Annotated in this window: 50 protein-coding genes and 2 tRNA genes (1 of these 52 cut by a window edge); 20 read left to right on the top strand and 32 right to left on the bottom strand. The window is 41.4% G+C overall.

The genetic code is table 11. The annotated features are described in order from the left end of the window. On the bottom strand, positions 1-352 hold the start of the coding sequence (locus tag BGP15_RS16380; RefSeq protein WP_286770135.1) for a TonB-dependent receptor. Its footprint begins 3,032 nt before the window's first position; 352 of the gene's 3,384 nt are visible here — the first part of the coding sequence; the start codon lies at positions 350-352; its stop codon lies off the left edge, out of view. A gap of 464 nt (positions 353-816) precedes the next feature. Here BGP15_RS16380 and BGP15_RS16375 point away from each other — a divergent pair, with 464 nt between their 5' ends. Beyond that, a complete protein-coding gene (locus BGP15_RS16375; RefSeq protein ID WP_286770134.1) occupies positions 817-1,293 on the top strand; it encodes a hypothetical protein in 477 nt (158 codons plus the stop codon). 76 nt (positions 1,294-1,369) lie between these two features. Here BGP15_RS16375 and BGP15_RS16370 read toward each other — a convergent pair whose 3' ends face one another. From BGP15_RS16370 to BGP15_RS16355, 4 genes are all read right to left on the bottom strand, one after another. Beyond that, positions 1,370-2,182: a M48 family metallopeptidase gene (locus BGP15_RS16370; RefSeq protein WP_286770133.1), complete on the bottom strand. Its 813-nt coding sequence runs from the start codon at positions 2,180-2,182 to the stop codon at positions 1,370-1,372. Positions 2,183-2,307: 125 nt separating this feature from the next. Next, positions 2,308-2,958, bottom strand: a complete 651-nt coding sequence (gene plsY / locus BGP15_RS16365) for a glycerol-3-phosphate 1-O-acyltransferase PlsY (protein ID WP_046674998.1) — start codon at positions 2,956-2,958, stop codon at positions 2,308-2,310. 15 nt (positions 2,959-2,973) lie between these two features. Continuing rightward, entirely contained in the window at positions 2,974-3,831 is an 858-nt protein-coding gene (gene nadC, locus BGP15_RS16360) for a carboxylating nicotinate-nucleotide diphosphorylase (RefSeq protein ID WP_286770132.1), read from the bottom strand. Between the two features lie 77 nt (positions 3,832-3,908). Further along, entirely contained in the window at positions 3,909-4,367 is a 459-nt protein-coding gene (locus BGP15_RS16355) for a DUF4783 domain-containing protein (RefSeq protein ID WP_286770131.1), read from the bottom strand. 172 nt (positions 4,368-4,539) lie between these two features. On the opposite strand from BGP15_RS16355, the gene gpmI reads away from it, so the two are divergent. The 4 genes from gpmI (at position 4,540) to BGP15_RS16335 (ending at position 9,672) form a co-directional block, all read left to right on the top strand. Then, positions 4,540-6,072: a 2,3-bisphosphoglycerate-independent phosphoglycerate mutase gene (gene gpmI / locus BGP15_RS16350; RefSeq protein ID WP_286770130.1), complete on the top strand. Its 1,533-nt coding sequence runs from the start codon at positions 4,540-4,542 to the stop codon at positions 6,070-6,072. Next, a complete protein-coding gene (locus BGP15_RS16345) occupies positions 6,053-6,640 on the top strand; it encodes a hypothetical protein (RefSeq protein WP_286770129.1) in 588 nt (195 codons plus the stop codon). Before gpmI ends, BGP15_RS16345 begins: the two co-directional genes overlap by 20 nt. Positions 6,641-6,869: 229 nt before the next feature. Further along, entirely contained in the window at positions 6,870-7,169 is a 300-nt protein-coding gene (locus BGP15_RS16340) for a hypothetical protein (protein ID WP_286770128.1), read from the top strand. Positions 7,170-7,377: 208 nt separating this feature from the next. Continuing rightward, positions 7,378-9,672, top strand: a complete 2,295-nt coding sequence (locus BGP15_RS16335; protein WP_286770127.1) for a TonB-dependent receptor — start codon at positions 7,378-7,380, stop codon at positions 9,670-9,672. A 44-nt stretch (positions 9,673-9,716) separates the two neighbouring features. Here the strand turns inward: BGP15_RS16335 and BGP15_RS16330 are convergent, their stop codons facing one another. After that, positions 9,717-10,271, bottom strand: a complete 555-nt coding sequence (locus BGP15_RS16330; RefSeq protein ID WP_286770126.1) for a ferritin — start codon at positions 10,269-10,271, stop codon at positions 9,717-9,719. Positions 10,272-10,443: 172 nt separating this feature from the next. Beyond that, positions 10,444-11,100: a tetratricopeptide repeat protein gene (locus BGP15_RS16325; RefSeq protein ID WP_286770125.1), complete on the bottom strand. Its 657-nt coding sequence runs from the start codon at positions 11,098-11,100 to the stop codon at positions 10,444-10,446. Positions 11,101-11,444: 344 nt separating this feature from the next. On the opposite strand from BGP15_RS16325, the gene lon reads away from it, so the two are divergent. Next, positions 11,445-13,922, top strand: coding sequence for an endopeptidase La (lon, locus tag BGP15_RS16320; RefSeq protein ID WP_286770124.1), 2,478 nt, complete (start codon positions 11,445-11,447; stop codon positions 13,920-13,922). A gap of 176 nt (positions 13,923-14,098) precedes the next feature. Here the strand turns inward: lon and dctA are convergent, their stop codons facing one another. The 8 genes from dctA to BGP15_RS16280 form a co-directional block, all read right to left on the bottom strand. Further along, positions 14,099-15,361 carry a C4-dicarboxylate transporter DctA gene (gene dctA / locus BGP15_RS16315; protein ID WP_286770122.1) on the bottom strand — a complete coding sequence of 421 codons (1,263 nt, stop codon included), beginning with the start codon at positions 15,359-15,361 and terminating at the stop codon, positions 14,099-14,101. A 133-nt stretch (positions 15,362-15,494) separates the two neighbouring features. Next, positions 15,495-17,405: an amidophosphoribosyltransferase gene (locus BGP15_RS16310; protein ID WP_286770121.1), complete on the bottom strand. Its 1,911-nt coding sequence runs from the start codon at positions 17,403-17,405 to the stop codon at positions 15,495-15,497. 120 nt (positions 17,406-17,525) lie between these two features. Then, on the bottom strand, positions 17,526-19,403 hold the full coding sequence (locus BGP15_RS16305) for an Nramp family divalent metal transporter (RefSeq protein WP_286770120.1): 1,878 nt from the start codon (positions 19,401-19,403) through the stop codon (positions 17,526-17,528). An 85-nt stretch (positions 19,404-19,488) separates the two neighbouring features. Then, positions 19,489-20,091, bottom strand: a complete 603-nt coding sequence (locus BGP15_RS16300; RefSeq protein ID WP_286770119.1) for a 2'-5' RNA ligase family protein — start codon at positions 20,089-20,091, stop codon at positions 19,489-19,491. Between the two features lie 89 nt (positions 20,092-20,180). Continuing rightward, a complete protein-coding gene (locus BGP15_RS16295; RefSeq protein WP_286770118.1) occupies positions 20,181-22,136 on the bottom strand; it encodes a gamma-glutamyltransferase family protein in 1,956 nt (651 codons plus the stop codon). A 122-nt stretch (positions 22,137-22,258) separates the two neighbouring features. After that, positions 22,259-23,935 (bottom strand): sodium/sugar symporter, encoded by a 1,677-nt coding sequence (locus BGP15_RS16290; protein WP_286770117.1) that lies wholly within the window; start codon positions 23,933-23,935, stop codon positions 22,259-22,261. Positions 23,936-23,986: 51 nt separating this feature from the next. Beyond that, a complete protein-coding gene (gene xylA, locus BGP15_RS16285; RefSeq protein ID WP_286770116.1) occupies positions 23,987-25,315 on the bottom strand; it encodes a xylose isomerase in 1,329 nt (442 codons plus the stop codon). 1 nt (position 25,316) lies between these two features. Next, positions 25,317-26,801 carry a xylulokinase gene (locus BGP15_RS16280; RefSeq protein ID WP_286770115.1) on the bottom strand — a complete coding sequence of 495 codons (1,485 nt, stop codon included), beginning with the start codon at positions 26,799-26,801 and terminating at the stop codon, positions 25,317-25,319. Between the two features lie 121 nt (positions 26,802-26,922). Here BGP15_RS16280 and BGP15_RS16275 point away from each other — a divergent pair, with 121 nt between their 5' ends. From BGP15_RS16275 to BGP15_RS16260, 4 genes are read left to right on the top strand one after another with little or no spacing between them, the layout of a single operon-like run. Next, positions 26,923-27,945 carry a LacI family DNA-binding transcriptional regulator gene (locus BGP15_RS16275; protein WP_286770114.1) on the top strand — a complete coding sequence of 341 codons (1,023 nt, stop codon included), beginning with the start codon at positions 26,923-26,925 and terminating at the stop codon, positions 27,943-27,945. Between the two features lie 27 nt (positions 27,946-27,972). Further along, positions 27,973-28,530 (top strand): hypothetical protein, encoded by a 558-nt coding sequence (locus tag BGP15_RS16270; protein WP_286770113.1) that lies wholly within the window; start codon positions 27,973-27,975, stop codon positions 28,528-28,530. Between the two features lies 1 nt (position 28,531). Beyond that, a complete protein-coding gene (locus BGP15_RS16265; RefSeq protein ID WP_286770112.1) occupies positions 28,532-29,005 on the top strand; it encodes a hypothetical protein in 474 nt (157 codons plus the stop codon). 13 nt (positions 29,006-29,018) lie between these two features. Next, positions 29,019-30,041, top strand: a complete 1,023-nt coding sequence (locus BGP15_RS16260) for a WD40/YVTN/BNR-like repeat-containing protein (RefSeq protein ID WP_286770111.1) — start codon at positions 29,019-29,021, stop codon at positions 30,039-30,041. Between the two features lie 72 nt (positions 30,042-30,113). On the opposite strand, the gene BGP15_RS16255 is transcribed toward BGP15_RS16260, so the two are convergent. Then, entirely contained in the window at positions 30,114-32,189 is a 2,076-nt protein-coding gene (locus BGP15_RS16255) for a Na+/H+ antiporter (protein WP_286770110.1), read from the bottom strand. Positions 32,190-32,277: 88 nt separating this feature from the next. Continuing rightward, on the bottom strand, positions 32,278-33,660 hold the full coding sequence (gene glmM, locus BGP15_RS16250) for a phosphoglucosamine mutase (protein ID WP_286770109.1): 1,383 nt from the start codon (positions 33,658-33,660) through the stop codon (positions 32,278-32,280). Between the two features lie 200 nt (positions 33,661-33,860). On the opposite strand from glmM, the gene BGP15_RS16245 reads away from it, so the two are divergent. After that, complete coding sequence (locus BGP15_RS16245) at positions 33,861-34,442, top strand: phosphatase PAP2 family protein (RefSeq protein ID WP_286770108.1); 582 nt, start codon at positions 33,861-33,863, stop codon at positions 34,440-34,442. Further along, positions 34,442-35,251: a ZIP family metal transporter gene (locus tag BGP15_RS16240; protein ID WP_286770107.1), complete on the top strand. Its 810-nt coding sequence runs from the start codon at positions 34,442-34,444 to the stop codon at positions 35,249-35,251. Before BGP15_RS16245 ends, BGP15_RS16240 begins: the two co-directional genes overlap by 1 nt. 5 nt (positions 35,252-35,256) lie before the next feature. Here BGP15_RS16240 and BGP15_RS16235 read toward each other — a convergent pair whose 3' ends face one another. After that, positions 35,257-35,706 (bottom strand): MarR family winged helix-turn-helix transcriptional regulator, encoded by a 450-nt coding sequence (locus BGP15_RS16235; RefSeq protein ID WP_286770106.1) that lies wholly within the window; start codon positions 35,704-35,706, stop codon positions 35,257-35,259. A 128-nt stretch (positions 35,707-35,834) separates the two neighbouring features. On the opposite strand from BGP15_RS16235, the gene BGP15_RS16230 reads away from it, so the two are divergent. The 5 genes from BGP15_RS16230 to BGP15_RS16210 all read left to right on the top strand — a co-directional run bounded on the left by BGP15_RS16230 (position 35,835) and on the right by BGP15_RS16210 (position 40,150). Next, positions 35,835-36,074 (top strand): FeoA family protein, encoded by a 240-nt coding sequence (locus tag BGP15_RS16230; RefSeq protein WP_286770105.1) that lies wholly within the window; start codon positions 35,835-35,837, stop codon positions 36,072-36,074. Continuing rightward, positions 36,074-38,176: a ferrous iron transport protein B gene (feoB, locus tag BGP15_RS16225; RefSeq protein ID WP_286770104.1), complete on the top strand. Its 2,103-nt coding sequence runs from the start codon at positions 36,074-36,076 to the stop codon at positions 38,174-38,176. The genes BGP15_RS16230 and feoB overlap by 1 nt, the downstream gene beginning before the upstream one ends. 7 nt (positions 38,177-38,183) lie before the next feature. Further along, positions 38,184-38,345, top strand: coding sequence for a FeoB-associated Cys-rich membrane protein (locus BGP15_RS16220; protein WP_286770103.1), 162 nt, complete (start codon positions 38,184-38,186; stop codon positions 38,343-38,345). A gap of 222 nt (positions 38,346-38,567) precedes the next feature. Next, positions 38,568-38,711 (top strand): hypothetical protein, encoded by a 144-nt coding sequence (locus BGP15_RS16215; RefSeq protein ID WP_286770102.1) that lies wholly within the window; start codon positions 38,568-38,570, stop codon positions 38,709-38,711. A 20-nt stretch (positions 38,712-38,731) separates the two neighbouring features. Next, the gene (locus BGP15_RS16210; protein ID WP_286770101.1) at positions 38,732-40,150 is read left to right on the top strand and encodes an amino acid permease; all 1,419 of its coding nucleotides are present in this window, start codon (positions 38,732-38,734) and stop codon (positions 40,148-40,150) included. A gap of 126 nt (positions 40,151-40,276) precedes the next feature. Here the strand turns inward: BGP15_RS16210 and BGP15_RS16205 are convergent, their stop codons facing one another. Continuing rightward, positions 40,277-41,341: a PA0069 family radical SAM protein gene (locus BGP15_RS16205; protein ID WP_286770100.1), complete on the bottom strand. Its 1,065-nt coding sequence runs from the start codon at positions 41,339-41,341 to the stop codon at positions 40,277-40,279. A gap of 187 nt (positions 41,342-41,528) precedes the next feature. Then, a complete protein-coding gene (gene mnmA, locus BGP15_RS16200; RefSeq protein ID WP_046672147.1) occupies positions 41,529-42,620 on the bottom strand; it encodes a tRNA 2-thiouridine(34) synthase MnmA in 1,092 nt (363 codons plus the stop codon). Positions 42,621-42,808: 188 nt separating this feature from the next. Here mnmA and BGP15_RS16195 point away from each other — a divergent pair. Continuing rightward, positions 42,809-42,881: transfer RNA gene (locus BGP15_RS16195), tRNA-Phe, on the top strand. A gap of 42 nt (positions 42,882-42,923) precedes the next feature. Beyond that, a tRNA-Phe gene (locus tag BGP15_RS16190) sits at positions 42,924-42,996 on the top strand. A gap of 247 nt (positions 42,997-43,243) precedes the next feature. Here BGP15_RS16190 and BGP15_RS16185 read toward each other — a convergent pair. The 8 genes from BGP15_RS16185 to fucP form a co-directional block, all read right to left on the bottom strand. Further along, positions 43,244-44,035, bottom strand: a complete 792-nt coding sequence (locus tag BGP15_RS16185) for an L-fucose dehydrogenase (RefSeq protein WP_115047408.1) — start codon at positions 44,033-44,035, stop codon at positions 43,244-43,246. A gap of 179 nt (positions 44,036-44,214) precedes the next feature. Further along, positions 44,215-45,042, bottom strand: a complete 828-nt coding sequence (locus BGP15_RS16180) for an amidohydrolase family protein (protein WP_070563734.1) — start codon at positions 45,040-45,042, stop codon at positions 44,215-44,217. 25 nt (positions 45,043-45,067) lie between these two features. After that, on the bottom strand, positions 45,068-45,925 hold the full coding sequence (locus tag BGP15_RS16175) for a fumarylacetoacetate hydrolase family protein (protein ID WP_070563737.1): 858 nt from the start codon (positions 45,923-45,925) through the stop codon (positions 45,068-45,070). A 41-nt stretch (positions 45,926-45,966) separates the two neighbouring features. Beyond that, entirely contained in the window at positions 45,967-46,731 is a 765-nt protein-coding gene (locus BGP15_RS16170) for an SDR family NAD(P)-dependent oxidoreductase (protein ID WP_046672143.1), read from the bottom strand. A gap of 2 nt (positions 46,732-46,733) precedes the next feature. Beyond that, entirely contained in the window at positions 46,734-48,047 is a 1,314-nt protein-coding gene (locus BGP15_RS16165) for an alpha-L-fucosidase (protein ID WP_286770099.1), read from the bottom strand. Positions 48,048-48,096: 49 nt separating this feature from the next. Next, positions 48,097-49,755: a UxaA family hydrolase gene (locus BGP15_RS16160; protein WP_286770098.1), complete on the bottom strand. Its 1,659-nt coding sequence runs from the start codon at positions 49,753-49,755 to the stop codon at positions 48,097-48,099. Positions 49,756-49,757: 2 nt separating this feature from the next. Further along, positions 49,758-50,090, bottom strand: coding sequence for an L-rhamnose mutarotase (locus BGP15_RS16155; RefSeq protein ID WP_046672141.1), 333 nt, complete (start codon positions 50,088-50,090; stop codon positions 49,758-49,760). A 10-nt stretch (positions 50,091-50,100) separates the two neighbouring features. Beyond that, on the bottom strand, positions 50,101-51,366 hold the full coding sequence (gene fucP / locus BGP15_RS16150; protein WP_070563743.1) for an L-fucose:H+ symporter permease: 1,266 nt from the start codon (positions 51,364-51,366) through the stop codon (positions 50,101-50,103). Positions 51,367-51,510: 144 nt separating this feature from the next. On the opposite strand from fucP, the gene BGP15_RS16145 reads away from it, so the two are divergent. Beyond that, complete coding sequence (locus BGP15_RS16145; RefSeq protein ID WP_070563746.1) at positions 51,511-52,374, top strand: AraC family transcriptional regulator; 864 nt, start codon at positions 51,511-51,513, stop codon at positions 52,372-52,374. On the opposite strand, the gene BGP15_RS16140 is transcribed toward BGP15_RS16145, so the two are convergent. From BGP15_RS16140 to BGP15_RS16125, 4 genes are all read right to left on the bottom strand, one after another. Further along, positions 52,363-53,334, bottom strand: coding sequence for an NAD(P)H-quinone oxidoreductase (locus tag BGP15_RS16140; protein WP_298938372.1), 972 nt, complete (start codon positions 53,332-53,334; stop codon positions 52,363-52,365). The two genes, BGP15_RS16145 and BGP15_RS16140, sit on opposite strands and share 12 nt — an antisense overlap. Further along, positions 53,331-56,009 (bottom strand): TonB-dependent receptor, encoded by a 2,679-nt coding sequence (locus BGP15_RS16135; protein ID WP_286770097.1) that lies wholly within the window; start codon positions 56,007-56,009, stop codon positions 53,331-53,333. The genes BGP15_RS16140 and BGP15_RS16135 overlap by 4 nt, the downstream gene beginning before the upstream one ends. A 224-nt stretch (positions 56,010-56,233) precedes the next feature. Beyond that, complete coding sequence (locus BGP15_RS16130) at positions 56,234-56,761, bottom strand: ferritin (RefSeq protein ID WP_070563752.1); 528 nt, start codon at positions 56,759-56,761, stop codon at positions 56,234-56,236. Positions 56,762-57,134: 373 nt separating this feature from the next. Further along, a complete protein-coding gene (locus tag BGP15_RS16125; protein WP_046672136.1) occupies positions 57,135-57,509 on the bottom strand; it encodes a DUF6686 family protein in 375 nt (124 codons plus the stop codon). Positions 57,510-57,671 lie beyond the last annotated feature (162 nt).

Below are 57,671 nucleotides of genomic sequence, written 5' to 3'. Positions count from 1 at the left end.
CAACCTCTCCTAGTGTGGTACTGTTGTCACCGAAAACAGGGTTCAGGACGAAAGGCTCACCTAATTGCAAATAAACATCTTCATATACAACTGGTTGTTGTCCTACATAGGTAACTTCAACCTTATAAGGTCCCCCAACACGCATCGCTGGTAGGTTAAAGCGACCGGCTGAATTTGAAGAACCGGAGTAAACTGTTCCCGATGGAACGTGTGTAGCTTTGATAGTTGCACCCGAAGTTACACTGCCATTAGCCTCTTTTACAATACCTGTAACGCTACTTGTTGTAACCTGAGCTTGTACAGCACCATAACTAGCCATAACAAGAGCGAAAAAGAGTAAAGATCTTTTCATATAATGTGATTTGTTAAAAAATGTTAAGCAAAATTACTAAGAGATTTCAAATTACAAAGGACTTAATATAAACTTAACACACTAAACCACACCCTTTTCATGAAATCCACACCAAAAATCAGACATCAACCTATAATTTATCACGACAAAAAACGTTGTAAGATGTTTTAAACCAGCATTTACATTCTAATTATCGGATCAAAAATAGTTTTCCACATCAATTCTGGATTTTTTTTTGTAACAACATTCTTCCAATCGGAATTTAACTTTTTGAAAATTTTTAACTAATTTCCTGTCAATCGAGACTTTTATTAAACAACTCAGTTTCTTGTCGAATTTGAGCCACTATAACCTATGCTGATCGAAAAAATCAAAACGATTGTATAGACGTGATGGTTTATATAAAAAATGTTTCAAAAACCGAGAACTTTTCAGAAATTCGCGCACCTAATAATTTATGCTTCATGGAAGACGGTATTCAAAATTCTTCTTTTCTAGAACCTGCAGACCTTAAACTGTCTCCTGCAGGACTCGCTTTTTTAGCTTCAGCAGCCAAATGGGCCAATTTTTTGGCCATCGTCTGTTTTATTTTCATAGGCATCTCGGCCATCACCATGGTCAGCCTGATCTTTGGCGCAAGTGCATTGTCACTCGGTGCAGACGAATATGTCACAGCGGGGGCCTTATCCACATTCGGTGTCCTCTACCTGCTCTTTCTTGCTTTCTTTTGCCTTCCCATCTATTTCCTGTATAATTTTGGATCAAAAGCAAAAAAAGCAATCGAGAATCGCGATAGCATCCAATTGGAGTTGTGCTTAGATGCACTCAAAAAACATTATAAGTTTATTGGCATCATAGTCATCATCACCATCGCTTTTAATTTTATGGGACTAGTCGTTGGTGTCGTACTCGGCATTAGTGATGCTTTTGCCGGCGTATAATATAGCCATAAATAACGCTTATAAAAAAGCGGAGTATGCTAGGTGCATACTCCGCTTTTTCTATTGTATTGATTCTTTATTTTTTATAATATTTCATTGCGTTTGGAATCAATTTCTGAATATCCGCAATCCGTCGCTCATCACTCGGGTGCGTACTCAAAAACTCTGGCTGCCCTTTTTGACTACCCGATGCCATACGTTTCCAGAAATCTACAGCCTCATTTGGATTATAACCTGCCAAAGCCATAATAATCAAACCTGCTGCATCCGCATCAGATTCATCGCTTCTTGAAAATTTCAATTGCGCCAGGTTTCCACCTAAACCATACAGATTGTTAAAAACTCCAAGGGTACTGTTGCCAGATACGCCGGCTGCGGAACCTAAAATCTGTCCGCCCAATTGTAAAGCAATCTGATTCGAAGCCTGCGCTACGGAATGCTCCTCAATGGCATGGGCTATCTCATGCCCCATTACTGTGGCAAGTCCGGCTTCGGTACGTGTAACAGGCAAAATTCCGGTATAAACTGCCACTTTACCACCAGGCATACACCATGCGTTCACATCATCACTCCTTACTAAGTTGAATTCCCAATTGAAGTTAAATTGGTTGGCACGACCGGTGCTTTGCAAATATTGGTTAACCGCAGTAGCCAGCTTATTGCCAACACGTTTCACCATGGCTGCATCTGCAGTTCCGGTTACTACTTTTGCGCTATTCTTCGATAAAAAATCTTTATAAGCCAATGCAGCCTGTTGGTTCACTTGATCAGCACTGACCAATTTTAAATATTTTTTCCCGGTAACAGCTGAAGTTGCGCAACCTGACAACCCCGATGCCAGTGTTACACACGCTAATACCATAGCTGAATACTTAAACATTCCGTTCATAGTTTATATTTTATTTCAAGGGCCATATGGAGTTTCAAAGCGAAAGATAATCGCGTTTCCGCTCTTCCCACATGGATATTTCACAATAATTATTAAATCGTACTTAGCAAATACAATTATTGTGCCTATTCTTTTTCCTTAGCCTTTTTCTTGAAGAGATAAATCTTGGATTCGTGCCCCTTTAACAGGCGCTCAATATTCTTTTGGTGGGTAATTAACAACAGAATACAGATGGCTATGCCGTAAAGCAGCACAGAGGGTATGGTTGTTTTAAAAATAAAGGCCAAACTAAAGGGAAATGCAAATCCCGCTGAAATGGATCCCAATGAAACATAATGTGTGGTCAGCAGGATAATGATAAATACAGAAACACAGACCAATGCAGCCGGTGTATGGATCGCGAGAATCATCCCGCAAAGTGTTGCCACCCCTTTTCCGCCTCTAAATCCGGCGAATACAGGAAATAAATGCCCCAATACCGCAATAACGCCTAAGGCCAACTGAAAGTTGACAAATTGGACATCGCTCGTATTTTGCCCCAATTCGATTAAATAAGCGAGGTTTGTTGCTGTCCAGCCTTTAAATATATCTACAAACATCACGATCGACCCCGCTTTAGGACCCAATACGCGAAAGGTGTTAGTCGCCCCAGCATTACCGCTACCATACTCACGAACATCTACCCCATAAAATGCCTGTCCCAACCATACTGCTGTAGGTATGGACCCAAACAAATAAGCTAGTAATACTGCAGTTACTAAATAAATCGATATCATTAATTAAATCAGTTCTTATATTAATTTGGCTTTCAGACTAAGATCCAAGCTCTTTACACTATGTGTCAAAGCGCCTACTGAAATATAATCTACCCCGGCCTCCGCATACGATCGAATCGTGTCAAAAGTTATTCCCCCTGAGGCCTCTGTCTTGAATCGATGGTCAATTAGCTGAACAGCTTTGGCTACATCTTGCGGTGAAAAATTATCTAACATGATCCGGTCCACTTCGCCAAAGTTAAGAACTTCATCAAGCTCCGCAAAATTTCGGACTTCAATTTCTATTTCTATCGGTTTATTTAGGCTTTTTCTGTAATCATTTGCGCGCTTTAGAGCCGGTACAATACCGCCACTATAGTCCACATGATTGTCCTTAATTAAAATCATATCAAATAGACCAAAACGGTGGTTAGTCCCGCCTCCTATACGAACGGCTTCTTTCTCCAATACACGCAACAATGGTGTCGTTTTCCGTGTATCCAAAACTTTCGTATCTGTACCTTTGAGAAGGTCTACATATTTTCGGGTTGTCGTCGCAATGCCACTCATACGCTGCATAACATTCAGCACCAAACGCTCGGCCAATAAAATACTTTGAATATTCCCTTTAACATAAAACGCAATATCCCCCACTTTAACCTGGCTTCCATCATGGATAAATGCCTCGCAGGACAACGTATCGTCAACATAAGCAATAATCGCCTGCGCCACTTCTACCCCTGCCAAAACACCATTATCTTTAACAATCAATTTTGCTTCACCTTGCGCCCCAGCCTCAATTGTAGACAGTGAGGTGTGATCCCCGTCGCCCAAATCTTCTGCAACAGCCTGTTTTACAAACTGGGCCAGATATTCCTTGATTTCCTTCTCCATAAATACTATTTATTGGGCTAAGATGTGGAATAATTTTTTAATCGAAAAATAGATTTATAAAAAAAACGTGGCTCCGTTTAATTTTTGTCGATTCTCAGCTCTTCAATCGAATGGTTATTATTTCCTACGCCGATCTTAATAAAGACACGGTAATTGGCTTGTTCGGTTGATAATGTAAATGTAAAATATTGATAGCCATTGTTGGCATTGCTGGATTGCGTCAATTTAACAGCTTTGGGTTTATGCTGATTAAAAAATGTACCCAACATGATTTCAGACTGATATTTTGTATAAACGCCATTCTCTCCCAAAATAGACAAGGTTAAGTTTGAACCGAAATATTTGGCCATATTTTTTGCATTACCTTCTTTCAAATACGATTTCAGTTCCTCTGAAATACTTCCTAAAGAATCATCATCACCTGGCAAAGCTACCTTTACCTCTGTATTCACTTCACTTAAATAATGACCAAAGGCCGCAGTGTGTACAAAAAGACTATTAATAAGTATAAATGCGCAATAGCTTAAAAATTTCATATAGCTCAACATATTATAGAACAGCTTCTATCATCCATATCAATCATTAGGTAGCTCCGTTTTTTACCGAACATAAACTATGCCACAAACCTATAAAATTATTGGGGATTAACAAGGGAACTTTTTAAGATGCGTTGATAGATTCTAAAATTAAGATTATCTTTGTTATACGATGAATAAGAAAAAAGTTGCACTCATGATCCTAGATGGACTGGGATATGGAAAACATGATAAATCAAATGCAGTTGAAGCTGCAAACACCCCATTTTTAGATCATTTATTAGAAGCTTATCCAAACTCGACCTTAGAGGCTTCTGGTGAAGCTGTCGGATTACCTGCAGGACAAATGGGTAACTCGGAGGTTGGTCACATGAATCTTGGCGCCGGAAGAATCGTCTACCAAGAATTGGGACGTATTCACAAAGCTGTCAATGACGGCGTATTCAATTCGGATCCGATCATTCAAGATGCCTTTAAATATGCATTAGAAAATAACAAGAAGGTACATTTTATCGGATTACTTTCCGATGGTGGTGTACACGCACATACAAAGCACTTAAAAGGCCTATGTGATGCTGCAAAACATGCTGGCTTGACAAGTGATCAAGTATTTATACATGCATTTTTAGATGGCCGTGATACAGATCCAAACTCTGGTATTGGTTATGTAAAAGATCTACAGGCTTATTTAGAAACGACGACAGGTACTTTCGCTTCCGCTATAGGCAGATACTATGCCATGGACCGCGACAACAGATGGGAACGTGTAAAATTAGCATACGACCTTTTGGTAAAAGCAGAAGGTGAAAAATCAAATGACCTTGTTGCCTCTATCCAAAAATCATACGACGAAGGCGTAACCGATGAGTTTGTGAAACCAATCGCATTGGTAGACGCAAACGGTACGCCGGTAGCAACAATCCAAGAAGGTGATGTTGTATTCTGTTATAACTTCAGAACGGACCGTGGCCGCGAGATCACCATCGCTTTAACTCAAAAGGCATTTCCAGAATATGATCTACAACCATTAGATCTATATTATGTGACCATGACATCTTACGATGAAACATTTCAAAATGTCAGAGTTGTTTTCCAAAAAGATAACCTAACAAACACTTTGGGCGAAGTGCTCGAGGCTAATCATAAAACGCAAACGCGTATTGCTGAAACAGAAAAGTATCCACACGTCACATTTTTCTTCTCAGGAGGCCGCGAACAGCAATTTGAAGGTGAAAACCGCTTGTTGGTTCCCTCACCAAAGGTAGCAACTTACGATCTTCAGCCTGAGATGTCTGCCCAAGGGATTACTGAGGCTATCGTCAACGATATGGAAACACTTCAACCTGATTTTATCTGTCTGAATTTTGCAAATCCAGACATGGTAGGTCACACAGGTGTTTTTGACGCCGTAATAAAAGCAGTAGAAACTGTCGATCAATGTACAAAAACGGTGGTTGAAACAGGCCTTAAAAATGGTTACTCTTTTATTATTTTGGCCGACCACGGTAACTCCGAGTTTATGGTCAATGAAGATGGATCGCCAAATACGGCACATACAACCAATTTGGTTCCATGTATCTTGATTGACGATCAATATAAGAAAATAGCAGATGGTAAATTAGGTGATATTGCCCCAACCGTCTTACAACTTTTAGGCGTCAATATCCCCGTTGAAATGACAGGAAATGTATTGGTATCAGAATAATAACTTACTAAAAAATAGCAGCAGAGCACTTTCCCTTTTTCTGGGCAGTGCTCTGCTTTTTTGGAGCTGTGGATCACCCTCCGCTACAAAAAGCCCTCAAAAATCTTCAGACATATTTTCTGTTGATTCGTTCTTTACTGCCGAGGTCAATCGCCTTCAGCAACTCAACCCCTCGGTTCTAAAATCTGTCAACAAAGACGGAGAAAAAGAACAAAAGGAACTGAAAATTAGCAACTGGAAAAATGAACTCTCCGCCTTTCAAGCTGCTGACATCAGTAAAAACTTCGACCCCTCACTGTATGACGTCAAAGCCATCGACTGTGTAACGGAATTTACGGCTAAGAAGAAAGATCTGCAGATACAAAAATTACGGATCGAATTTGACAGAAAAGAAAAGGTGAAGCACATCCATATCGACAAAAAAATTGCAAACACCTTGTACGATAGTCAAGAAAAATTAGATTACTACAGCGACTCGCTCTATCGGATTGTCAAATTGCAAGACGTCCAAGGCTTAGACGCCAATCAATATGAAATTGTAGGGAAGTTTATTTCTTCAAAAAAATAAACAACCTAATTAGCCCCATACACAAAGCCCTCAAGAATATTATTCATTTCGAGGGCTTTTGTTGTAAATCCATTTTATCTTTTAAGTGAACATTTGTAAAATGTCACAATAATAATAAATGCAACACAATTGCTTTATATTTTATTTTGCTTATATTTGCCCAATTAGAAAAATAACGCAAAGGACAAATAGATTTAAACGTAGTGATTTCGGCGTGAAAGGTATCTCATTGAACAAACTGGCAGCTTTAGTGCTCTTAATGACCTTCTTAATTGGTCAGTTCATTGTGTATACCCATGCGCATCCGCAAACTGCCCTCAGCATCGTGGACAGCCCTGCAAAAAAACACCATGCAGATCATCCCAAGTGTTCCATTTGTGATCAAAACTCGCACCCGCAGATTGTTTTCCATTTTGCACTAGATGAGTTAATTCTTCCGGTACGCCAATTTGAATTTGGTTTATTTATTACGGGAGACCAAATGATCAGAGCGTTGCTTTCAGGAAATCGTGGTCCCCCCACCTGTTAATTTTTACGCTGATTCAATAGTGCTGATGCGATTTGCACAACACTATTGCCATAAAACAACTTCCATAAGAGTTTTTAGAATTCAACAATCATTGATCCATGCCATGAATTATTTAATTGCTGGGCCAAAGACTGGCACCTTAGGGTTCCGCTTAGCGATGTAATTTATGTTATCCTTGATATTACATACGTAAAAATTATTCGTACAGATGAAAATTAAAATTATAGGCTGCATTTTTATGCTTGTCTCCTATTTCTCCATACTTCCAACCCTTGCTTCAACCATCAGCGGCAAGGTAACGGACGCCAAAACAAATCTTCCGATTGCTGGTGCAACGATCTCATTGCAACAGCTTCGTTCGAGCACATCATCAGACCAACAGGGCCACTATACCTTTAAATCACTTCCTTCAAGCGGACGTTACCTGGTCGAAGTCCGTTTTTTAGGTTATCAGTCCATTGTTAAGTCCGTCGATTTAACTTCAGAAAATATTACAGTTGATTTTTCCCTGACAGAAAGTATTATTGAAACCAACGAGGTCGTCGTTACGGGTACACTGGTCACTTCACAGAGCCGCCGCAACAGCACTTCGGTTGCCGTAATATCCAAGGACGAACTTCAAGGCAATGCAACAAATCTGATCGATGCACTTGCCCGGCAAGTCCCCGGTCTAAGCCAGATCACCACAGGACAAGGCATTTCAAAACCTGTTATGCGGGGTCTCGGTTATAATCGTGTCGTTACGGTGAGTGATGGGGTCAAACAAATGGGACAGCAATGGGGCGATGAACATGGTATTGAGATCGATCAAAATCAACCGGATCGTGTAGAAGTCCTTCGCGGTGCTGCATCGCTGATGTACGGATCTGACGCCATTGGTGGAGTGATCAATGTACTTGAACCAAACGTTCCTACTGCAGGCCAGATTAAAGGTGAAATATTGAGTAGCTACTCCACCAACAACGGACTGACCAATAGCTCTGTCATGCTGACCGGTAATGAAAATGGATTTGTATGGCGTGGCCGCGGTTCTTACCAAAATGCCTATTCTTATAAGACCCCAGCAGGCCGATATGGCAATAGTGGCTTTAACAACAGCAATTTCAGTGGTATGCTGGGACTAAACAAACAATGGGGCTATTCACATCTTAATTTTTCGTACCTAAAAAATAATATCGGTTTTTACGATGCCGAACCGGGCGATCCGCTTTACATCAATTCGAAAAGCCGTACGCTTGATTTTCCAAAACAGGATATCCGCCACTATAAACTCGCTCTTAACAATAACTTTATCGTTGGATCGGGCAATTTAAAACTCGATCTTGGCTATCAAAAAAATCAACGTCGGGAGCTTGAAGAAGCAACACCATCCTTATTCTTCGATCTGAATACCTATTCACTTGATGCAAAATATTCTTTAAGCGAAAAAAATGGCTGGCAACATGTATTTGGCATTAGCGCAAGCCAAGAACACAGTGTTAATAAGGGGGTGGAATTCCTGATTCCTGCCTATGACCAGCTGGAGCTGGGTGCTTTCGGATATGCAAAGAAAAGCTGGGGTGAAAACACGTTTAACGTTGGATTGCGCTATGACTATGTCAACAACAAAGGCAAGCAGCTCTTTGTTGAAGACGAGGAGAAGTTTGCTGGTTTCAAAAATAGTTTCAGCAATGTCAGCGGTGCACTTGGATACACGCATATCTTCAGCGAAGACCTCAATTTCAAAGCAAATGCCGGTTCGGCCTTTAGAGCACCCAATCCTGCCGAACTTGGTTCGAACGGTGTGCATGAAGGAACCTACCGCTATGAGGTCGGCAATGAAAACCTTAAACCCGAAAGAAGTTACCAAGCGGATGCTACCCTAGAGTTTGGACATAGTATCGTTACAGGAAGTATCGGAATCTATGAAAACTATATTCACAACTTTATCTATGCCTCAACCACAAAAGGCGACACAAAAACTGTCATCAGTGACAATGGCGATTCACATACCTACGACGTATATCGCTATGGTCAGGTTAATGCCAATCTATATGGTGTCGAAGGAAGCCTGAATTTTCATTTGCTAAACTGGATCCACCTCGACAATACTTTCAGTTATACCCATGCACAGAACAATACATTTGACAGACCGCTGGCATTAATTCCTGCCGGAGTCGTGCACAACACTTTACGTCTTGAACCTAAGATTACTGGATTAAATGCGTTCTACGTTTCTGTCGGTCTCGACAATTATTTCAAACAGAACCGCATCGACGAAACCTTTGAAACTCCGGCCGATTCCTATACCTTATTGAATGCTGGAATCGGTACAACATTACATCTTGGATCGCAGCAATTAAAAGTATTTGCTGCAGCGTCCAATTTGACCAACAAGCGTTATTACGACGCACTGAGCAGATTACGCCCGGGACGTCTATCACAGGAAGATCCCAATTTTGGTGTCTATAATATGGGAAGAAATATCACTTTCGGTGTTTACCTCCCACTTAGCATCAAGTAAATTAAAAAAGGCGGGATCATTTAAGATCTCGCCTTTTTTAGCTATTATTTGGGGTCATCTGCAGTTGCCTCTCTTGCCAATGGCACATCGTCGGGCATTGCTTCCAAAGAGGAATCCAGGGCAAACAAGGATTCATCCGAAGCGCGGTCACCACCGGCGATTTTCAACTTATCAATCAATTCCAATGCTAATTTCTCTTCTTCGATCTGTTCTTTAACAAACCACTGTGCAAAGTTCCAGGTTGCCCAGTCCTTCTCCGCCATTGCCAAATTGACAATATTATAGATCGCTTCCGTATTATCCACTTCGTGTTTAAAAACACGGTTGAAACACTCTGTCAACGATTGCGGATCTGCTGGAGGCTGTGCAATGGCTTCTATCCGTGGCCGGCCACCCCGTTCCAAAATATAACCCATAATCTTCGTCATGTGGTTACGCTCTTCCTGCGCATGCCGATACAGAAAATTGGCAATTCCGCCATAGCCCTGATCGTCTGCCCATATACCCAATGCCAGATATATCTGAGCTGCCTCAGCTTCCTTCGTCATTTGCTTGATTAGAGTTTCTTGCATGTCTTTTGACAATCGATTCGTTTCCATATGTCATCTATTTGATTTAGTAAAGAACACCATTATCAGGCATTTCGTTTGAAATTTATCGAACTAAAACAGGCAAAATCGCTGTGGGCGTAATGAGCAAGTCCCTCGTTTTATATTGCACAAAAAAAGGGAAAACCAGCTGGAATTCCCTTTTCTATGCTTAATAGTGATACTATTTCAAGTTATCTCTATATACTTTTGCTTTTTTGATTTCCGTTTGGATATCTTTCTTCGATGCATCAAAGCTTAACACTTTTTCATAATCCTTGATTGCATTATTGTAAGCGTCAGTTGCCATCGCTTTATTGTAATTAGGCGTACCTTCTGTTCCAATTAAAATACCCAAATCACGACTAGCAATCGCTCTATTTTGATAAAATTTCGCATCACTTGGATTAATAGTAATTGCTTTTGAATAATCCTCAATAGCTACTTTCAACAATTGCTCTTTGTTGGCAACAGATGTTTTGTTTGTTGCCTGAACAGCAAGATTGTTTGTTGCTTTCGCTTTAAAGTATAAAGCATTGGCATTTTTACCGTTTAATGCAACTACTTTTCCAAACGTTTCAGCTGATTTTTTATAATCACCGTTTTGAAACTGAGAATATCCCAACATATATAATACATCCGGATCTTTCCCTTCCTGAGGTAGGGCTTTGGTCAAGTATGACTCAGCATTCTTGAAATCACCATCCAAAAGAGCTTTTTGCCCCATTCTCACATTAGCGTTGCTATGCTCAGCCTGTTTTGGTTGTTGTGCATTTGCGCTAAAAGCAACTAAAGCAAAAACCCCTGTAAACAAACCCAATTTAAATGATTTTAAATTCATATCTAAATAGTTACGTTTTTATATTCTCTCTTTAATGATCACAATCGATCAATTTCATATCCGCGAAAAAAGCTTCTGGCACTGTCTCTAGTCATAATAAAGATGCCATCAGCGTTGTTTCACAATCCAATATTACAATTATTATGCCTATTTCTCTAACAAATGGCAGATAAATTTTATTTAACCTGCCTTTTTTTCCTATTCTAGGAAATAGATTTGTAATTTTGCTCACTTTTAGCAATTGGCACTCCCCTTGCAATATACGGGAAACAATAATAGAAGCTTAAAATTTGAGCGTCAGCCGTCAACATGTCAGCGACTGCCAAATACACAAAATAAATACTATGAGCAAATTCGAAACTTTTGATTTCAGTCAAGCAATTCCAATCGTTGCAGAGGATACCGAATTCTTCCCCTTACTCACCCAAGAGGATGAAGATAATATGGCGAATGCTGAAATTCCAGAAGCATTGTCTATTTTGCCTTTACGTAATACCGTATTATTTCCCGGTGTTGTCATTCCGATTACCGTAGGTAGAGATAAATCCATCAAACTTGTCAAAGAAGCCTATAAAGGCAGCAAGACTATCGGTGTTGTTTCTCAAAAGGACATGACAGTAGAGGACCCAGGATTTGAAGAACTAAACAAAGTGGGCACCGTTGCCCATATCATCAAAGTACTTCAAATGCCTGATGGTAATACCACCGTCATCATCCAGGGAAAACAACGATTCAACTTGTTGGAAATTGTCGATACAGAGCCTTATTTAAAGGCGCGTGTGGAGAAATTCAACGAAGCGAAGCCGAAGATGACCAAGCACTTTAAAGCGACAATTTCTACCTTAAAAGAAATGGCGCTGCAAATCATCCAACTTTCACCAAACTTACCGAGTGAAGCTGGTATAGCGATTAAGAATATTGAAAGCCCCTCGTTTCTGATCAATTTCATTTCGTCGAATATCAATGTCGAAATGACAAAAAAACAGGAGCTGCTTCAAATACCTAAAGTAGAGAATCGGGCCAAACTTTTACTGGAACTGTTGACTACAGAAATCCAGATGCTGGAATTAAAACACCAGATACAAAATAAAGTACGTGTGGACCTTGACAAGCAACAACGCGACTATTTCTTGAACCAACAGCTTAAAACTATTCAGGAAGAATTGGGCGGAAATACCCCCGATCTTGAATTGGAAGAGCTTAAAAAACGCGGCAAAACAAAGAAATGGAGTATTGAAGTAGAAAAACATTTCACCAAAGAACTCGAAAAGCTTTCTCGTATCAATCCTGCAGCTGCAGATTACTCGGTGCAGCTCAATTACCTGGAGCTACTGCTCGATCTGCCTTGGAATGAAACAACAAAAGATAATTTTGATTTAAACAAAGCACAAAAAGTGCTCGATAAAGATCATTATGGGCTTGAGAAAGTAAAAAAACGTATCATTGAATACCTTGCGGTATTGAAATTAAAAAATGATATGAAAGCGCCAATCCTTTGTTTGGTGGGCCCTCCGGGAGTCGGTAAGACTTCTTTGGGCAGATCTATTGCCAAAGCATTGGGCCGTAAATATACCCGTATGGCTTTGGGTGGTGTACGCGATGAAGCTGAAATCAGAGGGCACCGCAAAACTTACATCGGCGCAATGCCGGGCCGCATCATTCAATCCCTGAAAAAAGCAGGCGCAGCAAATCCTGTTTTTATCCTGGATGAAATCGATAAGATGAGCGCGGATTTCAAAGGTGATCCTTCTTCTGCCCTGTTGGAAGTATTGGATCCGGAACAAAACACGCATTTCTATGATCACTATGTGGAAATGGAATTTGATCTTTCCAAAGTGATGTTTATCGCAACAGCCAACTCGCTAAGTTCTATTCAGCCAGCTTTATTGGACAGAATGGAGATCATCGAAGTGAATGGCTATACCATCGAGGAGAAAATCGAAATAGCAAAAAAACACCTGTTGCCAAAACAGCGCGAAATGCATGGAATGGCATCTAAAGATGTGACCCTAAAAGGCAAGATCATTGAAAAGATCATCGAGGACTACACGCGCGAATCTGGTGTACGGGGATTGGAAAAGAAGATCGGCTCGGTCGTACGTGGCATCGCAACGCGCATTGTTATGGAAAAAGATTACAACCCGAGTATCAATGAACAGGATCTTCTGGACATCTTGGGTGCACCGATCTTTGATAAAGACATTTACGAAAATAACAATGTTGCCGGCGTCGTTACAGGTTTAGCCTGGACTTCTGTAGGTGGCGATATTCTATTTATAGAATCTTCTTTGAGCCCAGGGAAAGGACGTTTGAGCCTGACTGGTAATCTAGGGGAAGTTATGAAGGAATCGGCATCGATTGCATTGGCCTACCTGAAAGCACATGCTTCGGATTTTGGCATTGACTACCGTGTATTTGACCATTGGGACATCCATATTCACGTCCCTGCAGGAGCCATTCCAAAAGATGGTCCTTCGGCTGGTATAACGATGCTTACAGCATTGACATCACTATTTACACAACGTAAAGTGAAGGAGAAACTAGCCATGACCGGTGAAATCACCTTACGTGGAAAAGTGTTACCTGTAGGCGGTATCAAGGAAAAAATTCTTGCTGCTAAACGTGCTAACATCAAAGATATTATCCTTTGTAAATCCAATGAAAAGGATATCCTAGAGATCAAGGAAGATTACATCAAAGATATGCAGTTTCACTACGTGACTGAAATGTCGCAAGTGATCAAACTCGCATTGTTGGAAGAAAAAGTTATTGGCGCCATTGATCTGGCACAGCATATAGAAAACACAAAAAAGGAGAGCTAACAGCTAACCGAAAGGTTTTTAAATGACAAAGGGGCTATCCAAAAAAGTTGGGTAGTCCCTTTGTTATATAATTTTATACCGAATATTCTATTCTTAAACGGTTTGGGCTGATTTTTACACATCCTCCTTTAGTTTAAACTAAGCCTTCTTTTACGGTTAACTTCTGATAACGCATATCATCGTTTAGATCCCAACTTTTCATGCAATAGCTCCTCGTCCAAACTGTTTTCATATTTGGAGATCACCAATGTCGCCGCCGAATTTCCGATCAAATTTGTAATCGCCCTTGCTTCACTCATAAAACGGTCCACACCAAAGATCAGAGCTACGGATTCGACAGGTACATGTCCGACAACAGGTAAGGTCGCGGCAAGGGTAACAAAACCGCTCCCCGTGACGCCGGCAGCGCCTTTGGAAGTCAGCAGCAATACCAGCAGCAAGGTAATCTCCTGCTCTAAGCTAAGGTGCATATTCAGCGCCTGTGAAATAAATACCGCTGCCATGGTCAAATAAATACTTGTCCCGTCCAGATTGAAGGAATACCCTGTAGGGATAACTAAACCTACAACAGGTTTGGCACAGCCTGCATCTTCCATCTTCTGCATAATACCCGGCAATGCCGACTCTGAGGAAGAAGTGCCCAAGACAATCAAAATCTCCTCTTTAATATATTTTAAAAACTTAAAAACATTGACCTTAAGATAAAAATACAAAACTGCTCCAATCACAATGATCACGAAAATAAAACAGGTCAGGTAAAAACTCACCATGAGCATGCCTAGTTTAGATAAAGCCTGGATGCCAAACTTGCCAATCGTAAAACCCATGGCGCCCATCGCCCCTAAAGGAGCCAGGTACATAATCATTTTGATAATGGAAAAGAGAACCTTTAGAAAAGACTGCAATACGTTGAGGACAGGTTCGGAAGCTTTCTGCCCTATTTTTGTCATACCGATCCCAAAAAGAACTGCAAAAACAAGTACCTGCAGCATATTGTCCGAAGCTACTGCAGCAATTACATTATCTGGGATGATCCCGATGATGAAATCCATAAAACTATGCGGTTTCTTGGATTCTGAAATATAATGAGATACCGAAGACACGTCGAGACTGGCAGGATCGGCATTCATACCGGTACCCGGTTGTATCAGATTAACAAACACCAGTCCGATAATCAGCGCTATCGTTGTCATGACCTCGAAATAGATAATGGAAGTCAGGCCGATTTTACCGACTTTTTTTGTATCCTGCATCCCAGCTATACCGATCACGATAGAACTGAAAATCAATGGCGCAATAACCATCTTGATCAGTTTAATAAAAGCATCTCCCAATGGCTTTAGCTTGACAGCAAAGTCAGGATAATAAATCCCACAGACAATCCCTATGAGTATACCCAATACGACTTGAAAATAGAGACTTTTAAAAATATGTTTCATGATCGGTTTATTTACTGAAAGCAATTCCCTTTGCTATTCATCGGTTTTTTAATTTAGGATTCAGAATTTTCTGAGTACGAATATAAAAAAAAGGGATGCATAAATGCATCCCTTCCTATGATATTTTCTAAACTTAATTACTGAAATATGCTCTCACATTTTTTCCTTCAATCCAGTTCATATAAGCTTTGTTGACAATCTTGTTTCCTCCAGGTGTAGGATAGTCACCCGAGAAGTACCAATCACCTTTATGTGCTGGACAAGCTTTGTGCAGATTATCCAATGTCTGATAAATGACTTCAAGATCCGCTTTCAAGTGGTGAGGTCTTACAATACGAGCAATTTCCTCCGAGATCTCCTCATCCGTAAAAGGTGCATAGATCGCTTTGACATAATTTTCGATATCGTTGACATCCTGGGTCATTGACAACACACATTTTTGATAAACTTCATCGATTATATGTGCCATACCACGTTGTTTCAACAGGTTAATTGCAGCTTCGAAGGCCACAAATTCGCCCATGCGTGACATATCAATACCGTAACAATCCGGGTAACGGATCTGAGGAGCAGATGAAACAATCACGATTTTTTTCGGATTCAGACGATCCAAGATTGTTAGAATACTTTGTTTCAATGTTGTTCCCCGAACGATAGAGTCATCAATGGCAACAATGGTATCTTCATGATCCTTAACAATACCGTAAGTCGTATCATATACGTGCTGTACCATATCTGTACGGTCTGCGTCTTGCGTAATAAATGTGCGCAATTTAGCATCCTTCACGTTGAGTTTTTCAAAACGAGGTTTAATACTCAGGATTTCATCCAATTCTTCATCAGAAATTTTTTCTGAGCGATTCAATAAAGTCTCCTTTTGAAAATCCCGCACATAAGCGTTGATACCGTCCATAAGGCCATAGTAAGATACTTCGGCCGTATTTGGAATAAACGAGAATACGGTATTTTTGATATTATTCTTGACAGATTCCAATACCTGAGGCACCAGTAATCTACCTAATTCTTTACGTTCCTGATAGATATCAGCATCCGATCCACGCGAGAAGTAAATCCGTTCGAAAGAACAAGAACGTTGTTCTACGGGCTGTCTAAACATCTCTTCGGTTACCGTGCCATCTTTTTTGGCAATCAGGGCATGGCCTGGTTTAATTTCCTTCACAGCACCAATAGGAATATTGAATGCCGTCTGGATGACAGGTCTTTCCGATGCCACCACCAAAATCTCCTCATCCTGATAATAAAACGCCGGACGGATACCCGCTGGATCACGCATAACAAAAGCATCACCATGACCAAAGATACCTGCGATGGTATAACCGCCATCCCAAGTTTTGGCCGAACGCTTCAATATCTTGGTCACATCAATATTTTTAGCGATCAAAGAACTGATCTCAATATTAGAATGACCTTCTTTTTTGAACTGATCGAAAAGATCTTGGTTTTCATCATCCAGGAAGTGGCCAATTTTTTCCAAAACGGTTACTGTATCCGCCTTTTCTTTTGGATGTTGTCCCAACTCATATAATTGTTGCAACAATTCATCCACATTGGTCATGTTGAAGTTACCCGCTACCACCAAATTGCGAGACATCCAGTTGTTTTGTCTCAAAAATGGGTGACAGCTTTCGATACTGTTCTTTCCATGCGTTCCATAGCGTAAATGTCCTAAAAGTACTTCTCCGGTAAAACTTACGTTATCTTTTAACCATTGTGTATCTTTTGACTCCTCCGGAAACGCTTTCTGAACAGAAGCGAATTTTTTCTGCACATATTCGAATATATCTGCCACAGCAGTTGAGCCCATAGCTCTGTAACGCGAAATGTAACGATTTCCAGGTTTAACATCAAATTTAATGGTTGCAATTCCAGCCCCGTCTTGTCCACGGTTGTGCTGTTTTTCCATTAATAGGTACAATTTGTTGATGCCATAAAATGGCGTACCATATTTTTCCTGATAATAAGATAAGGGTTTTAACAGGCGAATTAGTGCGATTCCGCACTCGTGTTTAATAGCGTCGCTCATATCTTGATTTGATGACGCAAAAATAAGAATTATTTAGCACTTACCGATCCCTCCCCGCACTTTTTCCGCAATAAAATTACAGTGAATAGACAGTGGCTCTTTGGGATAGCGCCTTAAAGCTTATTGGGCAATAAAAACAGGTACCTTCACTGCATGCCGCAGCTTGTTGACCGTCTCACCAAAAACAAAATCCTTCACACCACTGTGCCCATGGCTTCCAACAACCAATAGATCGGCCTCATATTTTTCGCAAACCTCAGCAATACTCTTGATCCGGTTATTGTAACCCAATTCGTATTCCGTTTGATGTCCCTGCGACAATAGAAAATCAGCATACAATTTTAGGCGCTCCAGATCCTGACGTGATTCAAAATCATCTGTCGACTCCCCCGTATATTTAACGGATGCACTTTCAACGATATGGACAACGACAAATGTGGTATCTTCATGCGAAAGCTGCAGAGCATATTGAATGACTTTCTGGTCAGAATTTGAAAAGTCCAAGGCAATTACAACTTTCTTAAAGGAGCCTTTATGTTCAAAATGCAATGCTTCAAATGGTGGATGGACCTCCAGTTCAATGGGTTTCGATTTCAATAGAATTGGATATAACACCGTCATCACAAGCAAAGCGAACAAACCAACTGCGCCTAATATCAGCAACACCGTTACCAAAATATTATTTGCCTCTCCAATCCAGCCGACGACTTCGTCGTAGACCAATTTAAAATTCAGCACCGCTATAATGGCCGCTATCAACCAAGCAAATGCCTTTGTTAACGGTTTAATTGCAAAAACACCCATCTTGACTTTGTCACTCACAAAATGGATCAACGGAATAACGGCGAAGGCAAGCTGCATGCTCAAGATCACCTGACTAAAGATCAGCAGTTGTCCAACGCGACCTTCACCCGAAATCAGAATCACCAATACAGCCGGGATAATAGCCAAAAGCCGGGTAATAATTCTTCGCAAGGTTGGACTGATCCGCAGTCTAAGATAGCCCTCCATCACAATCTGTCCGGCGAGAGTACCGGTCACAGTTGAGCTCTGTCCCGCAAGAATCAATGCGACAGCAAATAGCTTAGATGCCCATTCAGTCCCCAGCAGGTTGCCCAATAGATGATAAGCATCTTCGAGTTCGGCCACATCGTGCATACCATTCTTATGAAACACAGACGCGGCAAGGATCAATATCGCGGCATTCACCAAAAATGCCAGGTTCAAAGCGATGGCACTATCCCAAAAGTTATATTTGAGTGATTTTCGGATTGAAACTTCATTCCGGTCAATTTTCCGTGTCTGAACCAGGGCCGAATGCAGATATAGATTGTGCGGCATGACGGTAGCTCCTATAATTCCGATAGCGATGTACAGGGCGGCGCTATTCGGGATACTGGGTATAAATCCTGTAGCCACCTCCGCAAAATCGGGTTTCGCCAAAAACATTTCTACCAGAAAACACATGCCGATAAGGGCGATCAGTCCGATGATAAAAAGCTCCATTTTTCGCATCCCCAGCTTCTGAAGATAGAGCAATAGGAAGGTATCTGCAAAACTGATCATGACGCCCCAGAGCAGATCGATGCCGAAAAGTAGGTTAAGACCGATGGCCATTCCCAGGACCTCAGCCAGGTCACAGGCAGCAATCGCAATTTCAGCGAGTACATACAGCACAAAGTTCATCCGTTTAGGATAAGTTTCGCGGTTACATTGTGCAAGATCTTTACCACGTACAATACCAAGGCGTGCACATAGATTCTGCAGTACTAAGGCCATGATGTTACTCATCAATAAAACCCAGATCAGGGCATATCCAAATTGGCTTCCGCCGGCAAGGTCCGTCGCCCAGTTGCCCGGATCCATATAGCCGACACTAATGAGATAAGCAGGACCAAAGAAACTAAGTATCTTTTTGAATTTGGATTTTCCTTGATTGACATCGACACTTTCGTGGATATCAGATAGGGATTTATGATGGGATTCGTCGTAATGCATAAGTTGCTGTAAGTGCAATATCGTCTATTGTCAGCCTTAAAGATAAAAAGCTTTACATTATTTGGCAATTTAAACCGCGATATAATTAGAATTTAAATGCCAGCTGTCCAGAATTTTCCTTTGACTGATTGCCAAATTGTATAAAATCGATGATCTCATACTGACCTAAGTCAGGTTTAAACTGCCGCACATGGACACCCTTGCACATAAAGTTCAGATCGACCGACCGCAATTGTTCTTTTGCGATCTCAAGACGTTCTGGCTCCAGTCGCCGGCCAATCGAAATATGAGGTTCATCGCTGATATCCATCAGATCAAACTGCGACAATGTATGCACCACCTTTCTCGCACGGTCCTTCAGATAACTTCGGGCATGTACTGTCGGCGCTATATAGAAAGCACCGCCTGCGAAAGAGGAGAAATGATCAAAATAAACATACTGACTGCGTTCGTAGGCCAAGGCTTCACGCAAAGCCTCAACAGCGACGGCCAGTTTATGCTCGTCTGCTTCAAAAGCACATATAGTCACATGGGCCTTGGAATTGCAGCTGGGGTACCAACCTTTGTTTTTGTCAGGAAATAGTTCAGCTAATGATGCACGTAATCGCCGCTTCAAGCCATCTACCAAAACAATACCAGCTTCATCAGGTTGAAAAACAAACGAATATTTATTGACACTACCCTCCATAACAAAAATCAGTTTTCGATCAGTAGGTAAGATAACAAATACAGCGGAGATAACAAAACCGAAGTCCAGCGTTTAGACCATTGCAGAAGCTACCATCCGATTCCATAATCTTCCCCATTATTGCTGCTGCCACCCCAGAGTGTATGATGCAGCTGATCGAAATAAATGGCATTGATCGGTCCACTGGTACGATCTCCTAACTGTATGCTGTAGCCCATTTTTTTCAGCTGCTCAATGATGGTAGGTGCTGTATTTTTATCGAGCAGTAGACTACCTGATCGTGGTTTTCGGTCGTCGATTTTCGTTCCCCCCAAAGATAGCCAAAGCTGATTGCTATTGATGTTGGCCGCTTCACTGGCCTGTTGAGGTGTCATACCAAATTCCACCATATTCAGAAAAAACTGCAGTAGATTTTGATCCTGTGTATCTCCGCCTTGCACAGCAAAAGAAAGGTATGGTTTTCCATCCTTCAAAGCCATCGAGGGAGTAAGTGTGACACGCGGTCGTTTACCCGGCTCAACCACATTAAAGGGATTAATCAGTGAATCCAATACAAAGCTCTGTAAGCGCTGGCTCATACCTACTCCGGTATTCCCCGCAATACAAGCAGGCAACCAGCCACCGCTCGGTGTAATCGAAACGACCCACCCTTCTTCATCGGCAGCTTCAACACTGGTCGTCCCCCGCAGGAGCCGATCGACATAAGCACTATCCACCGCTAAAGATGCCAAAAGAGATGTTTTTGGCAATTCCATTAAGGAAGAACTTGAGCGGGCATCATGTTTAGGAACAAAATCATTTTTTAGTTCCGTATTTGGCGTAAACTGCTGACGCCGTTGTTCCAGCAGCGATAGATACGGGTTCCGTCTACCTTCATAGGGATAAGGGTCTCCGGGAAGTACATTCGGGTTATTTTGGTGAAGATCAATTGTTGCGGCACGCGCCTTGGCATAGGATTCGTGTAAAAGACCTTGAATAGGAGTTTTGGGCTTTCCGTAGGGATCGCCATAATAAAAGTCCCGATCGGCAAAGGCCAGATTCATGACCTGATAAAGTGTATGAATATAGGCAGCGGAATTATAGCCCATTGCCTTTAGGTCAAAGTTTTTTAGCAGTTGCAGGCTCTGCAGCATGGCTGGACCTTGAGTCCATTCCTGCAATTTATACACATCAACACCTTTATAATTAACATGCAAAGGCTCCTCCTCAATAGGCTTCCAGTTGGCCAGGTCTGCTTTTGTAATTAAGCCGCCTTGCTCCTGACTACCGCGTACAAATTCATCGGCAATATCGCCTTTGTAAAACCGGTCATAAGCGGCCATAATCGCCGCTTTTCGATCTTTACCGGAAGCAAGAGCTTGCTTTTCGGCTTCAACCAGCTTGGATAATGTCCGAAGCAAATCCTGCTGTACAAAAACCTCCCCCGCTTCGGGGGCTTCCCAGGATTTACCTGGATGCACTAAAAACACCTTTTTGCTGTAGGGCCATTCCTTGATACGGTCTTTGCCCCGCTCAATACTTGTTGCCGTTTGGGCATCAATGGGATATCCTGCAGCCATTTCAAGAGCAGGTGCCAGTACCTCAGCCAAGCTTTTGGTTCCATATTGCGCCAGCATATAACATAATCCGCCAGGTGTACCCGGAGTGACCGCAGCAAGAGGACCATATTCAGGGGGAAATTCATAACCTTTTGACTTAAAAAAATCGACTGTCGCTCCAGTTGGTGCTACGCCCAGCGCATTGATGGCAATGACCTTCTTTAATTTCGGATGGTAAATTAAAGCCTGCGTCTCGCCGCCCCAGCTCAGGACATCCCACATTGTACAGGTCGCTGCAAGCATCGCACAAGCAGCATCCACCGCGTTACCGCCCTGCTGGAACAGCTGGGAACCTGCCGTTGCCGCCAGGGGTTTACCGGTAATAGCCATCCAATGTTTACCATGTAAGGGCGGTTTCTGTGTACGCTGAGCGGAACTGACAAATGGTGCACAGGTCGTCAGCAGTCCAAATAGCGTCGTCAGGAGCGAGGTGTATCTTCTTTTCATAGCAGCAATCTTTCGTTAAGTAATCGTTTTAGTAAAAGCAAGATAGGAATTTTTAGCGCAAACAAAAAAACTCCCGTCAACCGGGGCTGACAGGAGTTTTTAGGATCTTTTGCATCTTGGTTTTACCAATAAATGGAATACAATGCTGTAACTAATAAAGCGACAATCAATGCAATGACCAAAAATGCTCTATGCGGTTTAAACATCGTTGTATCAACTTCCAGCCCTGCAGGTACTACACCACGTTTATTGTCGATGATACTGATGAGAATCATACCAACAATACAAATGATGAAAACGAATCCCATTCTATCCAAAAATGGAATTTCGTAGACTCCGGTTGTCGGATTCGGAACGGAGAAACCTGTTGATGACAAGAAAGAAAGATCGACCCAGTCCGGTAATTTTTTGAAGATAATAGAGAAAATAAAACCACCAATTGTTGCAAATAATGCCGCATTGGAAGTTGCTTTTTTCCAGAAGAATCCCAAAATGAACATGGCAAAAATACCCGGAGAAACGAAACCTGTGTACTCTTGGATGTATTGGAATCCACCCTTTTTATCAATTCCCAAATGTGGTGCAATCAGCACGCCCAAAATCATGGCAACAACAACGGTAAGCTTACCAATATTGACCAATTTTTTGTCAGATGCTTCGGTATTGAATACTTTCTTATAAATATCCAAGGAGAAGATCGTCGCGATACTATTTGCTTTACCGGCCAAAGAAGCTACCACTGCCGCTGTCAGGGCTGCAAATGACAGTCCTTTCAAACCCGCTGGCAATAAATTCAATAGAACTGGATAAGCATGGTCTGGATTCACCTCACCATGTTGCATCATTTCATTTTGGAACAAACCATCTTTCCACATCACGTACGCTGCAATACCTGGCAATACCACGATGATAGGCATTAACAACTTTAGAAAGGCAGCAAACAAAATTCCGTTTCGCGCTGTTTTCAAATCTGCTCCTAATGCACGTTGCGTGATATATTGATTACATCCCCAGTAATTTAAATTAACGATCCACATCCCCCCGATCAATACGGTCAATCCCGGTAAATCAAGATAATTTTCGTTTTTACGATCTAGAATCATATGGAAATGATCGGAAGCTTTTTCGGTCATCAAATGATAGCCCTGTAATATTCCTGAGCCACCATAGTGCTCCGAAACAAGATTTAAGGCCAGATAAGTTGTCGCCAAACCACCAAGGACCAAAAAGAAAACCTGAATAATATCCGTATACCCAATTACCTTCATACCGCCCAGCGTAATGATAACAGCAAAAATCGCTATGGCGTACATACATGCTTCAAGACTGATACCAGAAATACTGCTTACCGCAATGGCGCCCAAATAAAGAATGGATGTCAAGTTGACCACCACATAAAGTAGCAACCAGAAAACGGCCATGATCATTGCAACAGTTCCATTGTAACGTTTATGAAGAAACTGAGGCATGGTAAAGATCTTGTTCTTTAAATAGACCGGTATGAAAAATACCGCAACGACAATCAGCGTGATGGCAGCCATCCACTCATAAGTTGCAATAGCCAATCCCATCTTAAATCCGGAACCGCTCATACCGATAAATTGCTCGGCAGAAATATTGGATGCGATAAGTGATGCTCCAATAGCCCACCAGGTCAACGAACCCTCAGCCAGAAAATAATCTTTGGAACCTACAGATTCAGATTTCTTGCGATAATACACCCATAGTCCGTAACCTGCTACAATAACAAAGTAGATCAGGAAAACGATGTAATCTTTTGTGCTTAAATAATTATTCATGTATTGGTAATTGGTTTAATTTGATCGCCTAATATAGAAATATTTTTAGAACTATATATATCTATTGACCAAATTTTCTAAATACTCCTGTTTACCACTGATGGTTTTAGGCTCACCCAATTCCACTGCTAAATCCCTTAAGTTTTCCAAAGTTAATGTACGACCTTCAAACGATGCGCCATGGCCTGCGTCAAACGAAGCATAACGGTCTGTCCGAATTTTCTTGTAGTCCGAGTCCTGTAGGATACGATCCGCCGTAATAAGCGCGCGTGCAAAAAGATCCATTCCCCCGATATGTGCATAAAACAAATCTTCCGGATCGGTCGAATTCCGGCGGATTTTGGCATCAAAGTTCACACCACCTCCTTGGAAACCACCACCTTCTAAAATGATCAACATGGCTTCGGTCAATTCATTGATGTCATTCGGAAATTGATCCGTATCCCAGCCATTTTGATAATCACCACGGTTAGCATCGATGGAGCCCAATTTACCGGCATCCACAGCAACCTGCAGCTCGTGCTGGAACGTATGTCCGGCCAATGTAGCGTGGTTTACTTCCAAGTTTAGTTTAAAATCTTCCAAAAGATCATACTGACGAAGGAAGCCGAGCACGGTAGCCGCATCATAATCGTACTGATGTTTTGTAGGCTCGCATGGTTTAGGCTCGATAAAGAAAGTTCCTTTAAAGCCATTTTTACGGGCATAATCTTTTGCCATATGTAGAAACTGTGCAAGATGCTCCTGCTCACGTTTCATATTGGTGTTTAACAGGCTCATATACCCTTCTCTTCCACCCCAAAACACATAGTTTTCACCACCGAGCGCAATTGTTGCATCCAATGCGGCCTTCACCTGAGCACCACCATGTGCAAGGACATGAAAATCCGGATTGGTCGCGGCCCCGTTCATATAGCGCTTATGGCTAAACAGGTTGGCTGTTCCCCAAAGCAATTTGATTCCGCTCTCCTGTTGCTTTTCCTTCGCATAATCAACAATAGTTGAGAGACGTTTTTCATTTTCGAGGACATTATCTGAATAATCGACCAAATCTACGTCATGGAAGCAGTAATAAGGTATATTCAATTTACTGATAAATTCAAATGCCGCATCCATTTTATCTTTTGCCCTGGTGATCACGTCGCTGCTTTCGTCCCATGGAAATTGATGTGTCGGTCCACCAAATGGATCAGATCCATTGCCATTAAATGAATGCCAATATGAACAGGCAAATTTAAAATACTCTTCCATGGTTTTTCCAGCAACAATTTGCTGCGGATTGTAATAACGGAAAGCCAATGGATTTGTACTTTCTTTTCCTTCGAACTGAATCTGGCCAACGCCTTTGAAAAATTCTTTTTTTCCTGTGATAATATTCATCTTATTTTTTATTTATGTTTTTATTTAACAATTCCTTCCATTGCTGGTAATGCTCTTCATACTGCGCTACAAATTGAGGTTCAACCGTGTATACTGGTTTCAAGGTGCGAAAAGCTTCGGCAAAATCCGTGTAATAGCCGCTACCGATCCCTGCCCCCAGCGCTGCACCAACACTGCCGTCGTGATTAAAAATTTCCACCGGGACATCTGTGGCTCCTACAAAAGACTCGCGAAAAACGGAGCTCAAGAATAAATTTGCATATCCCGCACGGATCATATTCGGATACAGGCCATTTTCACGCATGATATCCAGTCCATAACGAAAAGCATAAGCAATTCCCTCCTGTATCGCGCGCAGCATATCGCTTGCCTCATGCCTATTTAAATCGATTGCTGTAATTGAAGCACCCACCGTCTGATTATTGAGCATACGCTCGGCACCATTCCCAAATGGAATAACCTGCAGGCCTTTACTTCCTATAGGTGATGACCCAGCCATGGTATTGATCTGTTCATACGATAAATCGCGCCCCAGCAACTTCCGTCCCCAACTATTCATAATACCAGTTCCATTGATGCATAGTAATACGCCGGTCCGAATATCATCTTCACGGTAATTTACATGCGCAAATGTATTGACACGTGATTCGCGGTCCGCAATCAGCTGATCGCTCACCCCGTAAATAACACCTGAAGTACCGGCAGTAGCAGCTACCTCCCCTGGCTGAAGGACATTTAGAGAAAGCGCATTGTTGGGTTGATCGCCAGCTTTATAATTGATCGTCACCGTACCAGATAGGCCGAGTTCCTCGGCAACAGCCGCTTTAATCTGTCCATGCGTCGAAAATACAGGTAAGATCTCTGGAATAAGATGATCATCAAAGCCATAGTAATCCATGATGGTATCGGATAGTGTATTGTTTTTGAAATCCCAGAAGATACCCTCGGATAAGGCCGATATGGAAGTTGTCACCTGGCCCGAAAGTTTCATGGCTATAAAGTCGCCGGGGAGCATGATCTTATCTATCTTTTCGTAAACCGCCGGCTCATTAGCTTTTACCCAAGCCAGCTTCGACGCTGTAAAATTTCCTGGAGAATTCAGATGATGGCTCAGATTAAAGGATCTTCCGATTTCATCAAAAGCGGTATTCCCCAACTCTACTGCTCTACTATCGCACCAAATAATCGCATTTCGGAGCACCTGCTGATCTTTATCAACAACTACTAAACCGTGCATCTGGTAAGCGATTCCAATGGCGGAGATTGCTTTGGGATCGTACAGCCCTAAGGTATTTGCTTTCAATAAAGCCTGTTTAAAGTAGTCCCACCAATCCAGCGGATTTTGTTCGGCCCAGTTGGGCTCCACAGTAATTATGGGCGCTTCTATATCCGGATATTGCACCGAGCAAACCTTACGCTGCGAAGAAGCTTCAACGATTGAAACTTTTACGGAAGAAGTACCTACATCTATACCTAACAAATACATGGTAATTAATTGTAACTGGTTATTAAAATAATCTCGGAAGCAAGTATTGCAACCGGTTGCATAAAAGTAGGATATGTTTCTGAATTTTCAAAATATTAAATAAAATTATTTACTTTGGAGCGTGAATAAAAAAACGACAATTTATGATATTGCCCGTGCGCTCGGTGTGACAGTCTCTACTGTATCACGCGCATTGAACAATGTGCCTACGATCAGCGAGGCGACACGAAAATTAGTACTCGACAAAGCCAAGGAATTGAATTATAGTGTCAATAAACTTGCTTCGTCCCTTTCCTCGGGCAAATCCAATACAATTGGCGTTATTGTACCGACCATGCAAATTCATTTTTTTGCGGAGGCCGTGCACAGTATTGAAAAAGAGCTGAAGAAGCATAATTACAGCCTCTTGCTTTACCAGTCAAATGAATCTTTTGAAGATGAGGTCAATGGTGTAAAGACTTTGCTGGAAGCTCAGGTAGATGGCATCATTGCTTCACTATCCTTGGAAACACAAGAAACAAGTCACTTTCAGGAAGTCATCAATCAGCGCAAGTGCTTAATTATCTTTGACCGTACCCACAAAAATATTCCCGCTCCTGTCGTGAAACTCGACGATTTTAAAGCCGGCTATCTTGCAACCCAACATCTGATCGAACAGGACTATAGAAATATTGCCTTTATTACAACAGACAAAGAGATTGCTATTTTCCAAGATCGTTTCCATGGCTTCGAAGCGGCGCTAAAAGAGGCTCAGCTTCCCCAGCAGGAAGAGTTTATTGTGCGGGGCGACTTATCCATTGAAGCCGGAATAAAAGGCACTGAACAGATTCTAAAATCTGAAATTCGACCTGACGCCTTTATTGGCGGGGATGACTTTACAGCTGTGGGGATTATACAGGCACTCAAATCAGCAAATATCGCTATTCCGGCGACAGGTGTGATCGGTTTTGCAAACCAGACCTTTTCTTCCTTTATCACACCTACACTCTCAAGTATTGATCAACAGGCCAATAAAATGGGGGAAGAGTGTGCCAAGCTCTTTCTCAAAATGGTTAAACAAAAAAATCCGTACGAAGCAATTGAACAAATTGTCCTTGACCCCTTATTGGTAAAAAGAAAATCTACCAACAGAATAGACAAATAATCAGTACCTTTGCCTAAATTTACTTCAATGCAAGCCCGGCAGAAATTTAGGACAATAAGCATCTGCTTATTATTTGTCATTCAGGCACTTTTTTTAGTTGCCATCTTTGTAGAAAATACGCATTCTTATATTGTATTAGCCTTTATCGGCCTATTATCCTTACTGATCCTATACAGTTATCTCAGATCGCCGATTCATCATCATAAGCATGAATATGAATCCATTAAAATTGCGGTTTGGGTACCGATAGGCGCTATTGCGTCCTATTACTTCAATCAGATATTCGGTTTGGGTCCCGTCTTAGGGGCGGCACTGACAGGTACCCTGGCCTCCTTCATCCCCAATATCAACAAAAATTCAGCTTATCTGCCCCACCTTCCTGCAGCGATTTATTGCGGCGCATTTGTTGGCATGTCCAATGCGCAGGTGGCCCACGGTTTCTCTTTTATTCTAGCAGCCAGTATTTTCACCGCGATCTTCCTCATTGTATCGAAGAGCCTTTTAAATGGCGTCGGTGGTAAACTTGGGACATTGGCCTTTCTAGGCGTTTCACTTACCTACCTATTGTTGTACCTTTTTAAGTAATATGGAAACATTCATTTTATACCTGGTCGGTGTCATCGCAAGTACAGCGACGTATTACCTAAATACCACGTTGAACCAAGGTGCTGTACGATCATCAGCTTTGTTGACCTTAGTTGTTGCCGGCTTTCTTCATTTCTTTCCAAAAAGTGTTTCTCCCTATCTGGCACAATATATTCCGCCAATTTTTATAGGAGCGTCATTTATAGGCATGGTATCAAAAAATCAGCTATCCACTTATTTTGGTCTGGCCCTTGCCGGCATTATCTTTACAACTATTCTGCTCAATACAAGCAAGTTTTTTACCGGCTATGGTGGAGCACTGGGGACGTCGGCCTGTATTGCACTCCTGGTTGTCTTGAGCATTCCTTATTTCAAATCGCCGCGAAAAATGACCGTTGGATTTTTGCAGCTCCGCAAAACAATCTTAAAAAAACCACGGAAAGTTTCAAAAAGACGAGTAGATTTGTTTAAATAAACAGCATACCCACATGAAACCTTTATATCTGATCTTCATTATCCAAATCTTCTTTCTGAACCTCCTAAGTGCTCAGCAAGCCACGATTAACATTGTCAATCAAGAACGTAACAGCAGCTATCGGGGGCTAAGTGTCGTCGATGATGAAACCGTTTGGGTAAGTGGCAGCAATGGTACTGTGGGTTTAAGCACGGATGCCGGAAAAAACTGGCAATGGGTAAATCCCATAGGTTATGAAAAAATCGATTTTAGAGATATCGAAGCATTTGATGAGAATGAGGCCCTTATTATATCGGCAGGTTCGCCCGCTATTATCTTACGTACACAGGATGGTGGCCGAAGCTGGAAGGAAGTATTCAGTGACAAGCGACCGGAAATATTTTATGATGGATTTGCGTTTACGTCAAAAGGTGCGGGAATTGCTTTTGGCGACGCCATTCATGGTAAAATGCCTTTATTGAAAAGCGTCGATTTCGGAAAGTCTTGGAAAGATATATCCGCGAATATGCACCTTTCCATTACTGAGGGGGAAGCGGGCTTTGCGGCGAGCGGAACATCCATCTACTGCAATGACCAAGGCACCTACTGGATTGCCACTGGTGGAACTGTAGCCAATATATACAGCAGCACGGATCAGGGCAGCACATGGAAGCGCTACAGTTGCCCCATGATTCATGGAAAAAATAGCACGGGTCCTTTTTCGGTCGCATTTTACACATCAAAAACCGGTATTGTGGTCGGCGGTGATTACAAGGAAGATAAAAATAAAGACAAAAATAGCCTTTTGACCAACGATGGCGGCAAGACATGGTCTGCACCACAGACAGCCCCTGCAGGCTTTAAGTCGGCAGTCATTTATCTCTCCAAAAAACAATTGATCTGCACGGGTACCTCGGGTACAGACCGCTCGAATGACGGGGGTAAAAACTGGACACCTATCGGAAAGGAAAGCTTCAATGCTGTTCAAAAAGCCAAAAAAGGTCAGGCCGTATTTCTGGCAGGAGATAAAGGAAAAATAGCGAAATTAGCATTATAAACTAAGTCGCTATTTTTCCTGTACTATCAGCTCAATCTGCGGGAAGATCCGCGGACTTCTTCCTGTAATTATCTATTTACGCGATAAACGCGATTCCTCCAGATCCAAGGAATACTCCATTTCTTTGATGACGTCACTATCGTAAGCCTTGCTTTCTTTGATTTTGTACAAACCATCGCGACGTAAAGCTAAAAGTTCCAGCATAATTTTATTGTACAAGCCTCTAACAGCAGAAAGTTGCGCACGCGTGTCTTCTTCCTTGGCACGCTCGGACGCATTTACACTCCGGATAATCTGCTCTTTGACGCGAGCTATTGTCTCATGTTCCAGCATTTCCTTTCCATAATGTTTATCCAAATAGGCAATAGATTCTTTGCCAAGACGGACGCGGATCTCATCGATTTGTTCTTCCATCGAAGCTTGCTCATCGACCTCTTCAATTTTGATCAGTTTGATCAGCAATGGCAGGGTAAGGCCCTGAAAAACAAGGGTCACCAAAATAACCACAAAAGTAATAAACAAGATCAGGTTACGGTGCGGAAAAGCAGTCCCGTCGTACAAAGTCAAAGGGATCGCCAATGCTGAAGCCAAAGAGACCACACCCCGCATACCAGCCCAGCCCACAACCAAGGGCAGCTTCCAGCCTGGACTCTTTTCCTTGATACGAACGCGTTTGAACAGTATTCTAGGAACAAAGGCCGAGAGGTACACCGCGATTAATCGCAATACAATAACAATCACACAGATCGCCAATGCATAGTCAATCGCTTCCTCCATGGAGTACTCGCCCAATCCGTTGATAATGACCGGGAGTTCAAGTCCAATTAAAATAAAGACAAATCCATTTAATAGAAAACCCACTGTGGCCCAAACCTCCTTCGTTTGGATGCGTGTATGATAATTGAGATAATCACCCGCCCGGAAGGAAAGAAACAGTCCCCCACTGACTACAGCTAAAACTCCGGACCATTCAAAATGCTCCGCAACAATATACATCAGGTACGGCGCGATAAGGGTAATAGGTGTAGAGATACTGGACGATTTAGCGATATAGCGCAGGAATATATAGAGGATATGACCGATGACAAGTCCTACAATAACCCCCATGACCGATAAAACAAGAAACTGTGTAGTGGCATTGCCCATGACAAACTGGCCTGTAAGAATTGCAATGGATGCAAATCTAAATACGGTAAGCGAAGCGGCATCATTGACCAGACTTTCTCCTTCCAATATCGCGATACCACGTTTGGGGATACTGACGCCTTTCAGGACCGAACTCGCTGCCACCGCATCTGGTGGAGAGATAATGCCCCCCAGCAGAAATCCTAGCGCCAATGTAAATCCGGGAATGATGCTGACCGAGAAATATGCAATGGCCAATGAGGTAAAAAAGACCAAGCCAAATCCCATAATAAAGATCGACCGGCGCCATTTTAGAAAATTCCCCCAATTGGTATACCAGGCCGCTTCAAAAAGCAAAGGTGGCAAAAACACCATAAATACAATATCAGGATCAATACTAATGACCGGGGCACCGGGAATCAAAGAGATCACCAGCCCGCCAATAACCAGAAGAATGGGATAAGAAATTTTTAAGCGCTGGCTCAGCACAAATAACATGGCCATAAAGAAAAACAGCACCATCACCAATAAGAGATTGCTATGGATTTTCTGACCGGCCTTTCCGCCCACAGCTGCCTTTACATCCGCATAAGGAGCCGACATAGACATACTATATTGACGAAGCTTCCATTCACTGTCCAGCTTGCTCAACACCCCCACGCCACGAAAAGACTTGGTATTGATCTTAAAAGTTTCATCAAACCAAGCTGTTGTGCTATCTGCATTAAAACTAATATGCCGTTTGTCATAGGTATAAGTCCAGGCATTTTTGGGATTAAAATATTGATTAGCGAACTTATCAATATGCGCCTTATCCCATCGCTCGTCATGATCCGTTCCCAAAATAATACCATCCGAAGCGACGACATTCAAAAAAGGGCCATACTTTACCTCACCCGAAGATTTGTGCCATTGATCTAACACCCTATTGATTTCGTCTACAGGCTGCTGGGCACTTGTTGGCAAGGCCAATAAAATTAAACTAAGAAAACAATACGTACTTAAAATGATCTTTCTAATCATAAATTCTAAAACATCTTAATATCTAGGACTATGTTGTACTACTCAGATGAGTCCTAAAACAAAAAGCTGCGGATGCAGCTTTTTGTTTCTATTTAATTATTTCTTCAATTTCTCTGATAATCTTCTGCGCGATCTGCTCAGCAGCTTCGGGCGTCGGTCCCTCAGAATAGATCCGAATAATCGGTTCGGTATTCGACTTGCGCAAATGAACCCACTCATTTTCGAAGTCTATTTTCAGTCCATCAATTGTTGAATGGTCTTCATTTTTATATTTTTCCTCCATTTTGGCCAATAGATTATCAATGTCCAATTCTGGAGTTAAGGTAATCTTGTTTTTTGACATAAAATACTGCGGTAAAGAAGCACGATACTCTGAAGCCTTTTTACCAAGTTTTGCCAAGTGTGTCAAGAAGATGGCCACACCAACCAACGCATCACGGCCGTAGTGGGATGCGGGATAAATGACACCGCCATTTCCTTCGCCACCGATCACAGCATCGACTTCTTTCATTTTTGTCACCACATTTACCTCACCCACGGCGGCCGCATAATATTCGCCACCATGCGCTTTCGTTACATCGCGCAATGCACGTGTGGAAGACAAATTGGAAACTGTATTTCCTTTCTTATGCTGCAATAGGTAATCCGCTACAGCAACTAACGTATATTCTTCACCAAATAACTCACCATCCTCCATCATAAAGACCAGCCGGTCTACATCCGGATCCACAGCAATACCCAAGTCAGCGTTGTTTTCAAGAACTGCAGCGGATAAATCCGTTAGATGTTCTTTCAATGGTTCTGGATTATGCGGAAATTGACCATTGGGTTCACAATGGATCTTATAGACTGTCTGTACACCAAGCGCATCCAATAGAGCGGGTATAAATGTACCACCAGTACTGTTGACCGCATCCAGAGCAACTTTAAAATTAGCCGCTTTGATCGCTTCTTTATCCACATAGTCTAAGGCCAATACGGCGTCAACATGTTTCTGTAAATAAGAATAATCTTTATGAACCTGTCCGATCTCTTCTACTTCCGAGAAGTCGAAGTCTAAGGATTCACCGAGCGCCAATACTTCCTGTCCTTCAACATCTGAAATAAACTCTCCCTTTGCATTCAACAACTTCAGCGCATTCCATTGGCCCGGGTTGTGTGAAGCCGTTAAAATAATACCACCGGCCGCTTTTTCCATAGGCACAGCAATCTCTACCGTCGGCGTTGTTGAAAGACCTAAATCAACTACATCAACACCGATACTTTGCAAGGTACCAATCACCAAATTACTGACCATCTCTCCGGAAACGCGTGCATCTCTTCCTACCACAATTTTTTTGATGCCACTCTGTTTGACAATTATTTTGCCGTATGCGGCTGTAAACTTAACGATATCTATCGGGGTAAGTGCCTCTCCAGCACGCCCACCTATCGTACCACGTATTCCTGATATTGATTTAATTAAAGTCATTTCTCTTGAATTGATTAACGTGTAAATTTAGCACAATGCCAATAAAATATCGAATTAAAATTATAATTAATGAATATTTAACGTATATTTGTTGCAACAAAGTTGTTTTTAAAAGAAACAACCGTTTGCAATGAAATTATTTTTACTTTTGAAAAACGAGTTTTTTAAAGTTTGGGATTTCATTGTCATCAGCAACATTTATGATTCAACAATTAGTACACATCGATCAAGAGATTTTTCTGGCCATTAATCAGGGCTTGAGTAACCCCGTGTTTGATTGGCTATTGCCTATTTTGCGCAATCCATATACCTGGGCACCTTTGTATTTATTTTTGATCATATTTTTCATCAAGACCTATGGAAAAACAGGTATCCTAATTGTTGCCATGACCTTGGTTACTTTCGGAATTTCCGATGGTATATCATCTCATTTGATCAAAAAGACTGTAAAAAGGATTAGACCATGCAATGACGTGGAGTTTAAAGAAAATGTCAACATCCGCGTACGCTGTGGTTCGGGCTTTAGCTTTACCTCCTCCCATGCGGCCAATCATTTTTCCCTTGCTTTTTTCTGGATTGTACTCTTCCGGAGGAGATGGAAATATGTGCTTTGGTTTTGTATTGCCTGGGCAACCCTAATCTCAGTCTCTCAAATTTATGTTGGTGTTCATTACCCGTTTGATGTGCTCTGTGGTTCGGCCTTAGGTATCCTGGTCGGTTTGGCTACAGGCTATTTATTCAAACGGTTTGTACCTAGCTTTTTTAAAACTGAACAAGTATAATGAATTCAATTTTATTGATTTTAATTTTATTCATACCTGCATTTGCAAGTGGAATTGCCGTATTTTTTGTACAGAAGAAAGGAACGAATTTTCTTAAACTCATCCTTTCTTTCAGTGGAGCCTATTTATTCTCCATTACCGTACTTCATCTTATGCCACATGTCTACCAGTCCAACAATACTTCACCTGAAGTACTGGGTATTTATGTACTTGCGGGATTTCTCTTCCAGCTCTTTCTTGAACAGTTTTCCCAAGGGATAGAGCATGGCCACATCCATACGGACAATGAGCACGACCATCACAGCCATCGTTTTCCAATCGGTATTATGTTCAGCCTATGTCTACACGCATTCCTGGAAGGTATGCCACTTGCGGCGACACATCAGACTGAACTTGCGCTAGGTATATCAATTCACCATATCCCAGCTGCATTTGCATTGGGAAGTATCTTGATAAGCACGCATTTAAAGAAAAATACCATCCTTATTACACTAGCCTTATTTGCTGCTATGACCCCTTTTGGCTTTTTATTAAGCAAGGCCATCAGTGCGGGAGAAGTAGGCAATATTCAGCAGTATTTTGATAAAATCATGGCGGTGGTTATCGGTATTTTCTTGCACATCTCCACGACGATACTTTTTGAATCGGGCTCCATTGACCATCATAAATTCAATAAAAAGAAAATGATTGCTGTTATTGCCGGTGTGGCTATAGCTCTTGGAAGTTTCTTATTTGTGGGGGAACATGATCATGGGCACGATCAGCATCAACAACCGCATGATCATGAACATCATGACCATGCGCATTAATTTCTTTAGCCGCGAAGTTTATCCAGCAGTGTACTTAGCGTAACCGCTTCTTCTTCACTAATTCGATTGGGTAAAAGATCCTGCATCAGCATATCCTCATCTAGATTTTTAAGGATCTCTAAGCCCTTTTCTGTGATAACCAAATCCACAGCCCTTTTATCTCCATCAGATTGACAGCGTGAAACCAATCCTTTGGAAACCATGCGATCAATCATCCGGGAGATATCCGGCGTTGTACTCAGCATTCTTGATTTAATGAGATTATTGGTTGCAGGCTTAGGATATTGCCCCCTTAAAATGCGCAAGACATTAAACTGTTTCAAAGTGATCCCCTCTTTGGCAGCTCGCTGTTCAAGCTCATTGTTAATCCAATTGTACGTATATAGAATATTTACCGTACAACGATGCCATTCATTACTGAATTTACTTACTTTGATTTCGTCCTCAATCTTCATTCTGGTTGATAATTAATCGTTCTGAATAGTAAAGATAGCTGTTTTTTACTAAATACATAACTATGACATTAGAATCATTCTAAATGGTAGAAATTCTGTATATTTGAAGAATTCAAAAAAACAGGTAGATGCGTAATAGAACTAGCTTAGATAAGCTAAAAAAAGGGGAAAAAGCGGTAATAATAGATTTTGATTCGCACGATATTCCAGCTAAATTTTTCGAATTGGGGTTTATCCCGGGTACTGAAATAGAAGTGAAACACATCGCTCCTTTGGACGGTCCTATATGTTTAAATATTAGTGCTAATAACGCCTTGATTGCCATCCGCAAATCAGAAGCTAAAGTCATCCTTATTGATCAGAAATAATGAATAACCCGATTATTGCACTTTTGGGGAATCCAAATGTGGGTAAAACATCTCTATTTAACCGGATTACAAAATTAAATCAGAAAGTAGGAAACTATCCCGGAATTACTGTCGAGAAACGTGAGGGGCAAGTAAAAGCCAATAACAAGACTTATCGAATTATCGATTTACCAGGGACATATACCTTGTTTCCAAGTTCAATGGATGAGGAAGTTGTCTTCAACACCCTGGTTGACAAAAAAAGTAGTTTCAGACCCAACCTTGTTGTTGTCGTCGCTGAACCGACCAACTTAAAACGGTCAATTATCCTTTATCAGCAAGCCCGGGAGCTTGGTCTACCTGCCATCTTCGTCATCAATATGATTGATGAAGCCAAGGAAAAAGGCATTACAATAGATATCCAAAAACTTGAGCATTTATTAAATACAAAAGTATACGAAACCAACGCCCGTACCGGGCAGGGTATAGATCAGCTGATCAAAAACTTTGATACCGTTCCGCCCATGTATATCAGCAAATTCAGCTTACCAAAGGAAGCCGATGCTGCATTGGAGGAAACCAAACGCCTTTTTCCCTTAGATACAGAATACCATACCTGGCAATATTTAGCCAAGGGCGAAGTATCCTTTTTATCAAAAGAAAAGAATCAGTCCATCCAGCAAATCCGTGATAAATATCAATTACGGGCTGAAAAACTGCAAAAAGACGAAGCTATATTACGCAGTAAATCTTTAGACAGCAGTCTCGCTGAGCTTTATGTAAAAGATGAGGCTTCCAACAAAAACAAGACCAATACGATCGATAGCATCCTGCTGCACCCGATCTTTGGGTATATCATCTTTTTTGGAATCCTTTTTCTGATCTTCCAGGCAATTTATACCTGGTCTGGACCAGCCATGGACTTTATCGATGGCCTATTCGGTGATCTTGCGGCCTATACACAAACAGCATTGCCGGCAGGGCCATTGACCGACTTGCTCAGCAATGGTATTATCAAAGGTATTGGCGGAATCGTGATCTTCATTCCACAGATCGTCATTTTATACATCTTTATCTCGATCATGGAAGAAACGGGCTATATGAGCCGCGTAGTTTTCCTGATGGACCGATGGCTTCGTCCTTTCGGGCTGAATGGAAAATCGGTGATTCCATTGATTTCGGGCGTTGCCTGTGCTGTTCCTGCAGTCATGTCTGCACGTAATATCGAGAATAGCAAGGAAAGACTGGTCACTATTCTGGTAACACCTTTTATGACCTGCTCAGCCCGTCTACCCATTTATATTGTTCTGATCGGACTCGTTATACCAGACAATAGAGTTGGTGGATTTCAATTACAAGGTATTGTTTTATTTGTGATGTACCTACTTGGGATATTTGCAGCTTTACTGTCCGCGGTTATTCTGACGAAGGTTATCAAATCAAAACACAAATCATTTTTAATCTTCGAACTGCCGACCTATAAAACTCCGGATTGGAAGAATGTTGCTTTAAATGTCTGGGAAAAAGCATCAAGCTTTGTCTTCGGTGCAGGTAAAATCATTCTGGCAATCTCTGTGATACTATGGGCATTAGGCAGCTTTGGGCCAAATGATAAATTTAGCCGAGCGGAAGAATACGTAACAAAAGATAATCCCAACCTATCCGAAGCAGATTTGGAGCATGAAGTTTCATCTTATCGTCTGGAACACTCCTTCCTTGGCTATCTTGGCATGGCTATTGAACCTGTGGTTGAACCATTGGGCTATGACTGGAAGATGGGAATTGGTCTTATTTCTTCTTTTGCTGCCCGTGAAGTGTTTGTGGGAACCATGGCCACTGTATACAGCCTTGGTGACGAAGTGGATATCGAAGATGAAACATCTAAAACAACGGTATTGGGTAAAATGAAAAGCGAAATTAACCGGAACACCGGTTTACCTGCTTACAATCTGGCTTCTGGTGTATCCTTATTGCTGTTTTACGCTTTTGCTATGCAATGTATGAGTACAATAGCGGCCGTAAAAAGGGAAACGGGCTCGTGGAAATGGACTTTAATACAACTTAGTTTTATGACAGGCTTGGCCTATTTCAGTGCCTTAATTGCTTATCAACTTTTAAAATAAAAAAGCTATGGATAATTTAACCGTACAATATCTCATCGTAGGAATTTTGGTTTTGGCGGCTGTATGGTATGTCGTTAAAAATGTCCGAAAATCATTAAAGGGCAAATCGAGCTGCTCCAAAGGTTGCGGATGCAACTGCAGTGTTGAAAAAACACAAAAAGCAAATTAATTGATCTTTTTGAGTAGCATTTACAAATAAGATTTCGTTATTAGTTAGAGTGGCCAAAAATCACACTAGCTACTATTTAGGAAAGCGCCGTTTTTTTTGAAAATTACGGCGCTTTCTATTTCTGAGTCAAACAGGCCCCTCGCTATTGTTTATAAAAAAACAACGAAATACATTAAAACCACAACAGAATGTGCACAAATACCTAAGTGTTTTATTAACTTTATGCGCTTAGGGCAAAAGATGCGCTGGGAGTCACGTTATTCGTCGGCACATTATACAGCGGCAGCAATTTTGACCAATTCGATTCTGGTACGGAGTAAAGTCTTCACAGGTTTCCCCTGCCAAGGATCGGTCAAAACAGACTAATAACCGTATTAACCATACACATGGAGAAACAGAACAATAAGGAAGAATTAAAAAGAGGACTTCAAAATAGACATATTCAATTAATTGCACTGGGTGGTGCTATCGGAACGGGCTTATTTCTAGGTATCGGAAAGGCTGCCACACTAGCTGGGCCAGCTGTTATCCTCGGCTATGCTTTCGCCGGAATTATTGCTTTTTTTATTATGCGCCAATTGGGCGAGATGGTCGTTGAGGAGCCTGTTTCAGGAAGTTTTAGCTACTTCGCCAATAAATATTGGGGTTCTTTTGCGGGTTATGCTTCAGGCTGGAACTATTGGGTTCTTTACATCCTCGTCAGTATGGCCGAATTAACGGCTATCGGTGTTTATGTACAATTCTGGTGGCCCGAGATACCTTTATGGGCATCAAGCTTATTTTTCTTCTTTGCAATCAACGCTCTGAATCTTGCTTCTGTAAAAATTTATGGCGAGACGGAATTTTGGTTTTCCATTATCAAAGTGGTGGCCATCATCGCGATGATTGTTTTTGGTGTTTACCTGCTTCTAAGCGGTACAGGAGGCGAGCAAGCAAGCCTCAGCAACCTGACTTCACATGGCGGTTTTTTCCCAAAAGGCTGGTTTAGCCAAACTGCGGACGGCAATTTTGAAGGCCTCCTTTCGGCAATGGCTTTGATTATGTTTTCTTTTGGTGGCCTGGAATTGGTTGGTATTACTGCTGCTGAAGCTGAACACCCCGAAAAGAACATACCGAAAGCAACCAATCAGGTGATCTATCGGATCTTGATCTTTTACGTCGGTGCTTTGATCATTCTTTTCTCTTTGACACCATGGACAAATATCACCGCAGATACGAGTCCCTTTGTACTTGTTTTTGATAAACTCAATGGATTTGAATTTACCATCTTTGGAAAGACTTTTTATTTCACTAAAATTATCGCAAATGCGCTAAATCTCATTGTCCTTACCGCCGCATTATCGGTATATAATAGCAGTGTGTACAGCAATAGCAGAATGCTATATGGACTGGCAGAACAGGGGAATGCCCCTCGTTTTCTTTCGAAACTCAACAAGAATCATGCGCCTATTAACGCAATTTTGGTCTCGGCACTGTTCGCTGCGATCTGTGTATTTATCAATTATGTGGCACCCAAAAATGCACTGGAGATTCTAATGTCGCTGGTGGTGTCTTCACTGATTATCAACTGGGTAATGATCTCCATTACACACTTGTATTTCAGAAAAAATAAACTCGACGCGCATTTACGGACCAAGTTCCCATCCTTTCTATATCCCTTAAGTAATTATATCTGTCTGATCTTTTTGATTGCTGTACTTGGCATCATGTGGATAACAGGAATGAAACTTCCGGTAGAATTGATCCCTGCTTGGCTTATATTACTCTATGTGAGTTATCTTTTGATCAAAAGAAAGAAATCTTAGTTCACAGAACCTCGATCCTATCAATAAAAAAAGCCTGATTCATTACATGAATCAGGCTTTTTCCTAAAATTTAATGTAGATATTCCTCCTCGAGAATAGCAAATTCATAATTGTCGCTCCAACCATCTAAAACAAGCCCAGCTGCGTGCCTGCATCGGGTAAGCGGAAAAGATCCCTTCTCAAGGATGGAAGTGTCCCATTATTCATATATTTCTTGACGGAAAGCTTGAATAAATGCTGTAAACTCTCGGCCATATGGCCATCCCCTTTTATCCTCCTTCCAAAATCGGTATCGTTAATTTTTCCACCATGGCAGGCTTCAATCCAATGTAATACCTTTTCAGCACGGTCAGGATAGTTCTGATAAAGCCAATCTTTAAAGATACCACCAATCTGTCCATTGAGCCGTACGATGGTATAAGAGGCCGTAATTGCTCCCGCATCTGCTCCCGAACGAATCAAATCTGAAATCTCATCACTATTGATCCCAGGAACGATGGGCGCCATCATCAGCATGACGGGTACACCTATCTCTGTCAATCCCTCGATCAGTTTCAACCGGGCCGATGCCGTTGCAGTACGTGGTTCCATTTTCTGACGTACCTCCTCGCGCAACGAATTGATGGTTACTGCAACGGAAACCAGATTGCGTGCTGCAAGCTCACGCAAAAGATCAAAATCCCGCCGCATCAGTACATTTTTGCTGATGATAGAGACCGGATGCTGGTATTTGACCATTAATTCTAAAAGCGAACGTGTGATACCCAGTTTCCGTTCAATCGGTTGATAACAGTCTGTATTGCCGGAAAGCATAATCAAATCGGGCTGATAGCTCGATTTTCTAAACTCCTGTTCGAGAAGCTGAGCCGCATTATGTTTTACTAAGATCTTACGTTCAAAATCCAATCCCGCACTGAACCCCCAATACTCATGCGAATTGCGCGCATAACAGTAAATACACCCATGTTCACAACCCTGATAGGGATTAATGGATCTTTCAAAACGGAGATCCGGACTATTTGACTTAGAAATAATCGATTTCGGATGTGTCGGAATAAACTGCGTTTTCTCGGCACCCAAAAACTCCTCATCCAGCCCCTCCACATGCTCCTGCACGTATTGATTAGAAAAAAATTTGTTATTGGGATTAATCTGTGCCCCTCTGCCCTTCAAATATTCCGATGAATTCATAGGTTAAAATTACTAATTTTATTAGTAAAAACAAATTAAAATTTCCCATTTTCCACAAAGAGAGAAAGCGAATATCTTCTAGTTTGAAGTCCCAATAAAACGTATTTTAAACCAAATAAAAATCCCTATACTGCATCGACAGTATAGGGATTAAAATTCTTATTTTAGATCTCAGTCCAGCTTCTATTTATTTCATTAAGAAACCACCACCGAGTAAATCATTGCCTTCATAAAAAACGGCCGATTGCCCTGGAGCAATACCTTTCACATTGTGCACAAAATCTATACGCACTTTATCGCCTTCTTGGGATATGGTCGACAAAGCACCAGAGTCTTTGTAACGTACCTTTGAAATTGCTTCCATCGGTTGATCTAGTCCTGCATATTTCACAAAGTTCACATTACGAACGTAAGCATGTGACTTTTCAAGTTCATGTTCTTCACCCAATACGACCGTATTACTTTCCGGAAGGATCTCAATCACAAACATCGGTTTCCCCAAGGCAATTCCTAAGCCTTTACGTTGACCGATGGTGAAATAAGGGTAACCAATATGTTTACCTACAACGGTACCATCGGAAAGAATAAAGTTACCGGGACCAATTTGTTGATCCAACGTTGGCACCTTATGTCTCAAAAACGCACGGTAGTCGTTGTCAGGAACGAAACAGATTTCATAACTCTCCGACTTATTGGCCAATTCCTTCTGTCCCATATCCAAAGCCATCTGACGAATCTCCTTTTTCGTGAAAGATCCTAACGGAAACTGTGTCCGGGCAAGATTTTCTTGTGACACGCCCCATAAAACGTAAGATTGATCTTTGTTTTCATCCTTACCTTTTGATATCACATAGCGACCATTATCGTGCATACGGATATTAGCATAGTGCCCGGTAGCGATAAACTCACAGTCCAATTTGTCAGCGCGTTTCATCAAAGCCTCCCACTTAATGTGGGTATTACACAACACGCATGGGTTAGGCGTGCGCCCAGCAATATATTCTTCTACAAAATTGTCAATCACAAAATCTCCAAACTCATCACGTATATCTAATATATAATGAGGGAAACCATAGTTTACGGCTAATGTACGAGCGTCATTGATACTATCAAGGCTACAACATCCGGTTTCTTTCGACGAGCCACCTGCGGATGCATAATCCCATGTCTTCATCGTGATACCGATAACCTCATATCCTTGTTCGTGGAGCATGACAGAAGCAACGGAGCTATCTACCCCTCCACTCATTGCAACTAAAACTCTTCCTCTTTTACTCATCTCTAATTATTGAAATGCAAAGATACAGCTTATTCCTTTTCCTATATGTTAGTTTCTTGTAATTTTATCTCGATCAAAATCAACACGTTCGAAAAAAGTACGAAAATAATCTGCATAAAAGTTTTAGAATTCAAATTATCGGACTATATTTGCATCGCAATAGGGGAACAAACCCATAGCAAAAAAGCGGTGCCATAGCTCAGCTGGTAGAGCAAAGGACTGAAAATCCTTGTGTCCCTGGTTCGAACCCAGGTGGCACCACGCTTCAATCTGATGATCACAGATTTAAATAAAAGGTCAACTGGTGCCATAGCTCAGCTGGTAGAGCAAAGGACTGAAAATCCTTGTGTCCCTGGTTCGAACCCAGGTGGCACCACAAAAAAAGCTTGTTCAATGAACAAGCTTTTTTTGTTTTAGCTAACTGCATTTTATATAACATCCCCCCACATCTCCGCCGTATAGAAAATTCATCATACCCCTACTGCCTGAATTCAATGGGTGTTATTTTCATTGATTGATTGAGGGATATTATCAAAAAAAAGATCATGGATTTTGGAAATGAACCGGCGTTGTCTTTTTAAAATTCACTCAAGTTTAATTTCCAAAACCCAATCGCTTTTCTGCTACGATTCAGCAATAATCGACCGATCAAGATGCACATAGCCACCGTCCACATGAATCAATTGACCAGTTGTATGACTTGATTTGTTAGACAGCAAAAAGACTGTTGTATCGGCGATTTCCGCTGCTGTGGTCATGCGATGCTCCAATGGAATGCGGTCCGTAATTTTTTTCAATGTCTCCTCCGGATTTGATAAGGTTTGAATCCAGGTATCGTATTGGGGAGTTGCACATTCTGCCACAATAATGGCATTGACACGAATCGAGTAAGGCAACAATTCTACAGCCCACTCTCGCGTAAGTGCATTACGTCCACCATTGGATGCCGCATAAGCCGAGGTATTGCCCTGCCCTGTTTCACCAGTTTTGGACGAAATATTCACGATACTGCCCTTAGATGCTTTCAACGCATCCAAAGCGTGATGTGCCATCAGATAGTAGTGAATTAAGTTCTTATGCAGCGAAGCAACAAATCTTTCATAGTTGCCCGATGCCAATCCAACACCATCATTTTGTCCGGCATTATTCACCAAACCATCGATCCGCCCGTACACTTCCAATGTCTTTTGAACGGCTCTTTCACAATCTTCGGGTTTAGATAATTCTGCTTCAATACAGAGTGCATCCACACCAAATTGCTTTATTTCTTCTTTGACTTTTTCATTATCAGCTTGTTTACGGCCAACAATGACAGGAATAGCCTGTTCTTTAGCCAACGCGTGGACTACAGCCCGCCCGATTCCTTTTGCTCCGCCGGTAACAATAACAACTTTATCTTTTAAATGAAGATCCATAATACTTTTATTGAATGGTTTGTTTCATTGATTGTGGTTAACATTCGCAACAATGAATTCGTTCTCTGGTTATTGATTAATTTATATTGACGTCATTAAGCCCATTATCCAGCTTCATGACCAATAAAAAGCTTCAGCATGCTATTTTTCCCTTTCATAGCATGCTGAAGTTTTTCCTTTTAAAGATTATACACGCGTATTGCGTTCTCTGCCCAAAATGCGTTCTTCTCTTCAGCCGTAAATTGCCCTAATTTATCCTCAACGATGGCAATACTTTCTTCGTAGGATGCCGCCAATAGACATACCGGCCAATCTGACCCGTACATAATGCGCTCCTTTCCAAAACGCGCAAAGATATGCTCCAGATATTGCTTAAAATCATCAAGTTTCCATCCTTCCCAATCGGCCTCTGTTGCAAGTCCCGAAACTTTACATACGACATTTGGAAAGGCAGATAGCGCATCGATAAACGCCGCCCACTCATCAAATGCTTTCGACTTGATCGGCGGTTTGGCAATATGATCCAATACAAATTGAAGATTTGGATTTTGCTGCACACAATCCAACGTTGCCGCATAATGTCGTGGACGGATGAGCAGATCATACGTATAACCATAATCTGCTAAGGCCTTCAGCCCGTTTAATACCGCAGGGCGAATGAGAAAATCAGGGTCAGCTTCTCCTTCAACAATATGACGAAATCCTTTGATGACCGTAGCTGATTGATAGCCATCCAACTGTTGTCGAATATCCGCTGCTTGAAGATCAATCCAGCCCACTACGCCTTTAATAAAAGGATAATCACTAGCCAGCTGAACCAAATAAGCAGTCTCTTCGTTGGATTGATCCGCCTGAACAGCAACACTCCCTCCAAATCCATTTCGTTCAAGCACAAATTGAATATCCAAAGGGGTGAAATCACGTCTGATGACTTGCATTTCTTCGGTAATCCAACTATCTCTAATTGGATCGAATTTCCAGAAATGCTGATGGGTATCTATACGCATAATGAAAAGAAAACCTAATGAGCAATTAATTTTTTGAATACGCTACCACAGTCTGACGGGACTCTCCAAGACCATCTGCTCCTAACTCGATCACATCGCCAGGCTTCAAATAAATCGGTGGGTTAAATCCTAAGCCAACACCTGCCGGAGTACCTGTTGATATCACGTCTCCTGGCAACAAAGTCATAAATTTAGACACATAGGATACTACATGCGCCACCGAAAAGATTAAATCCTTGGTATTACCATCTTGGTAGGTTTTTCCGTTTACCTTCAACCATAGACGCACATTGTTGATATCTTTGATTTCTTCTTTTGTCGCCATGAAAGGTCCCATCGGTGCAAACGTATCACATCCTTTTCCTTTATCCCAAGTACCGCCACGTTCCAGCTGATACTCACGTTCGGAAACATCGTTGTGCAATACATAACCGACCACATAATCTAAGGCTTCATGCTCTTCTACATAAGAAGCTTTTTTACCGATCACAATACAGAATTCCACCTCCCAATCTGTTTTTACAGAATCTTTCGGAATCATCACATTATCGTATGGACCTACCAACGAAGTGGTCGATTTCATAAAGATGATCGGTTCAGCAGGAATTGGTGCATTTGTTTCCTTGGCATGGTCTAAATAGTTCAATCCAATACAAACAATTTTGGATGGGCGGGCAAAAGGTGCTCCGATACGTTCGCCTTGAGGAACTTCAATCAACTTACCTTCATTTGCCTTCACAAATTCTTCTAAACGGGCTACACCATTCTCGGCAAAGAATTGTTCATTGTAATCACCACCAAATGCGCTTACATCGTAATTTACACCATCGATCTGAACACCGATTTTCTCCTTGCCTTGAGCTCCAAAACGTATTAATTTCATTTTTATAGTATTGAGATAATAGATATTTTATTTTTAGCTTTTTAATTATTCAATTTAATAAAACCACCGTCAATAGGGTAGTCATTTCCAGTAATAAATCCAGCATCGTCACTACACAAGAAAAGTGCTAATTTGGCAATTTCTTCCGGTTGCGCCATGCGGCCTATTGGTTGGCTTGCTGATAGTTTTTCAAACATTTCTTCCTCTTTTCCAGGATAGTTTTTTGCGATAAATCCATCCACAAATGGGGTATGTACACGTGCAGGCGAAATGCTATTGCAACGAATACCGTAGGCCATGTAATCCCGTGCTACAGACATTGACATCGCGTAAATAGCCCCCTTGCTCATCGAATACGCAAAACGATCCGTGATACCAACCCATGCAGCTATGGATGCTAAATTAAGGATTGCTCCCGAACCCTGCGCCTTCATCATCGGCACAATAGCATGCAATGCATTATAAGCTCCCTTAACATTCACATTAAAAACACGCTCAAAATCTTCTGATTGACAATTTTCCAAATTACCAACATGAGCGATACCAGCATTATTTACTAAAATATCAATTTTTCCGATATTTTGTGCTATAGCAGTAATTTCTTGTTGATCAGTTACATTACAACGATTAAATGCAGCCTGACCACCCAAAGCCAAGATCTCATCAACTACAGCCTTACCGCCATCTTCATTCAAATCCAGAATATGAACTTTTGCTCCTTCTGCAGCAAATTGCAGACTGATCGCACGGCCTATCCCACTACCACCACCGGTAATTACAGCTACTTTTTGTTCTAATTTTCCCATTGTTATTTAATTGTTAATGTCAATACCAAATCTGCTTCATCTGTCGATGTTGGCAAATCCAAGCGTAGACTATTGTTCTTATAACTAAACTTAATCTCTTTCTTTCCGATAAATGTGCTTACTTTTTTCACCTGATAAGGAAGGTTATTAATCAACAATTCCTTTTTATCCGTTTTAAACACATGTAGATACACTTGGTTTCCTTTTTTTGTCAACGCATAATCGTCTGTTGGTGACACCGCCCCACCCGCTGTTCCATAGATTGTTTCACCATACACCGATAGCCATTTTCCAAGTTCTTTCAAGCGCTCCTGTTGATAGTCCTGAATCTCACCGTTTGGCATCGGGCCAACATTGAGCAATAAATTGGAACCATGACTAGCTGCCTTGACCAGGTATTTCAGCACTTCCTGAAAGGATTTTCGTGTCCGATCTTTCAGCTCAAATCCCCAAGATCCTGCAATTGTTCCACATACTTCCTTCGGTAGTTTCCCAACATCATGCGCTTTCGTGCCGAACCCAGTAGTATTCTCTCCAGGTAAATCACGTTCGAACATCTGAAAATCTTCCCCTTCAAATGGCGCCAGATGGTGGTTGTTACCCACCAAGCACTGTGGCTGTAACTTATGAATCAATTCATAGATTTCTTTGAAATGCCAATCTTCATTGGGCTTGTCCCAATGACCATCAAACCAGATCCCATCGATCTCACCGTAGTTGCTCAACAGCTCCGTTAATTGGCTTTTCATAAACTGGACATAATGATTCCAATCCCCTTTCGTTGAATCGCGCCCCGCAATGCCACCACCCGTTTTACCAACAGGCAGATAATCATCCCGGTGCCAGTCTAAAAGCGAATAGTAGAACATCACTTTTATCCCTTCGGCACGGCAAGCTTCCACCAACTCTTTCACAATATCGCGTTTGAAGGGAGATTTCTTCACCACATTATAGTCCGAAACCTGGCTGTTCCACATCGAAAATCCATCATGATGTCTGGTCGTAAAGGTGATATACTTTGCCCCTGCCTGTTTAAATAACTTCGCCCATTCTTTCGCATTAAAGGAAATTGGATTGAAAAATTTAGGCAGCAATGCATATTCATCCAAACTGATATTCTGGTTGTTCATGACCCACTCACCATCCCCCAGCACACTATATACCCCCCAATGGATAAAAACACCAAACCGAGATTGTTCAAACCACTCCCTATTTTTCAGATTTTCGGGACTCGGTTGATAATGTTGCTGGCTATAGCTCGCGGATACTGATCCCATCAGCAAGGCTAAACCACAGATTACATGTTTAAGTTTCATATGTAAATGATTAGTTGTCATGGATTTTCAATAAACTCATTATACCCAACTACAAAGAAACACCTCTACGCCATGGTATGAAATCGTCTTGCCCCAGCAACACCGCCTTCGGTTTCACTTCACCAGAAGCAACCTCTATTACATAATCCAAAATACGGTGTGCGGCTTCCTCAATAGTCTCTGTACCTTCGATAATGGTACCACAGTTCAAATCCAGGATATCGGGCATTTTCTCAAAAGTCTTGGTATTTGTTGATAGTTTCACAACAGGTGAAATCGGGTTACCTGTAGGGGTACCCAGCCCCGTAGTAAACAAGACAATATTAGCACCTGCTGCCACTTCTGCAGTTGTACTTTCCACATCATTACCAGGCGTACATAATAAGTTTAACCCCGGACCGTTGGCCAATTCAGGATAATCAATCACTGCTGCAACAGGTGATGTTCCTCCTTTTTTGGCAGCCCCAGCAGACTTAATTGCGTCAGTAATTAAACCATCACGAATATTGCCCGGAGAAGGATTCATATAGAATCCCGAACCATCAGCTTCAGCTTTTGCGTTGTAAGTACGCATCAGCGACATAAAACGCTCCGCCGTTGGCTCATCGATACAACGATCACTCAACTCCTGTTCCACGCCGCATAATTCAGGAAACTCCGCCAGAATCACCGATCCGCCTAAAGTCACCAAAATATCTGATACAAATCCGAGCGCCGGATTGGCCGAGATGCCCGAAAATCCGTCTGAACCACCACATTCCAGACCTATACACAATTTGTCCAATGAGGCTGGTTTGCGCTCATTTTTATCCGCTTGCATCATCCCTGCAAAAGTTGCTTTAATCGCCTTTTGCATAAGCTCTTTTTCAGTTCCTTCTTTCTGTTGTTCGAAAATATACAGTGGGCGATCAAAACCTGGACTTCGCTTTTCAATTTCAGCTTTCAGAATGGAAGCCTGCGCATGCTGACATCCTAAACTCAATACCGTTGCCCCCGCCACATTCGGATGGGTGATATAACCAGCCAAAAGGCCACATAAGGCATCCGAATCCATGCGGGTTCCGCCGCAGCCCATTTCATGGTTTAAAAACTTGATTCCATCGACATTTTTGAACAGGCGTTCCTGCTCACTGGAAGTCGAATTAGCAAGTAGATCCTGACTAAGAATCGCATTTACATCAGCACCAGACTTATATAAGCTAATGAGATCTTCTACCTCAGACACGTAATTATTGGCTTTTACTTTATAGCCCAACTTTTCTTCAAAAGCAGCCTTCAGGGTCAATACATTTCTATTTTCGCAAAAAACCAATGGAATAACCAACCAGTAATTGGCCGTTCCAACAGTCCCATTTGAACGGTGGAATCCATTGAACGTTTTATCTTTAAATGCAGAAACATCAGGTTTTGTCCAGGCTGTCTTGCGATTGCCCATTTTAAAATCTTCCGACGCATGGCGCAAGTTTTCAGTGGTAATGAGTTCCCCTTCAGCTAGGGGAGTATTCAATTTTCCTACCAGAACACCATACATCAATATCTCCGTATCTTGTTCCATTGGCTGGATGGTGAATTTATGTTTGGCAGCAACAGCTTGCTTTAATGTAAATTCCTTACCTTCAAAAACAATCGTTGTTCCCGCAGCCAAGTCCTGTAATGCAACAAGGACATTATCCATTGGATGGATCTGTAAATAGCGCTGTATAGCCATAATTATACTAATTCAAATATTTTTGTCATCATTACCCATTTCTCTCCCGGCTTTGCCCCCGGAATGGCCGCCTGGTATTTCCACATCAGCTGTTCCCATTCCTGTACTTTTTCATTGGCAGCATCCATAGCCGATTTTTTCTCAAATGAAAAGTCTTCACCCACCTCCATGTTCATAAACAATCTATTTTCAAAACGATAGATCTCCATCTGCAGAATACCTGCATCCAGAATCGAACGTTTTATTTCCGGCCAAACCTCACGGTGGTAATCCTCATATTCCTTGATCAATTGTGGATCGTCCACAAGATCTAAAGCCATGACATATCTTTTCATTACTAACTAATTAATGTGATTTAAGATTTTCGGTTTCCGCAATACTGACATTTCTATTTTGGAAAGCAAACAATAAGACAACAATAAAACAAACCAATGGCACAAAATAGCCATACTGGAAATGTCCTGTTTTATCCGAGATAAAGCCCAAAATTGGAGGTAACAAAGCACCACCAACAATAGACATTACGATCAAACTGGAAGCAGATTTGGTATCGGCACCGATACCTTGTACACCAAACGCGAATATCGTCGGAAACATAATAGACATAAAGAATGCAATACCGATCAATGCATACAAGGTCTGAATACCTGATCCGAAGATGACAAATAGGGATAGAACGATCGCTATAGCGGAATAGATGATCAGAAGCTGGGATGCTGATACAAAACGCATAAAAAATGTACCGATAAACCGGCCCAACATAAAAGCCAATCCCGCAAACCCAGCATAATCGGCCCCATCCTTACCCGATATGCCCGCAGCTTCTGTTGCATACAATACCAGGAAGCTTAAAATACAGACTTGCGCTCCCACATAGAAAAATTGAGCCACCACGGCCCAACGCACATTTTTATGACGCAACGCGTGGAAAAAACCAGCTCTACCTTCTTCCTCGGCATCTTTGATATCAGGTAATTTGGTAAAGAAAAACAAGGCAGCGATCAATAAAATCAATATTCCCAATACTACATAAGGCAATTTCACAGCAGCTGTTTCCGACTGAATATACGCCATCTTTGCCTGCTCAGCCATTTGCGCCAGTTCTTCCTGTGATTTGGGTTCATGGGATAAAATAAATTTTCCACCAAAAATCGGAGCAACAAAGGCTGCTAGTCCATTAAAGGACTGCGCAAAATTAAGCCGTTGCGCCGAAGAAGCTGGATCTCCCAAAATCGCTACATACGGATTTGCAGCGGTTTCCAGAATGGTAAGACCACAGGCTACAACGAACAATGCCCCCAAAAAGAAAACATAACTTATCGTATTGGCCGCAGGTACAAAAAGAAAACAGCCAATGGCAAAAAAGATCAATCCAATCAAAATACCCGCTTTATAGCCATATTTTTTCATGATAATTCCAGCAGGAATCGCCATCACAAAATAAGCGATAAATACAGCCGAATCGACTAAGGAAGCCTGGAAATGGGATAAACTAAACGCATTCCTCAAATGCGGAATTAAGATCGGATCAAGGTTATGAATAAATCCCCAGAAAAAGAACAAGGATGTCACCAAAATCAAGGCAAATGCGTAACTCTTTTTATTCGTCATATTTTTCAAATGGTTATAAGTAGTTATTTAATGTAAAATAAGCTTAAAAATGCTAGACAATATTCAAGTATATTATCAAATTATTAAGCTATATTACCATAGCTAAACTGAATTGTGTAACTTTACTGCATATATTTCATAATTATGAAAGCACAGCTGCTTCATTTAAACAGCAATCTTGAGCATTCGTTCAACGCGCGTAGAGACAATACACCTCAGTACCATAATCTTTGGCATTACCACGAAGAACTGGAATTAATTTATTTCGCCAAAGGCTCAGGCACCCAATTTATTGGCGATAGTGTCCGGCGCTTTGAATCGGGCGATATCACCCTTGTGGGTTCAAACCTACCTCATTATTGGTTATTTGACGAAATTTATCTTCAAGAGGAAGAAGCAGAAAGCGCAGATATTCGTGTGCTTCATTTTAAAGAGAACTTTTGGGGAAATGATTTTATTAATTTACCTGAAAATAAATCCATCAAAGACCTTATTCGCGTCTCCAAAAGAGGCATTTCATTATTGGAGTGCAGCCGACTAAAAACTGCGCAATTAATTGACGCTATCTTGGCAGCAACAGGTACCCCACGTATTATTCATTTATTAGAAATATTACAGTATATTTCGGCCGAAGAACAACATGACCTGTTAACGAGCCCCACTTTTACCATCCAGCTGCAAGATCAGGATGCCAACCGTATGCAGATTGCCATGCAATATATCGGTGAAAATTATCGCGACCAGATACGCCTGCAAGAACTTGCCTCTCTCACGGGAATGACCCCAAATTCCTTCTGCCGTTATTTCAAATCACAGATAGGAAAAACGCTCTTTCAATTTCTGATCGAAATGCGCGTGAAAACCGCTTGCAATTTATTAATAGAAAACAAACAGACGGTGAAGCAGATCTGCTTTGAATCAGGTTTTCAAAACTTTTCAAGCTTCCATAAATACTTCAAAAATGTAACCGGCACCACGCCGCTCAGCTTTCAGCGATCAAAAACTTAAGACGATTTTACCCAATAAGCTTGAATCTTCCATCAATCGATGGGCTTCCGCAGCCTCGGCAACAGGAAGCACCTGGTATAAGGTCGGTTTGAAATCGCCAGCGCTAAGTTTCGGCCATACCTGAGACCAGATATCATCCCGTAGCACTTGCTTAAATTCACGGTCTCTCGCCCGTAATGTACTTCCCGTTAAAACAATCCGTTTCTGCATTAATTTGAGCAAGTTTAACTCGACTATTGCGCTTTCCATCGCATTAATATAAACCAAACGTCCATCGGGGTTCAAAAGGTTGATATTTTTCTCAAAATATGAACCACCAATACTTTCTAAAATAACATCAACCCCCAAAGGCTTCAGCGCCTCCAGAAAATCCTCCGTTTTATAATTTATTGTTTTGGTTGCTCCCAATGATTTACAAAAGCTAGCCTTTTCAGATGAGCTGACTGTCGTATATACTGCTGCACCAAACAAGGCCGCTAACTGAATTGCCGTACTGCCAATCCCACCAGCACCACCGTGTACCAAAAAATGATCGCCGGTCTGCAAATTCCCTCTTCGAAAGACATTGTCCCATACTGTAAATACGGTCTCAGGCAGCGAGGCTGCTTCCGCAAAATCTAAATGATCGGGAATAGGCAAACAATGTCCCTGATAGACCTTAGCATAGTTTGCATAACCTCCACCCGCTACGAGTGCACATACACGATCACCAATGTTCCAGTCAGCGACCCCGGTTCCCTTTGCGACAATAACCCCTGCTATTTCTAATCCAGGTATCCGCGCATCCACCCCGGCAGGTGCCGGATAGTTCCCTTTACGCTGAAAAACATCTGGTCTATTTACACCTGCAGCCTTTACTTCTACTAAAACTTCCAGTTCACCGATCTGCGGCATCTCCACATCGCGGACTTCCAAAACTTCGGGTCCGCCCGGTTCAGTAATAATGACAGCTTTCATCATGATTTTTTGGGATATTTCTGTAATCTTATATTGAGCGAAAGCATAAAATAACGAGCCAAACGATTGTTTCGAACGTCTAAAATATCATTTCCCACCACGGCACGTGAAATTCCAGTATTCTGATTCATTAGATCGAATCCCTGAAATCTCAACATACCCAAGTTATTCCTTCCAAAAGTATATTCCATATAGGCGTTGATTATCGTTGGATTAATATTGTTCCATGAGCTCGAATAACCCGCATTAAATTTTTGAGAAAGTTCAAGTCCCATGGTAAAATGTTTGCCCAAATAAGCTTTAGATCCCAAACCAACGATTCCAGAATGCGCCGTGATATTATCTTGTACAGGCCAGTCAAATGTGGCCCTGTTCAACGAATAGTTGCCATTTAATTCCGCTTCAAAAATATCACTCCAGGTATAGCGGAATTGAAGGGCTTGTGTAAACAAAAAGTGTCCACCAAAGCTCTTTTTATCATTGACGTACGAAATATTGTTGTAATAATCTGCATTGCCATTTAAGCTCATCTGCAAATTATCCGACAATAAAGAAGCTGTAAACAAATAATAGCTCTTAATATCATAGTAGCCTTCTGTATTGCGATAAGTCGTTTTCTGTATCGTTGAATTAGGTTCAATTGTCCGGTTGGCTACAATCTTATCATTTACTAAGTTAAAAGCAAGACTGGCTTCCAGATATTGTCCCCTCCGCGTGATGGATTTGCGATACTTTGAAACAATACTATGTGCAAATTCAGATTTCAAATCCTTATTTCCGACCACGATATTCTGTGTGTTGGTATTGTCCACCACCGGCTGTATCTGATAGAAACTAGGCTGGTTATTACGTCCATAATAGTCCATAGAAAGATCCTCTTCTTTGGTAAACTTCCATTTCAATCCAGCAGAGGGCACGAGATTAACATTTGAATAGGAGGTTTTTATCAGTTTATCTGTTGAACTTCCCGTTAATTCGGACGGCTGAACTGCAAAACCGAAGTTTACCTTTACTTTTTCGCTTAAGTCTTGGCGGTAAATCATGCCGACTTTATTGCTTGCGAAAGAATAGTCGTACTTCAAACTAAGTGAATCCACCAGTATGGGCCCGTTGTTAAAATTATTGTTATTGTCAAAAGTAGAGCGACGGGCATCAATTTTGGTATAATCGAAATCGTAATTGATCTCCAAGGTACCACCTAAATCAACGGGCTCCACCAACGACAAGCGACTTTGGATATTTTTATTCTCATTGCTGGAACGGACCATTTGATTCAGGTAAGTTTCCGTTATTTTTGGCACGTTCAAGCTGCTGTCGATCGCTCTATTAAAATCGCGCACTTCCTCATCTTTATCCAAGGAATTAAAATCCGTATGCAAAGTATAAAGTACTTTCCGCCCCGGTTTAGTAAAACTTCGCACGTAAAAAAGATCTAAAGCCGCAGCAGGGCTTTCTGTACTATTGGCCGCGCCGTAGTTCCCCGTACTACTTAACCGATTATTTTGGATCCTTCTATCTTTTAACGTATTGCTGGTCGAATTGGTCCAAGATAGTTTGGGCGATATTTTAAGCTGATCTTTGGGCGACAGCTTCATATCAAAATCCCAGTCCATTTTATGGATACGATCGATTGATTTTATTTTGTAATCTTCAAAATTACTAATCAGATTATTCGCGGCTTTGCCATACCCATATATCGATTGTAATAAGGAATTTCCCTGGATATAATTATTACGTTGCGTAAAGCTATATTTTCCGCTTGCTGTTACCGTTTTAGAAAGCGGACTAGAGAAACTACCACCTACAGAGCCGATTTTATTGACGCCGTCTGTCGGGTCCGCAAAATCCGCTAGCTCGCCCATTTCCCGCTCCCGTTCCCCGCCATTGGGCGAACCGAAAGAAAAAAGGTTGGTATTGGTATTATTGACCGAGGCGATAACAGAGTACTCTTTACCGTCATTGAAACGATTCAGTCCAGCACTCCCCAAGTAACGATCTACCGAACCACCGCCAAGCGTAGCTTGACCAAAAGTAATTTTCTTCTTATCATCTTTGAGCACAATATTCAGAACTTTTTCGGATTCAGCACTTTTAATTCCTTTTGCCGTCGCCTCGTCACCATAAAAATCAATAACTTGAACGCTTTTCACAAAATCTGCAGGAAGATTGCGTGTGGCGGTGAGCACATCGCCACCAAAGAATTTTTTACCATCCACCTTAACAGAGGATATGGGCTTACCGAAGGCGTAGACAGAACCATCCCGCGAGACCTGAATATTGGGTAATGCCTTAAGAGCCTCTTCTAAGAGTGCCCGACGATCAAATTGAAAAGCATCCAGATTAAATTGAACAGTATCCTGCTTATAGACAATGGGTTTATATTTTAGTACAACAACTTCTTTTAAAAGGGATACATGGGGAAACATGGTCAATTTTCCAACATCCAAATTAGCTGTCGTGCTATTGTACAAGGGATAACTACGTTCCAAGATACTAAGGCCCAGCTGGCTACAGCTAATACGAATATCATTACCCAGTACACGATTAAAATGAAAATAACCTGTTGCGGAAGTTGATGAGAACAAGGTATCGCGGGAACTCGTCAGGTGAACACTTACACCATTTAGGGGCCTTCCAGCTGTATCGACAACAATGCCATAAACCTCTTTTTTTGACACCTGCCCTAAAGTGGTTTTGGGTAAAAAAAACAAGTTCGTTATAGCTAAAAAAAGTACTAACCGGATAATATTCCCGTCCTTTAGTTCCATCAAATAGACTTTGCAATAATACAATTCAATATAAGAATTCTTAAGCTATTAACGTAAAAAGTTGTGATTTTGTATATAAAAAAAACGAGCTGTTTTCTCAACAGCTCGTTTCTTACACTATTTTTTACAATTTATTATTCACCCGCAAAGGTAACCTTAACGAGGTGCTTATCAATTTCCCAACGGCCAGTACCATCTTCACCGATTACATCGAATAATTCAAGAATACGTCTTGCAACAAACTCCTCCTCCACTTGCTCTTCCAAGAACCATTGAACAAAGTTAAAAGTTACGTAGTCTTTTTCCTTCGCACATCTATCCGCAATATTATTGAATTGTTCAGTAACAAACATCTCTTGTTCCAATGTTTGCTCAAATACACCACGGAATGATTCAAAATCTTGAGGAATACCTGTAACTTCCGGAGAAATTGCACGACCACCGCGGTTGTTAATATAATTGAAAAGCTTCAACATGTGCTCGCGTTCTTCGTTGGATTGTTTCGCAAAAAACTCGGAAGCATTTTCCAAACCCTGATCATCACACCATGAAGACATTGCCAAATATAATGCTGAAGAATGAGCTTCAACTTTAATCTGTGCATTCAATATATTTTCGATCTCTTCTTTCAAAGAAGATTTTAATTTCAATAAATCTTTCATATTTACCTTAAGTTTAATTTCTAAAACATGAACAAGTGAAACACATGATCACCTGACTACATCACAAAGATACAGCAGATATTCAAAATGTGTATCAAGAATATGTAATACAAATTCAGTCTAAATTAGACAAACAAACCACAACTTGTTTAGAATCAATACAATTACAAATACGTGATATTGATACTTTCAATAAGCCATCAAATAAAACAATAAGTGGCAGAAAGGACTTAAAATCAGGAATGCCAACGAAAAAACAAAAGGTAGTCCATTGAGACTTATTTAAATTAAAATTAAATAAGGTCACCACAAAACAAAAAGCGGTGTACATCATAGACGTACACCGCTTTTTAAATTCGTTTATATATACTACCTAAGCGAAAACCGCAAATGGCGAAACCTGCAAACAAGTTCTGACAACGCTATTCAATTCCATCATAAATTTAGCGCCATCTAATAATTCGCGCAACTGGAGCACATCCGCTACAGTTAAGATGAAACATCTTTCTGTACGAAAAGGCATAATGATTTCAAAATCAGATGAGCGTGTTGTATCATGAAGCATATGCTCAACATCAATCCCATCGATACGTTTCTTAAATTTCAAAAAATCCGATACCGAGAAAGACGTTGTTTCATTATTATATTCCAACCAGAAACAATTTTTGCGGCTACATTGATAAACTGTACCTGCTATAGTTGAAAACACTTCCTCAACATGTGCTAACGGACAAACCAATTTTGACATTTCTATTTCCCTTATCATTTAAATCGATCAAAAATAAATATTATTTATAATCAATCCAAGTAAAACAGAAGATTATTTTGATTTAATATAAATAAGCCTTTCAACCGCTCATGGTAATAAAGCCTCCATGATTTCCTGCAGCAAATTATGAAAACCAACTGA

The organism is Sphingobacterium sp. 40-24, assembly GCF_001899705.1.
In the GTDB taxonomy this organism is placed as follows: domain Bacteria; phylum Bacteroidota; class Bacteroidia; order Sphingobacteriales; family Sphingobacteriaceae; genus Sphingobacterium; species Sphingobacterium multivorum.
This window is presented reverse-complemented; position numbering and strand designations above follow the sequence as displayed.

Bases quoted from the DNA above. Each gene is read 5' to 3' on its own strand.
- BGP15_RS16375 (WP_286770134.1), top strand. From the start codon at position 817: ATGGAAGACGGTATTCAAAATTCTTCTTTTCTAGAACCTGCAGACCTT.
- BGP15_RS16180 (WP_070563734.1), bottom strand. From the start codon at position 45,042: ATGCGTATAGATACCCATCAGCATTTCTGGAAATTCGATCCAATTAGA.
- BGP15_RS16125 (WP_046672136.1), bottom strand. From the start codon at position 57,509: ATGTCAAAATTGGTTTGTCCGTTAGCACATGTTGAGGAAGTGTTTTCA.
- lon (WP_286770124.1), top strand. From the start codon at position 11,445: ATGAGCAAATTCGAAACTTTTGATTTCAGTCAAGCAATTCCAATCGTT.
- feoB (WP_286770104.1), top strand. From the start codon at position 36,074: ATGAATAACCCGATTATTGCACTTTTGGGGAATCCAAATGTGGGTAAA.
- BGP15_RS16265 (WP_286770112.1), top strand. From the start codon at position 28,532: ATGGAAACATTCATTTTATACCTGGTCGGTGTCATCGCAAGTACAGCG.
- BGP15_RS16370 (WP_286770133.1), bottom strand. From the start codon at position 2,182: ATGAACGGAATGTTTAAGTATTCAGCTATGGTATTAGCGTGTGTAACA.
- BGP15_RS16175 (WP_070563737.1), bottom strand. From the start codon at position 45,925: ATGAAATTAATACGTTTTGGAGCTCAAGGCAAGGAGAAAATCGGTGTT.
- BGP15_RS16305 (WP_286770120.1), bottom strand. From the start codon at position 19,403: ATGCATTACGACGAATCCCATCATAAATCCCTATCTGATATCCACGAA.
- BGP15_RS16260 (WP_286770111.1), top strand. From the start codon at position 29,019: ATGAAACCTTTATATCTGATCTTCATTATCCAAATCTTCTTTCTGAAC.
- mnmA (WP_046672147.1), bottom strand. From the start codon at position 42,620: ATGAGTAAAAGAGGAAGAGTTTTAGTTGCAATGAGTGGAGGGGTAGAT.
- BGP15_RS16240 (WP_286770107.1), top strand. From the start codon at position 34,442: ATGAATTCAATTTTATTGATTTTAATTTTATTCATACCTGCATTTGCA.
- BGP15_RS16330 (WP_286770126.1), bottom strand. From the start codon at position 10,271: ATGGAAACGAATCGATTGTCAAAAGACATGCAAGAAACTCTAATCAAG.
- BGP15_RS16145 (WP_070563746.1), top strand. From the start codon at position 51,511: ATGAAAGCACAGCTGCTTCATTTAAACAGCAATCTTGAGCATTCGTTC.
- BGP15_RS16170 (WP_046672143.1), bottom strand. From the start codon at position 46,731: ATGGGAAAATTAGAACAAAAAGTAGCTGTAATTACCGGTGGTGGTAGT.
- BGP15_RS16300 (WP_286770119.1), bottom strand. From the start codon at position 20,091: ATGGAGGGTAGTGTCAATAAATATTCGTTTGTTTTTCAACCTGATGAA.
- BGP15_RS16140 (WP_298938372.1), bottom strand. From the start codon at position 53,334: ATGATGAAAGCTGTCATTATTACTGAACCGGGCGGACCCGAAGTTTTG.
- BGP15_RS16255 (WP_286770110.1), bottom strand. From the start codon at position 32,189: ATGATTAGAAAGATCATTTTAAGTACGTATTGTTTTCTTAGTTTAATT.
- BGP15_RS16295 (WP_286770118.1), bottom strand. From the start codon at position 22,136: ATGAAAAGAAGATACACCTCGCTCCTGACGACGCTATTTGGACTGCTG.
- BGP15_RS16345 (WP_286770129.1), top strand. From the start codon at position 6,053: ATGTATTGGTATCAGAATAATAACTTACTAAAAAATAGCAGCAGAGCA.
- BGP15_RS16290 (WP_286770117.1), bottom strand. From the start codon at position 23,935: ATGAATAATTATTTAAGCACAAAAGATTACATCGTTTTCCTGATCTAC.
- BGP15_RS16155 (WP_046672141.1), bottom strand. From the start codon at position 50,090: ATGAAAAGATATGTCATGGCTTTAGATCTTGTGGACGATCCACAATTG.
- nadC (WP_286770132.1), bottom strand. From the start codon at position 3,831: ATGGAGAAGGAAATCAAGGAATATCTGGCCCAGTTTGTAAAACAGGCT.
- BGP15_RS16220 (WP_286770103.1), top strand. From the start codon at position 38,184: ATGGATAATTTAACCGTACAATATCTCATCGTAGGAATTTTGGTTTTG.
- BGP15_RS16210 (WP_286770101.1), top strand. From the start codon at position 38,732: ATGGAGAAACAGAACAATAAGGAAGAATTAAAAAGAGGACTTCAAAAT.
- gpmI (WP_286770130.1), top strand. From the start codon at position 4,540: ATGAATAAGAAAAAAGTTGCACTCATGATCCTAGATGGACTGGGATAT.
- BGP15_RS16325 (WP_286770125.1), bottom strand. From the start codon at position 11,100: ATGAATTTAAAATCATTTAAATTGGGTTTGTTTACAGGGGTTTTTGCT.
- BGP15_RS16355 (WP_286770131.1), bottom strand. From the start codon at position 4,367: ATGAAATTTTTAAGCTATTGCGCATTTATACTTATTAATAGTCTTTTT.
- BGP15_RS16160 (WP_286770098.1), bottom strand. From the start codon at position 49,755: ATGGCTATACAGCGCTATTTACAGATCCATCCAATGGATAATGTCCTT.
- BGP15_RS16245 (WP_286770108.1), top strand. From the start codon at position 33,861: ATGATTCAACAATTAGTACACATCGATCAAGAGATTTTTCTGGCCATT.
- BGP15_RS16310 (WP_286770121.1), bottom strand. From the start codon at position 17,405: ATGAGCGACGCTATTAAACACGAGTGCGGAATCGCACTAATTCGCCTG.
- BGP15_RS16215 (WP_286770102.1), top strand. From the start codon at position 38,568: ATGCGCTTAGGGCAAAAGATGCGCTGGGAGTCACGTTATTCGTCGGCA.
- xylA (WP_286770116.1), bottom strand. From the start codon at position 25,315: ATGAATATTATCACAGGAAAAAAAGAATTTTTCAAAGGCGTTGGCCAG.
- BGP15_RS16235 (WP_286770106.1), bottom strand. From the start codon at position 35,706: ATGAAGATTGAGGACGAAATCAAAGTAAGTAAATTCAGTAATGAATGG.
- plsY (WP_046674998.1), bottom strand. From the start codon at position 2,958: ATGATATCGATTTATTTAGTAACTGCAGTATTACTAGCTTATTTGTTT.
- glmM (WP_286770109.1), bottom strand. From the start codon at position 33,660: ATGACTTTAATTAAATCAATATCAGGAATACGTGGTACGATAGGTGGG.
- BGP15_RS16270 (WP_286770113.1), top strand. From the start codon at position 27,973: ATGCAAGCCCGGCAGAAATTTAGGACAATAAGCATCTGCTTATTATTT.
- BGP15_RS16130 (WP_070563752.1), bottom strand. From the start codon at position 56,761: ATGAAAGATTTATTGAAATTAAAATCTTCTTTGAAAGAAGAGATCGAA.
- BGP15_RS16185 (WP_115047408.1), bottom strand. From the start codon at position 44,035: ATGGATCTTCATTTAAAAGATAAAGTTGTTATTGTTACCGGCGGAGCA.
- BGP15_RS16230 (WP_286770105.1), top strand. From the start codon at position 35,835: ATGCGTAATAGAACTAGCTTAGATAAGCTAAAAAAAGGGGAAAAAGCG.
- dctA (WP_286770122.1), bottom strand. From the start codon at position 15,361: ATGAAACATATTTTTAAAAGTCTCTATTTTCAAGTCGTATTGGGTATA.
- BGP15_RS16280 (WP_286770115.1), bottom strand. From the start codon at position 26,801: ATGTATTTGTTAGGTATAGATGTAGGTACTTCTTCCGTAAAAGTTTCA.
- fucP (WP_070563743.1), bottom strand. From the start codon at position 51,366: ATGACGAATAAAAAGAGTTACGCATTTGCCTTGATTTTGGTGACATCC.
- BGP15_RS16335 (WP_286770127.1), top strand. From the start codon at position 7,378: ATGAAAATTAAAATTATAGGCTGCATTTTTATGCTTGTCTCCTATTTC.
- BGP15_RS16165 (WP_286770099.1), bottom strand. From the start codon at position 48,047: ATGAAACTTAAACATGTAATCTGTGGTTTAGCCTTGCTGATGGGATCA.
- BGP15_RS16205 (WP_286770100.1), bottom strand. From the start codon at position 41,341: ATGAATTCATCGGAATATTTGAAGGGCAGAGGGGCACAGATTAATCCC.